59 protein-coding genes and 1 tRNA gene (1 of these 60 running past the window's edge) are annotated in these 57,671 nt (G+C 34.7%); 20 read left to right on the forward strand and 40 right to left on the reverse strand.

The window, feature by feature from the left end; genetic code table 11:
- Window positions 1–71: 71 nt before the first annotated feature.
- From flgK to fmt, 23 genes are all read right to left on the reverse strand, one after another.
- A complete protein-coding gene (gene flgK, locus C6H25_RS06880) occupies window positions 72–1,892 on the reverse strand; it encodes a flagellar hook-associated protein FlgK (protein ID WP_104748700.1) in 1,821 nt (606 codons plus the stop codon).
- A gap of 1 nt (window position 1,893) precedes the next feature.
- The gene (locus C6H25_RS06885) at window positions 1,894–2,328 is read right to left on the reverse strand and encodes a hypothetical protein (RefSeq protein ID WP_104748701.1); all 435 of its coding nucleotides are present in this window, start codon (window positions 2,326–2,328) and stop codon (window positions 1,894–1,896) included.
- Between the two features lie 157 nt (window positions 2,329–2,485).
- A complete protein-coding gene (gene dcm, locus C6H25_RS06890; RefSeq protein WP_104748702.1) occupies window positions 2,486–3,445 on the reverse strand; it encodes a DNA (cytosine-5-)-methyltransferase in 960 nt (319 codons plus the stop codon).
- 119 nt (window positions 3,446–3,564) lie between these two features.
- Window positions 3,565–3,771, reverse strand: a complete 207-nt coding sequence (locus C6H25_RS06895) for a flagellar biosynthesis anti-sigma factor FlgM (RefSeq protein WP_104748703.1) — start codon at window positions 3,769–3,771, stop codon at window positions 3,565–3,567.
- Between the two features lie 61 nt (window positions 3,772–3,832).
- A complete protein-coding gene (locus tag C6H25_RS06900; RefSeq protein ID WP_104748704.1) occupies window positions 3,833–4,039 on the reverse strand; it encodes a hypothetical protein in 207 nt (68 codons plus the stop codon).
- Between the two features lie 37 nt (window positions 4,040–4,076).
- Window positions 4,077–4,628: an FKBP-type peptidyl-prolyl cis-trans isomerase gene (locus tag C6H25_RS06905; protein WP_104748705.1), complete on the reverse strand. Its 552-nt coding sequence runs from the start codon at window positions 4,626–4,628 to the stop codon at window positions 4,077–4,079.
- Entirely contained in the window at window positions 4,615–5,784 is a 1,170-nt protein-coding gene (locus C6H25_RS06910; protein WP_104748706.1) for a tetratricopeptide repeat protein, read from the reverse strand. Before C6H25_RS06910 ends, C6H25_RS06905 begins: the two co-directional genes overlap by 14 nt.
- 7 nt (window positions 5,785–5,791) lie before the next feature.
- Window positions 5,792–6,388, reverse strand: a complete 597-nt coding sequence (locus tag C6H25_RS06915; RefSeq protein ID WP_104748707.1) for an OmpA family protein — start codon at window positions 6,386–6,388, stop codon at window positions 5,792–5,794.
- Window positions 6,389–6,452: 64 nt separating this feature from the next.
- Window positions 6,453–7,709 (reverse strand): Tol-Pal system protein TolB, encoded by a 1,257-nt coding sequence (gene tolB / locus C6H25_RS06920; RefSeq protein WP_104748708.1) that lies wholly within the window; start codon window positions 7,707–7,709, stop codon window positions 6,453–6,455.
- Window positions 7,706–8,464: an energy transducer TonB gene (locus tag C6H25_RS06925; RefSeq protein WP_104748709.1), complete on the reverse strand. Its 759-nt coding sequence runs from the start codon at window positions 8,462–8,464 to the stop codon at window positions 7,706–7,708. The genes tolB and C6H25_RS06925 overlap by 4 nt, the downstream gene beginning before the upstream one ends.
- 29 nt (window positions 8,465–8,493) lie before the next feature.
- Window positions 8,494–8,895: an ExbD/TolR family protein gene (locus tag C6H25_RS06930; protein ID WP_104748710.1), complete on the reverse strand. Its 402-nt coding sequence runs from the start codon at window positions 8,893–8,895 to the stop codon at window positions 8,494–8,496.
- 24 nt (window positions 8,896–8,919) lie between these two features.
- Entirely contained in the window at window positions 8,920–9,495 is a 576-nt protein-coding gene (locus C6H25_RS06935; protein ID WP_104748711.1) for a MotA/TolQ/ExbB proton channel family protein, read from the reverse strand.
- Window positions 9,496–9,528: 33 nt separating this feature from the next.
- A complete protein-coding gene (gene atpC, locus C6H25_RS06940; RefSeq protein ID WP_104748712.1) occupies window positions 9,529–9,900 on the reverse strand; it encodes an ATP synthase F1 subunit epsilon in 372 nt (123 codons plus the stop codon).
- Between the two features lie 11 nt (window positions 9,901–9,911).
- A complete protein-coding gene (gene atpD, locus C6H25_RS06945) occupies window positions 9,912–11,312 on the reverse strand; it encodes a F0F1 ATP synthase subunit beta (RefSeq protein WP_104748713.1) in 1,401 nt (466 codons plus the stop codon).
- Window positions 11,313–11,347: 35 nt separating this feature from the next.
- A complete protein-coding gene (gene atpG, locus C6H25_RS06950; RefSeq protein ID WP_104748714.1) occupies window positions 11,348–12,253 on the reverse strand; it encodes an ATP synthase F1 subunit gamma in 906 nt (301 codons plus the stop codon).
- Between the two features lie 15 nt (window positions 12,254–12,268).
- Window positions 12,269–13,780, reverse strand: a complete 1,512-nt coding sequence (gene atpA, locus C6H25_RS06955) for a F0F1 ATP synthase subunit alpha (RefSeq protein WP_104748715.1) — start codon at window positions 13,778–13,780, stop codon at window positions 12,269–12,271.
- A gap of 21 nt (window positions 13,781–13,801) precedes the next feature.
- Entirely contained in the window at window positions 13,802–14,356 is a 555-nt protein-coding gene (locus C6H25_RS06960) for a F0F1 ATP synthase subunit delta (RefSeq protein WP_104748716.1), read from the reverse strand.
- A 2-nt stretch (window positions 14,357–14,358) separates the two neighbouring features.
- The gene (locus C6H25_RS06965; RefSeq protein ID WP_233707355.1) at window positions 14,359–14,874 is read right to left on the reverse strand and encodes a F0F1 ATP synthase subunit B; all 516 of its coding nucleotides are present in this window, start codon (window positions 14,872–14,874) and stop codon (window positions 14,359–14,361) included.
- 13 nt (window positions 14,875–14,887) lie between these two features.
- Window positions 14,888–15,313: a FoF1 ATP synthase subunit B' gene (locus tag C6H25_RS06970; RefSeq protein WP_104748718.1), complete on the reverse strand. Its 426-nt coding sequence runs from the start codon at window positions 15,311–15,313 to the stop codon at window positions 14,888–14,890.
- 111 nt (window positions 15,314–15,424) lie between these two features.
- A complete protein-coding gene (locus C6H25_RS06975; protein ID WP_104748719.1) occupies window positions 15,425–16,303 on the reverse strand; it encodes a ParB/RepB/Spo0J family partition protein in 879 nt (292 codons plus the stop codon).
- Window positions 16,303–17,100 (reverse strand): ParA family protein, encoded by a 798-nt coding sequence (locus C6H25_RS06980; protein ID WP_199768956.1) that lies wholly within the window; start codon window positions 17,098–17,100, stop codon window positions 16,303–16,305. The genes C6H25_RS06975 and C6H25_RS06980 overlap by 1 nt, the downstream gene beginning before the upstream one ends.
- Window positions 17,101–17,105: 5 nt before the next feature.
- Window positions 17,106–17,744, reverse strand: coding sequence for a biotin--[acetyl-CoA-carboxylase] ligase (locus C6H25_RS06985; protein WP_104748720.1), 639 nt, complete (start codon window positions 17,742–17,744; stop codon window positions 17,106–17,108).
- A complete protein-coding gene (gene fmt / locus C6H25_RS06990; RefSeq protein WP_104748721.1) occupies window positions 17,741–18,652 on the reverse strand; it encodes a methionyl-tRNA formyltransferase in 912 nt (303 codons plus the stop codon). The genes C6H25_RS06985 and fmt overlap by 4 nt, the downstream gene beginning before the upstream one ends.
- Window positions 18,653–18,760: 108 nt before the next feature.
- On the opposite strand from fmt, the gene C6H25_RS06995 reads away from it, so the two are divergent.
- Window positions 18,761–19,552, forward strand: coding sequence for a glycosyltransferase family 2 protein (locus tag C6H25_RS06995; protein ID WP_104748722.1), 792 nt, complete (start codon window positions 18,761–18,763; stop codon window positions 19,550–19,552).
- 4 nt (window positions 19,553–19,556) lie between these two features.
- On the opposite strand, the gene C6H25_RS07000 is transcribed toward C6H25_RS06995, so the two are convergent.
- From C6H25_RS07000 to C6H25_RS07020, 4 genes are read right to left on the reverse strand one after another with little or no spacing between them, the layout of a single operon-like run.
- Window positions 19,557–22,517, reverse strand: coding sequence for a type I restriction endonuclease subunit R (locus tag C6H25_RS07000; protein ID WP_104748723.1), 2,961 nt, complete (start codon window positions 22,515–22,517; stop codon window positions 19,557–19,559).
- The gene (locus C6H25_RS09035) at window positions 22,510–24,387 is read right to left on the reverse strand and encodes a restriction endonuclease subunit S (protein WP_158653900.1); all 1,878 of its coding nucleotides are present in this window, start codon (window positions 24,385–24,387) and stop codon (window positions 22,510–22,512) included. The genes C6H25_RS07000 and C6H25_RS09035 overlap by 8 nt, the downstream gene beginning before the upstream one ends.
- A complete protein-coding gene (locus tag C6H25_RS08645) occupies window positions 24,384–25,061 on the reverse strand; it encodes a hypothetical protein (protein WP_158653901.1) in 678 nt (225 codons plus the stop codon). The genes C6H25_RS09035 and C6H25_RS08645 overlap by 4 nt, the downstream gene beginning before the upstream one ends.
- 2 nt (window positions 25,062–25,063) lie before the next feature.
- A complete protein-coding gene (locus tag C6H25_RS07020; RefSeq protein WP_104748725.1) occupies window positions 25,064–26,695 on the reverse strand; it encodes a type I restriction-modification system subunit M in 1,632 nt (543 codons plus the stop codon).
- A 123-nt stretch (window positions 26,696–26,818) separates the two neighbouring features.
- On the opposite strand from C6H25_RS07020, the gene C6H25_RS07025 reads away from it, so the two are divergent.
- The 9 genes from C6H25_RS07025 to C6H25_RS07065 all read left to right on the forward strand — a co-directional run bounded on the left by C6H25_RS07025 (window position 26,819) and on the right by C6H25_RS07065 (window position 36,213).
- Window positions 26,819–27,472 (forward strand): amino acid ABC transporter permease, encoded by a 654-nt coding sequence (locus tag C6H25_RS07025; protein WP_104748726.1) that lies wholly within the window; start codon window positions 26,819–26,821, stop codon window positions 27,470–27,472.
- Window position 27,473: 1 nt separating this feature from the next.
- Entirely contained in the window at window positions 27,474–28,145 is a 672-nt protein-coding gene (locus C6H25_RS07030) for an amino acid ABC transporter permease (protein ID WP_104748727.1), read from the forward strand.
- 1 nt (window position 28,146) lies between these two features.
- The gene (locus C6H25_RS07035) at window positions 28,147–28,893 is read left to right on the forward strand and encodes an amino acid ABC transporter ATP-binding protein (RefSeq protein ID WP_104748728.1); all 747 of its coding nucleotides are present in this window, start codon (window positions 28,147–28,149) and stop codon (window positions 28,891–28,893) included.
- Window positions 28,894–28,940: 47 nt separating this feature from the next.
- Window positions 28,941–29,774: a cysteine ABC transporter substrate-binding protein gene (locus C6H25_RS07040; protein WP_104748729.1), complete on the forward strand. Its 834-nt coding sequence runs from the start codon at window positions 28,941–28,943 to the stop codon at window positions 29,772–29,774.
- An 88-nt stretch (window positions 29,775–29,862) separates the two neighbouring features.
- The gene (locus C6H25_RS07045; protein WP_104748730.1) at window positions 29,863–30,438 is read left to right on the forward strand and encodes a GmrSD restriction endonuclease domain-containing protein; all 576 of its coding nucleotides are present in this window, start codon (window positions 29,863–29,865) and stop codon (window positions 30,436–30,438) included.
- Window positions 30,419–31,807, forward strand: coding sequence for a GmrSD restriction endonuclease domain-containing protein (locus tag C6H25_RS07050; protein ID WP_158653902.1), 1,389 nt, complete (start codon window positions 30,419–30,421; stop codon window positions 31,805–31,807). The genes C6H25_RS07045 and C6H25_RS07050 overlap by 20 nt, the downstream gene beginning before the upstream one ends.
- Window positions 31,797–34,064 (forward strand): DUF262 domain-containing protein, encoded by a 2,268-nt coding sequence (locus tag C6H25_RS07055; protein WP_104748732.1) that lies wholly within the window; start codon window positions 31,797–31,799, stop codon window positions 34,062–34,064. Before C6H25_RS07050 ends, C6H25_RS07055 begins: the two co-directional genes overlap by 11 nt.
- Window positions 34,065–34,191: 127 nt before the next feature.
- On the forward strand, window positions 34,192–34,959 hold the full coding sequence (locus C6H25_RS07060) for an arpA protein (protein WP_104748733.1): 768 nt from the start codon (window positions 34,192–34,194) through the stop codon (window positions 34,957–34,959).
- 102 nt (window positions 34,960–35,061) lie between these two features.
- Window positions 35,062–36,213, forward strand: coding sequence for an NAD(P)/FAD-dependent oxidoreductase (locus C6H25_RS07065; protein WP_104748734.1), 1,152 nt, complete (start codon window positions 35,062–35,064; stop codon window positions 36,211–36,213).
- Between the two features lie 220 nt (window positions 36,214–36,433).
- On the opposite strand, the gene C6H25_RS07070 is transcribed toward C6H25_RS07065, so the two are convergent.
- The 3 genes from C6H25_RS07070 to rpsT all read right to left on the reverse strand — a co-directional run bounded on the left by C6H25_RS07070 (window position 36,434) and on the right by rpsT (window position 39,757).
- Complete coding sequence (locus C6H25_RS07070; RefSeq protein ID WP_158653903.1) at window positions 36,434–37,951, reverse strand: hypothetical protein; 1,518 nt, start codon at window positions 37,949–37,951, stop codon at window positions 36,434–36,436.
- A gap of 383 nt (window positions 37,952–38,334) precedes the next feature.
- On the reverse strand, window positions 38,335–39,393 hold the full coding sequence (gene prfA, locus C6H25_RS07075; RefSeq protein WP_104748736.1) for a peptide chain release factor 1: 1,059 nt from the start codon (window positions 39,391–39,393) through the stop codon (window positions 38,335–38,337).
- A 94-nt stretch (window positions 39,394–39,487) separates the two neighbouring features.
- Window positions 39,488–39,757 carry a 30S ribosomal protein S20 gene (rpsT, locus tag C6H25_RS07080; protein WP_001273618.1) on the reverse strand — a complete coding sequence of 90 codons (270 nt, stop codon included), beginning with the start codon at window positions 39,755–39,757 and terminating at the stop codon, window positions 39,488–39,490.
- A gap of 89 nt (window positions 39,758–39,846) precedes the next feature.
- On the opposite strand from rpsT, the gene glmM reads away from it, so the two are divergent.
- The 10 genes from glmM to C6H25_RS07130 all read left to right on the forward strand — a co-directional run bounded on the left by glmM (window position 39,847) and on the right by C6H25_RS07130 (window position 48,046).
- Window positions 39,847–41,184 (forward strand): phosphoglucosamine mutase, encoded by a 1,338-nt coding sequence (glmM, locus tag C6H25_RS07085; protein WP_104748761.1) that lies wholly within the window; start codon window positions 39,847–39,849, stop codon window positions 41,182–41,184.
- Window positions 41,178–41,651, forward strand: coding sequence for a signal peptidase II (gene lspA / locus C6H25_RS07090; RefSeq protein WP_104748737.1), 474 nt, complete (start codon window positions 41,178–41,180; stop codon window positions 41,649–41,651). The genes glmM and lspA overlap by 7 nt, the downstream gene beginning before the upstream one ends.
- A 21-nt stretch (window positions 41,652–41,672) precedes the next feature.
- A tRNA-Val gene (locus C6H25_RS07095) sits at window positions 41,673–41,748 on the forward strand.
- A 334-nt stretch (window positions 41,749–42,082) separates the two neighbouring features.
- Window positions 42,083–42,799 carry an urease subunit alpha gene (gene ureA / locus C6H25_RS07100; RefSeq protein ID WP_104748738.1) on the forward strand — a complete coding sequence of 239 codons (717 nt, stop codon included), beginning with the start codon at window positions 42,083–42,085 and terminating at the stop codon, window positions 42,797–42,799.
- Between the two features lie 3 nt (window positions 42,800–42,802).
- Window positions 42,803–44,512, forward strand: coding sequence for an urease subunit beta (ureB, locus tag C6H25_RS07105; protein WP_104748739.1), 1,710 nt, complete (start codon window positions 42,803–42,805; stop codon window positions 44,510–44,512).
- 193 nt (window positions 44,513–44,705) lie between these two features.
- Window positions 44,706–45,293 carry an AmiS/UreI family transporter gene (locus C6H25_RS07110; protein WP_104748740.1) on the forward strand — a complete coding sequence of 196 codons (588 nt, stop codon included), beginning with the start codon at window positions 44,706–44,708 and terminating at the stop codon, window positions 45,291–45,293.
- A 24-nt stretch (window positions 45,294–45,317) separates the two neighbouring features.
- On the forward strand, window positions 45,318–45,833 hold the full coding sequence (gene ureE, locus C6H25_RS07115; RefSeq protein ID WP_104748741.1) for an urease accessory protein UreE: 516 nt from the start codon (window positions 45,318–45,320) through the stop codon (window positions 45,831–45,833).
- A gap of 15 nt (window positions 45,834–45,848) precedes the next feature.
- Window positions 45,849–46,634, forward strand: a complete 786-nt coding sequence (locus C6H25_RS07120; protein WP_418904555.1) for an urease accessory protein UreF — start codon at window positions 45,849–45,851, stop codon at window positions 46,632–46,634.
- A gap of 30 nt (window positions 46,635–46,664) precedes the next feature.
- The gene (gene ureG / locus C6H25_RS07125) at window positions 46,665–47,264 is read left to right on the forward strand and encodes an urease accessory protein UreG (RefSeq protein WP_104748743.1); all 600 of its coding nucleotides are present in this window, start codon (window positions 46,665–46,667) and stop codon (window positions 47,262–47,264) included.
- The gene (locus tag C6H25_RS07130; protein ID WP_104748744.1) at window positions 47,264–48,046 is read left to right on the forward strand and encodes an urease accessory protein UreD; all 783 of its coding nucleotides are present in this window, start codon (window positions 47,264–47,266) and stop codon (window positions 48,044–48,046) included. Before ureG ends, C6H25_RS07130 begins: the two co-directional genes overlap by 1 nt.
- A 49-nt stretch (window positions 48,047–48,095) precedes the next feature.
- Here the strand turns inward: C6H25_RS07130 and C6H25_RS07135 are convergent, their stop codons facing one another.
- The 10 genes from C6H25_RS07135 to C6H25_RS07175 all read right to left on the reverse strand — a co-directional run.
- On the reverse strand, window positions 48,096–50,513 hold the full coding sequence (locus C6H25_RS07135; RefSeq protein ID WP_104748745.1) for an FtsK/SpoIIIE domain-containing protein: 2,418 nt from the start codon (window positions 50,511–50,513) through the stop codon (window positions 48,096–48,098).
- The gene (locus C6H25_RS07140) at window positions 50,510–50,905 is read right to left on the reverse strand and encodes a hypothetical protein (protein ID WP_104748746.1); all 396 of its coding nucleotides are present in this window, start codon (window positions 50,903–50,905) and stop codon (window positions 50,510–50,512) included. The genes C6H25_RS07135 and C6H25_RS07140 overlap by 4 nt, the downstream gene beginning before the upstream one ends.
- Window position 50,906: 1 nt before the next feature.
- On the reverse strand, window positions 50,907–51,338 hold the full coding sequence (locus C6H25_RS07145) for an SMI1/KNR4 family protein (RefSeq protein WP_104748747.1): 432 nt from the start codon (window positions 51,336–51,338) through the stop codon (window positions 50,907–50,909).
- Entirely contained in the window at window positions 51,308–52,720 is a 1,413-nt protein-coding gene (locus tag C6H25_RS07150) for an HNH endonuclease (RefSeq protein ID WP_104748748.1), read from the reverse strand. Before C6H25_RS07150 ends, C6H25_RS07145 begins: the two co-directional genes overlap by 31 nt.
- Before the next feature lie 22 nt (window positions 52,721–52,742).
- Window positions 52,743–53,006: a hypothetical protein gene (locus tag C6H25_RS07155; RefSeq protein WP_104748749.1), complete on the reverse strand. Its 264-nt coding sequence runs from the start codon at window positions 53,004–53,006 to the stop codon at window positions 52,743–52,745.
- 125 nt (window positions 53,007–53,131) lie between these two features.
- A complete protein-coding gene (locus C6H25_RS08650; protein ID WP_158653904.1) occupies window positions 53,132–53,299 on the reverse strand; it encodes a hypothetical protein in 168 nt (55 codons plus the stop codon).
- Window positions 53,300–53,311: 12 nt separating this feature from the next.
- Window positions 53,312–55,744, reverse strand: coding sequence for a hypothetical protein (locus tag C6H25_RS07160; RefSeq protein WP_104748750.1), 2,433 nt, complete (start codon window positions 55,742–55,744; stop codon window positions 53,312–53,314).
- Between the two features lie 31 nt (window positions 55,745–55,775).
- The gene (locus tag C6H25_RS07165) at window positions 55,776–56,522 is read right to left on the reverse strand and encodes a hypothetical protein (RefSeq protein ID WP_104748751.1); all 747 of its coding nucleotides are present in this window, start codon (window positions 56,520–56,522) and stop codon (window positions 55,776–55,778) included.
- 30 nt (window positions 56,523–56,552) lie between these two features.
- Window positions 56,553–56,858, reverse strand: coding sequence for a hypothetical protein (locus C6H25_RS07170; protein WP_104748752.1), 306 nt, complete (start codon window positions 56,856–56,858; stop codon window positions 56,553–56,555).
- A 13-nt stretch (window positions 56,859–56,871) separates the two neighbouring features.
- Window positions 56,872–57,671: the 3' portion of a hypothetical protein gene (locus C6H25_RS07175; protein WP_104748753.1), read on the reverse strand. Its footprint extends 343 nt past the window's final position; the window shows 800 of its 1,143 coding nt (coding positions 344–1,143); the start codon falls outside the window, past its right edge; its stop codon occupies window positions 56,872–56,874.

Raw genomic sequence — 57,671 nt, forward strand, 5'->3', positions numbered from 1 at the left:
GGGGGGGGTAACCTTACTCATCTAGTCTTAACTCTCTTTTTAGAAATTTGAGAGATTATAGCGTAAAAAGACTACTGCTTAATCCCTAGTAGAGTGTCTATCATCTTATCAATAGCTGTAATGACTTTAGCATTAGCTGCATAGCCACTTTGAAACTTGATGAGATTGACCATTTCTTCATCTACGCTCACTTGCGAAATAGAGAGTTGCTCTTTTTTAATGGTCTCTAAAATGCTTTTTTTAGTGTCTAAAATACGCCCTGATTTTTCAGCATCCGTATTGACCTTACCGGTTAAAAACTGATAGAACTCGCTGATTTTCATCTGCTTAATATCTAGCTTATTGTCATAAAAATCCACGCTATCATATTGTAATTGTTGCATCATGTTTGCCACATCAAAATTACCATTAATGGGGGCAAGCCATGGTCTAATGGCGGTTGGCTCTTTTTTATACTGCTTGTTTAAGCTGATGTTAGAGGCATCATCGCCTTGAAAAAAGGGGTTGAGCTTTAAGGCGCCGGTGAAATTGGTGCCATTATCTTTTAAAGAAACAAACAAGCCTTGAGAGGGGTTTTTAGGCTGGATAATGAACTTTTTAGTTTCATTGTTAAAACTCGCTGTGAAATAATCATCAAAATCATTTTCAGTGTTATTATCCTTATTATCATCAGTGTTAGCGTTAATCGCTTGGATAATGTCTTTCATGGTCGTAATAGGTGTGATAGTAATGGTTTTTCTAGCGATTTCTTTGCCGTCGGTATTGTAAGCGACTAGGTCAAATGTGCCGTTTTTAATATTGTAATTCGTGTCTTTAAACGCCTCTTCATCGCTAAATTCTACCGAATCCCCCTCAATATTATGGCTTGCGCTTTGAGCGTAAATCGCATTCGTGGATTCTATCAAGCCCCTAGCAAAAGAATCTAATAAATCAATATAATTTTGCAATTTGCCTTTTATAGTGCCATTAGAGCCGTCATTATAGATACCTAGTAACGCCCCGGCTTTACCTTGATTAAGCCTGTCTGTGATATTGACGACCTTAAAATCATCGCCTTGAAAATAAACTTGATTCAAACCCCCTTTATTTTCTGATTCTTTAATCACTAGGGGGTGGAAAATCGCCCCATCAATGATGTTAAACCCATGCCCAATATTAAGCGTGTAGCTTTCATCAAAATCCGCTGAATTTTTATCTACTAAAGAGCTTGTTCTAATACTGCTTTTAAAAACATTCCCCCCCAAAAGCTCTCGCAAATGAAATTCTAGCTCATCTCTTTTATCTCTTAATTCATTCGCATGCTTTAAGCTTCTGTTATTTTCTAACTCTTTCATGCGTTTGTTGATTTCAGCGATTTGAGAACCTAAGCTATTAACCTCTTTGATAACGCTTTTTAATTCTTCGCTCGCTTTATGCTGTAAGGTGGTTAAACGCTCTCTAGTGTCTCTAATATTATGCGTTAAAGCCTCTGTTTTTTGAGCAAGGGCTTGCTTTTGCGCAGAGTCTTTGGCATTTTTAGACAATTCTTTCCATGAATTGAAATAATCTTGCAAATCGGTAAAAATGCTCGCCTCATCAATATCCGGAAAATACGCACTCGCCTCTTGTAAATGTGAAGACTGCGTGTCATAATAGATATTTTCATAATTAGCCTTAGTGTAGCGAGAAAAAACAAATTCATCATGCACTCTTTCAATCGCTTGCACATCAACGCCCATATTGACATTTTTAGTGCCATATACATAGCCATTTTGAGGCTTTGCTATCACTCTTTGACGGCTATAAAATTCATCGCTCGCATTAGAAATGTTGTTTCCGGTTACATCTACCATGCTTTGGTGGGCTTGTAAGCCGGTGTAAGAAGTGTTAAGTGAAGATAAAATCCCGCCCATTTTATGCCTGCACTCTTAAAAAATGACTTCCTACATGCCTAGCTCCTTTATAATCGCAAGTGTCATGGGGAATGATTTGCTGAATGAGTGAAGAGTAGAACTCAGAGACTGCAAACGCCATGCGCGAATAAGCCATGTTTTCATCTTTTAAAGCGAGTAATGACTCTCGCATTTGACTTAATAAATCGCTCGCTTTTTCGTCTAATAATTCGCTCATTTCTTTATTAGGGAATTGGTTTTTTAAATGCAACATTTGCGTGTCTATATTCGTTTTTTCTTGCTCAAAAGCTTGGATAGCGAGCTGTTTTTGAGCGTTTCTTTCAAAAATTTCAGCATGCTTAGCAAGCTTAATATCTTCTATATCGCTTTTGGTTAAATCCATTAAATGCTGTAATTGATTGAGTGCATTTTCTAAATGAGAATGTAAAACTTCCATAACAAATCCTTTTGTCCTCGTTTTTCAATCATAAAACAAGCAAATACTATGCCATTTTAAAACGCCACTATTTAAATAATGATTGAATTTTTCTGTGGCTTTTTTCGTTTAAAAAAACCATTTTTAGCAATGAGTGAGAAACTTGTATGACTATTCATTAGAAAACTGCCTTTAACATTTGTTGCGTAATTGCAGAAATTACATTCACGCTCATCGCATTTCCTGCTTGCGATAACAAATGGCTTTCTTTAAAATTAGGGTTATTTTTGATTTTTAAAGCTAAGTCTCTAGGAAATCCTTGCAAAAGTAGGCTTTCAGTTGCATTTAATTTTTTAATTTTACCTTTTTGAATATAAAACAAACCATGCCTTCCTGTCCTTAAAGTAGGAAAAACATTAAAATATAATCTCAAATCAGATTGTCTAGTATCTAAAACGACATTTTCTAAAACCAAAATAGTATCTAAAGAAACTCTATTATAGTTGTATTTATTATGCAAATATTTTTGAAAAGTAGCGTTATGAATATCCAAATAGCATTCATTAGTTGTGTCTAAAAAGTCTTCAAAAGAATAGTTATTTGCTAAACCTAAAGGAAAATTGAAATGATGCTTTAAATCCTTTCTAAACCCTACAATATAAATGCGTTCTCTATTTTGGGCTAATTTAAAATCAGCGCTATTCAAAATTTTATAATAAGTTGTATAGCCTACTTCTTGCAAGGCTTTTATAATGGTTTCAAAAGTTGTCTTTTTGTTATGATTGATTAAGCCTTTAACATTTTCAAGCAAAAAGCATTTAGGTTGCTTAGTTCTTAAAATATTAATAAGCCCATAGATAATTGTCCCCCTTTCATCATCAAAGCCCTTTCTTTTGCCATTGATGGAAAAGGCTTGACAAGGAAACCCGCTAATTAGCGCATCAAAATGAGGTAAATCATTAGGATTGATTTGCATTAAATCCCCAAAGTTATTCGTATCCTTAAAAAATAATTCATAAGTTCTAAGAGCCTCACGATTAATTTCTGCATGCCCTACGCATTTTAAGCCATTTAGTTCCAAGCCCAAACGACCCCCACCAATTCCAGAACAAAAATCAAAAAAAGTTAGCAACGCCATGATTTACTTCTGCTACAACGATTAAAAACTAAAATTTTGAAAAAACTAAACAAATAATGTAAGAAAGAAACTCTAAGAAAAAGACACAAAAGCTTATAAGGGCATTCCAAGCAAAAAGCTTAGAACTGCCCTAATAAATCTTGTGCCATTTTTTGAGAAGTCTTGGATAAATTAAGCTTGTATTGGTTATTCTCATAAGCTTGCTTGATTTCAGCTACCTTATTAGGTGCTGCAGCATCGCTTTCTTGAATCTTTTCACTTTTTTCCACACGCTTATAATTCCCTACAGACTGCATTGGAGTAAAAGAAGAAACTGAATTAATCATCTTAAGTCCTTGATTTTAATATTTACTCTTTAGTTCAAAATCGGCAAAAACCAAAAAAAAATTAATGGATTTTTGAAATTTGTTTTTGCAATTCTTTACCAAATTTCTTAGTTGTGGTTACTTGCTTTTTACCCGTTTCTGCTGTAGAACCAAAGGATTGAGACTGCAAATTTCTAAACATAAAAAACATGATAAAAATTAAAATATAGCAAAACAAAAAAAAGCAAATCGTAGGGAACAACCAATTTTTAAGATTTGCACTATCCATTTTGCTTTATATTCCTTATTTTGCTTTTAAGCGTGTGTTATCCATGCGAACATGAGCAACCACAGCCTCCGCCACCGCCACCATGACCGCCACCACAGCAACCTCCGCCACCATGACTACCATGATGAGCCTCTAAAATCTCTTCTTCGCTCACTTCTCTAAAACCTAAAACCTTAAAACGAAAAGCTAAAGTTTTTCCTGCTAAAGGATGGTTATAATCTACCATTACATGCGTAGGACTAAAGTCTTTAACGACTGCTTGCACCGTTTGATTGTCTTCAGTCTGTCCAAAAACGCTCATACCCCTTTCTAGCTCAATACCCTCAAACTGCTCTCTAGGAACTTCTTGCAAATAGCCACTCTCATACACCCCATAAGCCTCTTCTGGTACTACTATGACTTCTTCCCACTCGCCAATCTTAGCTTTTAGCACTGCATTTTCTAAGCCTACAATCACTTGATTAGCACCTACAATAAATTCCAAAGGCTCTTTAGTAATGTTGCTATCAAGCACTTCAGCAGAACCTTGCTCCCTTACTTCATATTCAATCAAAGCGGCTTGCTTGATATTCTCTTCATGGTTTTGCATGATTTTTCTCCTTATTTTCTAAGATTTTCTTTGCCATTCTAGCTTGTTCGCTCAAAGGATACAAGCGTTGCAAAGTATTTAAAAATTTATAATAGTTTTCATGATTATTCAAACGCCTAAAAGACCACGCCGTATGCCATAACAAAATAGGCATATAAACCGCCTTTTTATCTAAAAGTGCACTTTCTTTATAATACCCAATCGCATCGTTATACTTCTTTTCTGCGTAAGCAATTTCTCCAAGATTATAGCGCACATAAGCAAGCCTATAGCTATTAGCCTCAAGCCATAAAAAACGCTCCTTAGCCTCTCCATAAGATTTATTTTTCAAAAAGGTTAATGCCTCTTCAAAAATCTCCTTTTGCTTGGCTAAATTTTTATGGAATCTTGGTTTTGTTTCTGCGATTTGTTTGTTTTCGCTAACTTCTTTATGTGCATGTTTTTTAGGGCTTTCTTGCTTAATCTCTTGTTTGACTTCATGCTTTAATTCTTCTTTTAAAGCCTTTTGAAGTAGTTCTTTATTCTTTGCTCTTCCATCTTTGGTTTCAATTTTATCCGCATTATCTTCTAATGCTAATTGAGAATTTTGAGATATTTCATCAGTAGCAGGAGATTGATTAGAAATCTCTGTGGTCTGCACCTCTTTATTGTGATGTTCCTCTTGCTTTTCTTGATTTTCTTGCTCTTGCAAACTCTTTTGGATCAAGGCAATTTTTGACACTAAATCTTGGCTCAACTTTGTAAGCAACTCATTCATCTGCTTGGTTTGCTTATCTAGTTGCTTAATGGCTCTCTGATTAACTTGCACTTCTTTTTTAAGATTCTCTAAAATTTCAGCCTGCTGTTTAAGCATGTTCGCATGCACTTCTTGCAAAGATTTTAAAGAACGCAACGACTCCTCTTGAGAAAGAATGCTGTCATTAAGATTTTTAATCTTATTAGCTTGTCCTTCATAAATACTCTTTAATCCCTCTTGGGCTTGAGCATTGGTCTCTACTTGAGCTTGAAGTTTTGCTAAAACATTGGAAAAATTTTTGTTATTAGTCTGTAGTTGTCGGAGCTCCTTTTTGGTAGCTCCACTTTGCATATCAAATGCTGAAGGCTCCCCTACCAAAAATAGGGGAAGTGAAAAAAGTAGAAAGAGAGATTTCTTCATTCAAACTTTACTTCACTAATTTGATGTCTACCCTTCTGTTTTCTTTGTAGCATTCTTTGGTTTTTTCTTGGCACTTAGGCTTAGTTTCACCAAAACTAACGGTTTTAATCTCATCTTTATCCAAGCCTTTTACTGCCATAGCATTCTTCACGCTTAAAGCTCTCTTAACACCAAGCGCTTGATTGTATTCACTAGAACCAAATTCATCAGTGTTACCCTCTAAAAGCACTTGCATGTGATTTTCTTTAGCTTTTTGAATGCTATCATCTAAAATATTTTGCTCTGCCTCTTTTACTTCGTATTTATCAAAGTCAAAGTAGATAGAGCCAATCACAGTGCCACTCTCAATCGCTGGAGCTGGCTCTGGCTCTTGAGCTACAGGAGCTGGAGCTGGCTCTTCATGCTTTTCTTCAACAGGGGCTGGAGCTGGCTCTTCTTTAGGCATCTCTTTCTCTTGGACTGTCTCAGTAGAAACAGGAGCGTTTTGAACTGCTCTAGCACCAGCACCCACATCACCAGCTACATTCTTGTTATCAATCTTATGAGCACAACCTGCAATCAACAAAAATGCTAGTAAAGAACTAGCTACGGAAACCTTTTTCATAAAAAACCCCTTTGATATAAATTAAAAAAAAAAATCATATCTTATCATTCCTTAATTAAACCTTTTACCAATCAAATGCTTGCACTTTTAAATCTTTCAATGGGAATAAAAAGCTCTGATTGTAATCTAGTAAAATCAATCCCATAGACTCCTCTTCGGGCGTTTTCTTTAAATACATGACATTTTTTCCGTCAATAGAAAAACGAGGCATTTGATTAGAACCATTTACGGTAAGTCTGCGAATATAATTGCTACCAGAGCTAATCAAATTTAAATTAAAAACGGTTTTTCCAAATTCATTAGGATTTTCTCGGCTCACATATACGATATTACCTTTATATGCATCAATAGATTCATTGCTTTTTCCCTCATAAAGAAGTTGCTCCGCACTCGCTTTTAAGTTCAGCTTTTTGAGATAGATATTAGGATAACCTGCTCTATCTGAAACAAATACCATAGATTTTTCATTTTCAAAAAAGACTCCTAAAACATCAATGCCTCTATAGCGAGTGAGCTTAGTCTTAGTCTTTTTATGTGTGTCATAGAGATACACATCAGGTTGTCCATCAGGCGATAGAGACATAAGAACTTTAGAGCCATCAGCACTCACACTAGAAACCACTGCCATGCCTTGACTTTCAGCGATAAACTCGTTAGTCCCTTTTTGAACATTATATTTTAAAATCATAGGAGTTTTTTCGCCATATTGAGTGTAGTAAAACTCTGTTTGTTCAGCATTCGCCCATTTAGGAAAGACATTAAGGCGGTCGTTTTTAATGATTTCTTTTTGATAGCGCATGGTATAGTCGGCTAAAACAATAGTAGTAATTCCAGATTGGATATACTTAGAAAATACCACTAAACGATCCATCCATGCAATAGGGGGAGCTTTTATATAATCGTTAATAATGATTGCCATTTTATGTGAGGCAAAAGGATATAAATCTTGGTGTGTGATAGGATAATCAAAAGTCTTTTTTAAATTAGAGGCGTTTACATCATAAAGCCTTAAGCGTGCTACTTTATTACCATTATCAACCACCACGCTCAATAGTGCTACCAAGCGAATACCCTTACCCTTTAAGGTTGGGTAGTCTAAATTGCCTTTTTGTTCTCCAACATCAGAAACTTCAAAATGCTGACTAATCTTTAAATCATTTACCAACACTTCATGTAGCTGAAATACATAATTAGCATCATTGTCTTTAACATAGCGTATCTCAACTTTGGGAAGTTTTTGAATGGTTTTGACAACATCTAGCGTCTTATCTGCCGCCAAAAGCCCCATACAAAACATTAAAAAAATCCATATTTGTTTCACTGCTCTTCCTTTGTTGTAAAATTAACTTTTATAGAAATCATATGCCCTCCGGGATATGGAGGAAAATCCAACCCTTTCAAATTATCCAAAAGCGTTATAATACTATCATTATAGTCCTTAAAATTTGAATAACTTAAGATAGTATAATCAAACTTCCCATTTTTAGCAATAATAACCACCACGCTTACAGAAGCGCTTTTATAAAAAGAATTTTTCCAACCCTTATATAAAATCTTATACACCTTAGCATACCACTCTTGATACACCTTAGAATCAACCCCCTCTTGCTTAGGAATTTGCAAATCTAAAGTTTTATGATGAATGCTTTGGAGCTTTTCTGCAATTTGGCTTAAATTTTGTTGCAAGCCTTTCAATGCCTCTTGATTGTTGCGGTTCTTTCTCAAGCGTTGTTGCTTTTCTAAGCGTTTTGTCAAATCCTCTTCTTTAGATTCTTCTTTAGCGTCGCTTTTGGTCTTTTCTTGGAGATTATTGACAGAAGAAAAAATATCTTCAAGGCTTTCTTCGTGGTTTGGAGTAGCCTGAATGCCCTCATTTTCATCTTTGGTATCACTAATTTCATTATTAAAGAAATCTTGCAAATCTAAATCAATGGTTTGTTCACTCTTTTGTCCCAATTCTAAAAGGATTTTTTGTGCCTCTTGGCTATGCGTGTCTAAAAGCAATGTGTAAATCAAACTTGCATATAAAAAAAAGGCTAAAAACCCCGAAAGGATTAAAAGAGAGCCTTTATTCATTCGCTAACCTTGCACTACCATTTTAAAAGCTATGAACTCGTAATTAAAGAAACCTTCAAAAACCCTGCCTCTTTAATGGTTTTCAACAAATAGATGACTTTATCATAAGTCAAACGCTTATCAGCTCTAATATTAACTTTAGTATTCTTGTCATATTTTTTTGAAAGCAAGTTAAATGTATCGGGGAATGCCTTGTATTCATAAACTTGCTGGTCAATATAGATTTTTGCATGCTTATCCATGCGAATTTCTATAACCTTATCTTGCACCGCCCTAAAAGTTTTTGAGCCAGAGGGCAAAGCGATTTCTTCTTGATAAGTAAGGGTTGGGGTTGTAACCATAAGAATTGCTAGTAACACTAGCATGACATCTACTAAAGGCGTGATGTTTAATTCTGGCTTATCTTCGTCCCAATAATTATCATAGTTCATCAAAAACCCCTACTCTTATTTGGTTTAGTCTTTTATAATTGATGAAGTCTCTCTAGAGGATAAAATATCTGTTTGCATATGCACATAAACAGAGACATCATAAACCTTACGCTTTAAAATAAGATAGAAAGAATAAGCAGGAATAGCTGTCAAAATACCTCCAGCGGTTGCAATAAGAGCCTTAGAAATAATGGGTGCAATCACACCAAAAGAGGCTTGCCCTAAAGCTCCCAAACTATTAAACGCGCTTAAAATCTCAACCACTGTTCCAAACAAACCAATAAAAGGTGCTGTAGAAGAAATAATGCTTAATAGCACCAAGCCTGTAGTGCTTTGCTTAATGATTTGATGTTTCCAAGCTTGTAATAATTCCTTAGAAAATCCTTTAGAAACCTCAAACATAGGGTGTTCTGGCATATCTTGCTTGCCATTGAGAATTTTTGAGAGCGATTGTGCCTCACGCTCTAAATAAATTTTTAGCATAACAGACTTATAGACAAAAACCCATAAGGTTGCCACCAAGTAAAATGAAAGCCATGCCATAACAAGAAGTGTGATAAAACCACTCTCATGCACAAAATAGGCTAACGAATCAAACATATTTAACCCTTTTTAACCCTTTGTTACTTTCTCTCAAAGAGTTTCAAGTTTAGAAAGCACACTTGAAATCGCCACTCTATCAGAGCTTGCATCTTCTAAAAGCTTTTTAGCCCTAGAAATCGCATCTTCCTTACTCCCATGTTTTTCGCCAATAAAAACCGCTCCATCAGCTAAAACTTCTACGCTCTCTTGAGTGATTTCTGCATAACCCCAATCAATCGCAATGAAGTCCTTCTTTTCTTCTGTCTCAATCTCAATAATGCCGGCTTTGAGTAACGAAACCATGTTGCTATGTCCACTAAGCACTCCAAATTCCCCTACATTTCCGGGTAGCACCACGCTTTTAGCTTTCCCCAAATACACCTCTCCCTCAGGAACTACCACGCTAATATTTAATAAGGCCATGCAAAAATCCTTTAAGAGTTTTTCATGTTTTTAGCTTTTTCTAAAACCTCTTGAATACCACCTACCATATAGAACGCATTCTCAGGAATATGGTCGTATTTACCTTCTAAAATTCCCTCAAAGCCCTCTAAAGTCTCTTGTAAGGTTACATATTTTCCGGGACTTCCCGTAAAGACTTCTGCCACAAAGAATGGTTGGGATAAAAACTTCTCAATTTTTCTCGCTCTTTCAACAACCTTTTTGTCTTCTTCGCTCAATTCATCTAAGCCTAAAATCGCAATAATATCTTGTAAATCTTTATATTTTTGCAAAATTTGTTGGATGCCTGTAGCGATGTTATAATGCCTTTCACCTATCATTTGAGGGCTTAAAATCCTTGAAGTAGAATCTAAGGGGTCAACCGCTGGATAAATCCCTTTTTCAGCAATTTTTCTATTTAAAACCGTTGTAGCATCTAAATGCGCGAACACTGAGGCAGGGGCTGGGTCAGTCAAATCATCTGCTGGCACATACACCGCTTGAACTGAAGTAATAGAACCATTTTTAGTAGAGGCAATTCTTTCTTGGAGTTTACCCATTTCACCAGCTAGTGTGGGCTGATAACCTACTGCTGAAGGAATACGCCCTAATAGTGCACTCATCTCTGCACCACTTTGAGCGTATCTAAAGATGTTATCAATAAACATCAAAATATCTAAGCCCTTTTCATCTCTAAAATACTCCGCCATAGTCAAGCCGGTGAATGCAATGCGATTTCTTGCTCCCGGTGGCTCATTCATTTGTCCATAACATAGCGCAACTTTATCTAAAACGCCTCCCTCTTTCATCTCATGATAGAGGTCATTCCCCTCTCTAGTGCGCTCCCCTACTCCAGCAAACACTGAATAGCCATTATGTTTATAAGCTACATTGTGGATTAACTCCATAATAATAACGGTTTTACCCACACCAGCCCCACCAAACAAGCCTACCTTACCACCCTTAGAATAAGGCGCTAACAAGTCAATGACCTTAATGCCGGTTTCAAACATCTCTGTTTTAGTGCTTTGTTGTTCAAAAGTGGGGGCACTTCTATGGATTGGCCAAGTCGTAGCAGGTCTAAGGGGTTCTAAATTGTCAATAGTCTCTCCTACAACATTAAAAATACGCCCCAAAACCTCTTCGCCTACAGGCACTTCAATCATCTTTCCACGAGCTTTTACCACTTGGTTACGCACTAAGCCTTCTGTCATATCCATTGCAATCGCTCGCACACGATTACCCCCCAAATGTGCTGCTACTTCTAACACTAAAGATTTTTCTTCGCCATCTACGCTGAAACGCACATCTAATGCCTCAAAAATTGCCGGTAGATAGGACTCAAACTCAATATCTACAACAGGACCTAGGACTTGAATAATTTTCCCTTCCATCTCTTTTGTTGCTCCTTGAATAATTTAATTTTAATTTAGTTGAGCGCTTCCACGCCAGCATTAATCTCTACTAGCTCAGTCGTGATAGCCTCTTGTCTTGCTTTGTTATAAGAAACCGTTAGATTTTTAACTAAATCTTTAGCGTTATTAGTGGCGGTATCCATAGCCTGCATTCTAGCGCTATGCTCTGCTGCTAAGGAATCAATCAAAGCATAATACAAACTATACTCCACATATTTTTCTGCTAAAGAATCTAGTATTTTATCTTCATCATCACTAGGCTCACACACAATGGTATCTTGAGAATGGCTTTGTATATCTTGCTGATGAATGATTTCATGCCCCACCGGTAACAAAATTTTCACTTTCAATTCTTGGCTAATCATGTTTTTAAAGCCATTATAAACGAGAATGACCTTATCAGTTTCTCCGGTTAAATAATCTTCAACAACCTTTTGCATAAAATCTTTAGCCCGCTCATAATTAGGCATAGAGCTTAAATCATTCACTTTGTCTAAAACTTCCACGCCATTAAAGCTAAAATACTCATTACCCTTTTTACCAATACCACGCAAACGCACCTTAATGCCTTGCTCTTTATATTCACTAGCACAAGCTAAAACTTTTTTAATCGTGCTTGTATTAAAGCCTCCACAAAGCCCCTTATCAGCTGTGATGAAGATAATATCCACTTTTTTAATTTCAAGTCTCTCTAGCTCGCTGAAATATTTGCTTTGAATGTTTTCAAGTCCACGAGAACGCATTTTTGATAAAATATCATTAAATACCATCTCTAATTTTAACACATACACCCTAGAACGCCTTGCTACTTCTTCTGCCTTTCGCAATTTAGAAGTAGAGACAAGTTTCATAGCATGCGTAATCTTTTGCATGTTTTTAACACTGCCAATCTTTTTTCTAATGTCTCTTAAATTTGCCATGATGTTAGAAAACTCCTACTCGCTATAAGAGAGCTTAAATTCCTCTAAGACTTTCTTAAGCATGGCCTCTAAGTCTTTATCTAACGCTTTTTTAGTGCGGATTTCTTCTAAAATTTGAGGGTATTTTGCCTCTAAAAATGGGTGTAGTTGCTCTTCAAAATCTACCACTTTTTTAACACTAATATTGTCTAAAAAGCCTTTAGCTCCAGCATAAATAATCACCACTTGTTTTTCAATAGGCAAAGGCGAATAAGGGGCTTGTTTTAGCACTTCTACCATGCGTTGACCTCGCTCTAATTGTCTTTTGCTCGCCTCATCTAAATCAGAGGCAAATTGAGCAAAGGCTTGCAATTCTCTATACTGCGCTAAATCTAAGCGTAAAGTCCCAGAAACTTGCTTAGTCGCTTTAATTTGAGCCGCTCCTCCAACCCTTGAAACCGATAAGCCCACATTAATAGCAGGGCGAATCCCTGAATAGAACAAATCTGTTTCTAAGAAAATCTGTCCATCTGTAATAGAAATAATATTAGTAGGAATATAGGCTGAAACATCGCCCGCTTGCGTTTCTATAATGGGGAGTGCTGTTAAAGAACCTGCCCCTCTTTCATCAGACACTTTAGCCGCTCTTTCTAAAAGCCTTGAATGGATATAAAACACATCGCCCGGAAAAGCCTCTCTGCCCGGAGGTCTTCTTAAAATCAAAGAAATCTCTCTATAAGCTACCGCATGCTTACTCAAATCATCATAGATAATTAAAGCATGGCGGGCATGGTCTCTAAAATATTCTCCCATAGTTACGCCGGTATAAGGGGCTAAATACTGCATGGCTGCTGAATCAGAAGCTGAGGCATTGACTACGATAGTGTATTCCATAGCACCATATTCTTCTAATTTACGCACCACTTGTGCCACGGTGGATTCTTTTTGTCCAATCGCTACATAAATACAAACAACATTTTGCCCTTTTTGATTAATGATAGTATCAATAGCAACGGTGGTTTTACCGGTTTGCTTATCCCCAATAATCAACTCTCTCTGCCCTCGCCCAATAGGCACAAGCGCATCAATAGCTTTAATACCGGTTTGTAAAGGCTCATGCACAGACTTTCTATCCATAATGCCCGGAGCTTTTTGCTCTACAAAGCCAAATTCACTCGCCTCTATCTCGCCCTTAGCATCAATTGGCTCGCCCAACGCATTCACCACACGCCCAACAACCGCATCGCCTACAGGAATTTTTAATAAACTGCCTGTGCGTTTAACGCTCATTCCCTCTTTAATCGCACGGCCAAAGCCTAAAACAATTATTCCTACGCAATCTTCCTCTAAATTAGATGCCAAGCCTTTATCGCCCGTTTCAAACTCCACGACTTCATAGGACATGACATTTTTTAGACCATAGACTTTTGCCACACCATCAGCGTAGGAAACCACCTTGCCTACTTCAGCCATGTCAAAATTAAATTCAAAATTCTTAATCTTTTCTTCAATGATTGAGCTGATTTCTTCCAATTTTAATTGGGACATTAATTTTCTCCTTAGATTAACTTAAATAGATTGGATTACTTGTTTTTCTAAGCGTTCTAAAACACTTTTTTTTGAAAAACCCATTTCTACGCCTAGGCTTGGCACACTCAAACGCACCCCATTTTCATTCAAAGATTCTTGTTTGATTTGCACAGGAGATTGAAAGCGTTTTTCAAGCTTTTGTTGCATAGCTACTAACTTATCTTGTGAGAGTTCGCCCTGCACAAATAAAGTAGCCTCTAAAGTCTTAACTCGCTCTAAATAAGGCGACATTTCCTCAGCTAACACGCTCAATGCCTTAAGTCTGTTATGCTTTAGCATAAGCTCTAAGAGAGGTTTGACAATAACAAGCGCTTTTGATGCAGTTATTTTCTCTGTTATTGCCATCAAAATATCTCTTTTTACCGCTAAAGGAGTGTATGAATTTAAAAGAATTTTTGCTAACTTAGAATCTTTTAAAATTTCTTGCAATTCTTTTAAAAAAGCAAGAATTTCTCCTAGTAAGTCCAAATTATCTTTGGTGTAATTTTTTATAGCCTTAGCATAATGCCTAGATATTGTCCTTAATTCCTCCATGTTTAAAGCCTTTTTTGTAAAATATTTGCGTATTCTTCTGAGCTAAACGCTACTCTTTTGCTCTCTTTTAAGTCTTTAAACACGCTTTCAACAAGCTCTTGTTTAGCCTTTCGCACTTCTAATTCCATTAAAGCCTTAGAATTTTTAATCAAATTCTCTACATCAATTTTGGTTTGTGCTTCATATTTTTGCGTGATAGTATAAGCCTCTTTATGCGCATCTGAAACAATCATTTCAGCTTGCTCTTTAGCTTTTTCTAATTCTTTAAGAAGTCTTTTTTTGCTCTCTTTGCTCGTTTTAAGCTGGAGTTGGATTTCTTCTAAACGCTTAGAGACTTGAGAACGCCTTTCTTGAAAAAACGCTCGCATTTTATGGGCTAAGAAATACCATAAAATCCCTACAAACAACAAGAAGTTTAACGAACGCTCTAAAATATCTGTTTGTGAAATATCCAAACTAGCCCCCCATAAAGGGCTTAAAGCCAAAAAAGTGCCTATTATCATTATTTTCTTATTCATTTTTTGATACCTATTACCCTACAACCATGCGTTTATTCAGCTCAGTCTCAAAAGTGGGTAAATGCCCCTTGAGTTGCTCTTTTAAGGCTTGTTTTTCATTTTCAAGCTGATTGCTAAAAACTGCAAATTCTTGTTCTAGTTCGCTCTCTTTTTGGGCTATGACCGCATCATAAGCCTCTGTAGCTTGCTTGTTAGCTTGAGCTAGAATCGCTTTGCGTTGTTCGCTCGCATTTTTAAGCAACTCTTCAATCTGCTTTTGAATGCTCTCGCTTTGCTTGTTATCAGAGTCGACCTTAGACGAACTGCTCTTAATTTCTGCCTCTCTATTATCCATAAATGCCAATAAAGGCTTATAGACCCACGCATTCATTGCCCATAGCAACAAAATAAACGCCACAAAAACGACCACCATTAAATAGGGGTTAACCGATATATTCATTGATACTTCTTTCCTAAAGTCCTATTGGTCAAAACAGAGTTTTCTATATGACAAAGATATTCTAAATATCTTAACAAAAATTAACTTAAAAACTTAAATTTTTGTATCAATTTAAGGCATTAATTTTTCTATAAGGGCTTTTAAGTCTGTTTTTTCACAACATTGCAAGACAATTTTATCTCCTTTAAAAGAAAGCTTAAGGTGGTATTTATTCTTTAACTCTTCTTCAAGATACCTCCATTGCTCCTTATTTATGCTAGAAAAAAAGGTTTGCTCCCTATTAAAATGCTTTGGTGCGTTTGGGGGCATTTGATTATCTTTCATATTACGCACTAAATCTTCAGTTTGGCGCACATTTAATCTCTGCCCCATGATAGAATTAAGAGCTAATTCTTGCTTATTTTCATCTAGTCCCACTAAAATTTTGGCATGACCAAAAGTGATTTTTTCTTCTAAAAGCGCTGTTTGAACCTGCTTAGAAAGTGCTAACAAACGCATGGTATTAGCCACATGGGCTCGAGATTTTTTCACAATTTGAGCGAGTTCATCTTGGGTCATTTGATAGCTTTCAAGCAATTCTTTATAAGATTTAGCTAATTCTAAAGGGTTTAAATCTTCTCGCTGAATATTTTCAATCAATGCGACTTCACGCATTTTTTCTTGCTCAATATCCACGATAATCGCTCTAATGGTAGGCATTTTAGCTAATTTGCTCGCCCTTAAACGCCTCTCTCCTGCAATGAGAATGTATCGCCCATTTTCACTAATGACTAATATGGGCTGTAATAGCCCATGTTCTTTGATAGATTGCGCTAATTCTTCAAGCGCCTCTTTAGCAAAAATCTTTCTAGGCTGATAGGGGTTAGTCATAATTTCATCAATTTCAAGCTCCACTACTCTATCAGCTCTATCTTGCAAACTCCTCTCATACGCCTCTGAGACCTCTGGCATAATATCGCCTAATCCCCTAAAACTCTTGTTCTTTGCCATTATTCCCCTTGTAATATGCTCTGGGCTAGTTTTTGATAAGCGATGCTACCATTAGATTTAATATCATACAATAAGATAGGCTTTCCAAAGCTAGGCGACTCGGCTAATCGCACACTTCTTGGAATAGTAATGTATTCATGCGTATCAGAGTCTCTAAAAAGCTCTGAACCAAAATGCTGAGACAAATCCGCCAACATTTGCTTAGAGAGATTAAGCTGTGGGGCATACATAGTGGGTAAAAAGCCTTTGATTTTAAGTCTAGGATTAGTGCTTTTTTGCAACATTTTAATCGTATTAAACAACTGCACCAACCCCTCAAACGCAAAAATCTCACACTGAACCGGAATAATCACAGAATGAGCCGCTGAAAGCGAATTAATAGTGAGTGGCCCTAGAGCAGGTGGAGAATCAATAATGATATAATCATAAAGTTCTGTTATATTCTCTAAAGCTTTTTTAAGCATAAATTCTCTGCAATTATCTTTTTCATCAGTATTGTCATAAAATATCTTTTCAAACCCGGCTAAGCCTAGATTTGAGGGGATTAAGTCTAGGAAATGAATCTGTGTTTTTAAAATCACTTGAGAGACTTGTTTACGCCCAATTAACACATGATAAATATCATAATCAATCTTATTACGCCTAAAACCTAGGCTCGTTGTTGCGTTAGACTGAGGGTCAAAATCAATCAGCAAGATTTTTTTTTCAAGCACCGCTAAAGATGCTGCTAAATTGACAGCGGTTGTAGTCTTGCCTACGCCCCCTTTTTGGTTGGCTATTGCGATGATTTCACTCATAATATTCACACCCTAACATGTGCTGTTCCTTTTATAGATATGCGACCATCTTCTAATAATACCGCATCTTTTAGGCTCATCACTTCGCCCAAATCAGTATGAAAATTAAAAGAGTAGTTTTTATGAAATTCTAACGCATACTTACTTAAAACTTCCCCCCAAAGAATTTTTTCTTCTATTTTTTCTAAAAAGCTCTCCATAATCAAATCATTACTCACGCCAATATCTAAACATGCTCTAGTTTGTGAAACCCTATTTAATCCAATGCCACACACTCGCGCTTCTTTACAAATACTAACTAGCACACCCCCAATTTTTTGAGCCCCCAAATACAAGTCATTAGGCCATTTGAGCCAAACGCTAGAACCTAGCTCTTTTAGGACTTCTTTAAATAAAAAACCCACATACAAAGCACTCGCTTGTATCGGTAAATCTTTAGGTAAATCTCCCGCCCTTAAAGCCAGCGAAAAAGTCAAAGCGCTTTCTACACTCTCCCAAGCATTCCCCCTACTACCTATCCCAGCACTTTGCTTTTTGGCTAAGACTAAAATGGGTGCTTTCACTCCGCCATTTTTAAGTTTTTCCAAAAGATAAGTTTGTGTGGAAGGCAAGCTCTCAAAAACTATTTTTTTATATTTTTTCATGCCAAAATATCGCCCACTTTTAAACGCTTGCCATTCAAATAATCCTTAGCCTTTAAAGGCTTTTTACCTACAGCTTGTAATTGAGCTATGCGCACACTACCTTTTAAACAGCCTACAAGGACACCCCTTTCATCAATTTCTAAAATCTCGCCTTCTTTATAACCCTTTTCATTTTCTACTAACTCTACTTCCAAAAGCTTAAGGTTATTTTCTAAAAAGATTTCTGGCCAAGTTTTAAAAGCAAGCGATTTTAAGAATAGGCTTTTAGCGTCTTTAAAACTCACTAAGCCATCAATTTTGGTGATTTTTTTACAAAAACTAGCGAGCGAATGCTCTTGGGGCTTTGGGGTAATTGAATGGAAATTTTTGAGCGTTGAGTGGAGTAAATTTGCCCCCCTATGAGCTAACTCTAAGCTCAGAGCATCCAAAGTCAAGTAGCTTTCTCTTTGAAAAGAAACGCTTTCTAAAATATCCCCACTATCCAAATCCAAATCCATAAGCATGGTGCTTATGCCATAAATCACATCATCATTGAGTATCATTTCATGAATGGGCGAAGCCCCCCTGTATTTGGGCAATAACGATGCATGCACATTAATACAAGGAGCGATTTCTAAAATCTCTTTAGGCAAAATTTTACCATAAGCCACCACCACAATAAAATCAGGCTTTAAATCTTTTAAAATCTGTGCTTCAGGCTCTTTTAAACTTTTGGGCTGAAAAATAGGAATATCCAAACGATTCTCTGTAATGTATGTTTTAGTCTCTGGGGCTTTCAATTCTTTTTTACGGCCAAAGGGTTTATCCATTTGAGTGAATAGCCCCACCACTTCTAGTTTTTTATCTTTAATCAACGCCCTTAAAATAACTTCAGCAAAACTAGGCGTTCCCATAAATACAATACGCATGCACAAACCTTTTTGATAATTTTTAATCATTATAAAATATTTGCTCTCTAATTGGTATAAAAAATTCTATAATGCTCTTTCAATCCTTAAGCATAAAAGTGATACAACATGACCACTAGCCTTATTATTACCACTTATAACAAAGAAAATTACTTAAAGCTCGTGCTAGATTCTGCGTTGCGACTAGCTTTATTGCCTAATGAAATCATTATCGCTGATGATGGGAGCAAAGAGCCAACCAAAATTCTCATTGAAAACTATCAAAAAATCTTTAAAAAACTAGGCGTTAATCTCAAGCACGCCTACCAAGAAGATTTAGGCTTTAGAGCTGCTAAAAGCAGAAATAATGCCGTGAGTTTAAGCGTAAGCGAATACATCATTCTCACTGATACTGATATGATTTTACACCCCTATTTTATCCAAGACCATCTCAATTTCGCTCAAGAAAAAACGCTCTTGCAAGGCTCACGAGTCATTTTAACCCCCAAAGAAACTAACAATATCTTAAACGCCAATGATTATGAACTAGCCCTTAAAAAACGCTCTTTTAAAAACTTACGCCTCCCTTTACTCTCACAATTCATTCATAACACCTCACGCACCACAAAGCAAGCGTTATTAAAAACCCCCTTACTTTCTGGGATTAGGAGTGCAAACATGAGTTTTTTTAAAAAAGATTTTGACGCTATTCAAGGTTTTAATGAAAATTTTGTTGGCTGGGGGCGAGAAGATAGCGAGTTTGTAGCGCGCTTTTTATTTAACGATAATATCTTAAGGCGTTTAAAATTCAGTGCTTTAGCCTATCATCTATTCCATGAAGAAAATTCTCGTGCCCTACTTGCAAGCAACCACCAGCTTTACTTAGATGTTTTAAAAGCCAAAAACCCCCTATGGCATTAATGGCTTATTTTAAAAAATCTTTGTTATAAAAATCAAAATACGCTTGCAGAGCCTCTTTCACCGCCTTTTTAGTGCTTGCGTAATCTGCATCAAAAAAATCCGCATTAAAAATCTTGCCAAATTTAGCCCCTAAAAACGAAATAGAGCGGTTATTAAACGCCTTGTTAATAAAATCCTTTGTTTCATCGCTTTTTAAATGGTATCGCTTGATAATCTCTTCTAATTCTTTCTCTTTTTTATGCTGAATAAATTCTTCAAACGCCATAATAATATCGCTAGGCTTTTCTTTCTCAAAACGCTTGAAAAACTCTTCTAACAAGCCCTTAATTTCTCTAGCGCTAGGGGCTTTATTCACTTGCTCATTAATCTCTTGTGCTGGAACACCTTTTTGAAACAATTCTAAAATATATTTTACGCTCACTTCAATGACTTTTAATAATTCTAAAGCGTAGTCTTGCTCATCAATATCATTAGAATTGGTCGTCTCAGAGCTATTTTTGCTCGCGCTATTATCGGCATTATCCCTATTATCGCTACCATTAGCTTGACTTTTCAAATCATCTTTAAAATCTTGGTAATAGCTCCCATAATCTTGCAACGCCCTCTCATCAATAATCCTATCTTTTTCAAATTGGCTAAAATACCTTAAAGCGTTATCCAACCTCAACAATTCGTTAAAAGCTCTCATAAAAGCTTTTTTCTGCTCTATTGTTTCTAAACCTTTCAAGAAATTGAGTTCAAACTCTTTTTGAAATTTCTCAACGCAGTTTTGGTATTTTTCAAGGCCTTCATTATAATGGCTTATAACCACTTCTTTATGATTGTCTAGACTATACAGCTTTAGCGCATCATTCAAATTATTTTCTAAATTTCTAAAACTTACAATATTTCCATGCGATTTTTGAGGGTTATAAATCCTATTGGTCCTACTAAACGCTTGGATTAGCCCATGCTCTTTGAGATTTTTATCCACCCATAGCGTATTAAGACTAGGCGCATCAAAGCCGGTCAAAAACATGTTCACTACAATGAGTAAATCAATTTCTTTCTTTTTCATTCTAGAAGAAATGTCTTTATAATACCCCTCAAAATCACGATTGATACGAAAATTCGTATGAAACTTTTCATTATAGTGATTGATAGCCCTACTTAAAAATTCCTTATCATCAGGGTCTAGCCCCTTAGCATCTTCATTATTTTCTTCCTCTTCATCGCTCTTGCTTGCGCTACTATAAATCAAAGCGATTTTCAAATCATGCGAAATGCTTTGAAAACTCTCATAATATTTTCTCGCCATGCTAATACTTTCAGTCGCTAAAATAGAATTAAACTCACGCTGTTTTGTCTTAGTATTAAATTGATGGATAATTTCTTTTGCAATCGTATCAATACGCTTAGGGTTTAAACTCTCAAGCTTGTCTAATTTATCATTATCTTTATAGTAATCCACCATAAACTTTAGCACCGTTTCATTCTCAATCGCATGAACAATCGTGTATTGGTGCAAGCACTCGCCAAAGACATAATCAGTAGAAAGCTCAATGCTTTTATTTTCTTTAGCGTTTGGGTTATCTAGCAATCTATTCTTTTCCTCTTGGCTAAGAATAGGTGTGCCGGTAAAACCATACAAATGATAGTTTTTAAAATTTTCAGTAATATTTTGGTGCATAGTGCCAAACTGCGAGCGGTGGCATTCATCAAAGATAAAAACCACCTCTTTTTGGTAATAACTCTCTGTATCCTTACCTTTTTTATCCTTATCAATCATGCGGTTAAGTTTTTGAATCGTAGTGATGATAATCTTATCCTGCTCTTTAGAGCTTTTTAGCTTTTCTTTCAAATCCGCACCATTATTAGTGCTAGTAACACAACCTTTTTGAAATTTATTGTATTCTTGTATCGTTTGGTGGTCTAAATCCTTTCTATCCACTACAAACAGAATTTTTTCAATCCTTTCAAAGCTTTTTAATAATATTGCTGTTTTAAAAGAAGTGAGCGTCTTACCACTCCCTGTAGAATGCCAGATATAGCCCCTAGACTTACATTTTTCTTTACTCTCTAAATTCCTATAAATCTTTTGTAAAATCTCTTCGCACGCTTTGACTTGATAAGGACGCATAATCAGTAGTTCATCATTAGCGTTAAACACGCTATAAAAAAAGAGTATTTTTAAAAGCGTGTCTTTATTTAAAAAAGTGGGGGTAAAGTCCTCTAAATCTAGCCATGCCTTATTATCCTTATTAGCCCAATGGATTTTAAACACGCTTTCAGATTTAAACGCTTTCTTTTGATTTTTGGTTTCATTTTTTTGAAGGAGTTTTTTAAAAAACGCGCTATTAGGGTAGTAATAGCTTAGCGTGCCATTAGATGCGATAAACATTTGGATAAATTCTAATAGATTCCCCCTTAGCCCCTCTTCTTTGTATCTTTCCAACTGCTCTATCGCCTCATTAATGCTAACGCCCCTTTTTTTCAGCTCTATATGCACTAACGGCAATCCATTGACTAAAATCTGCACATCATAGCGGTTATCCTTACTTTTATATTGGTTCATCACTTGCAAATGATTCTTGCTTAAATCGCTTTTATCAAAGAGTTGGAGCGTTTTTGTCTCTTTATTATCAAACTCAAAATTAAAACACCAATCCCTTTGTGCGCGCCTTGTTCTATCTGTATAGCCCTCGCCATTAAGCTCATCATTAAGCAATCTTTTAAACTCGTTTTCACTCAAAGTGATATTATTCAATCTCTCAAATTGGTTTTTAAAATTCTGTTTTAATTCTTGCTCGTTTTTGGGCTTGATTTTTTCATAGCCTAAGCTCTCTAAATCTTTGATAAGCGTTTCTTCTAGTTCTCCCTCGCTTTGCTTATCACTCTTTCTTGCTCTAGGCTCATGTTCTACAAAAGCACTCACACAAGTTAAAGGGCTTTCTAAAATGACTTTTTGTTGGTTGGTTTTAGACATGTTCTTCCTTTTGATAAGTAGTGAAATCTAATAGGGCGTCTCTATAATAGGTGTATTGTTTTTCTCTTAGCGTTAATTCTTTTTCTATAAGAGCGATAAGACCTTTGGTGTTATCATTAAAAGCGTCTAAAATCTCTACGATTTTTTCTTGGATTTCTAGGGGCGGAATGGGGATTTTGATTAAAGAATAATTTTGTAGCCATTGTCGTTGATGGTCTTCTGTTTTGGGCTTATAAGAAATCGTTTGCATGGCATAGTAGATAAATCTAATATCAAAATTTTCTTTAGCCTTAAGTATTTTTAAAGCACTAGATTTAACTTTAAAATCAAAATCTACCCACTGAAAGCTAGTCGTAAAGTCATCAAAGATAATTACGGGGTTATTTTTGTTAGCTATATAAATTCCGCTTGTTTCATTTGTATAACCTAAAATAAAAGTTTTTCCTGCAGTTAAAACCGGTATTTTATAATCATTACCATATTCTGCCTTTTTAACTAAATATTTTGTGGGCTGTTCATAGGCTAAAACTTCCCCAAGCGGTTTAAATTCCACCCCATTAAATAGGGCGTTTAAAAGGGTATTCAAACTTATTTTATCGCTTAGGATATGCGAAATTTTTTCTAAATTTTTACGACTATAAAACGCTTTGAACTTAAGGGGGGTTTTAAATTTTTGAAGTAAAATTTCATTGCGTCCCTTTTCTGTAAGGATTAGGGACACATCTCTACAAAAAGGACTTGTCATGCAAAAACATGATTTGTCTTGGCGTTCATTATACTTTAATTTTTCCTTTTTAGGGTTTAAATTAGAGTTTAAGATTGAGCGTTGAGCTTTAGCTCCCAAATTTTTGGGGGCGTCCTTTTTGAGAGAATAAATCATCAAATCTTTTAAATGATTTTCATCAGCACTTAAAGCATGCCATGATTGTATCTTAAGGGGGGTTTTAGCGTGTTTAGATAGAATTTCACTCTGCCCCTTCTCGTTAAGATTAGGGGCAAACATTTGCCTAAAAGGACTTATAATGGAAAAACCATTTAATAAGTCTTGGCGTTCATTATACTTTAATTTTTCCTTTTTAGGGTTTAAATTAGAGTTTAAGATTGAGCGTTGAGCTTTAGCTCCCAAATTTTTGGGGGCGTCCTTTAAGGCAAGATTTTCTGAATGCTTTAAAATTTCCTCTTTTAATAACGCTTTTAAAATATAATCTTTTAAATAGTGTTTTTTAATATCACTAAAATCACACAAACTATCTCTGTAATAAGCGTATTGCTCGCCCCGCTTTTTAAGTTCTGTTTTAAGTTCTGTTTTAAGTTCTGTAAAAGCGTCTAAAATCTCTACGATTTTTTCTTGGATTTCTAGGGGCGGAATGGGGATTTTTAGGTTTTTAAAATTACTCATAAGCAAATTAGTTTGTGCGCTACCAAACGAGTGATTGCAATATTGTTTTTTTAGCCAACTAGACATCAAAAGATAGTATAAAAAATAAGGCTTAATCAAATTTGTATTTGGCTTAATAGAATAAATTGCCTCATTAATAGCATAATTTTTAGGCTCTTCATTAATGACAAAGCACTCCCCTATTGTGCCTTTTGCAGAAAATAAAATATCATTCACTTCTAAATTAGCCCGCTTATTGCAAAGTATTAGGGCTTCATCATTAATTTTATTTGTTTTATCATCTATTACAAGTTTTCCATTTTTTAATTCACGAATTGTAATAAAAAAATTCGTTGCGTCTTTTGTATTAAATTTAAAAAAATTTCTTGGATTAAGACCTGTTTTTAACGATAAAACGACTTCCCCAAGCGGTTTAAATTCCACCCCATGCGGACAACACTTTTTTAAAAGCTTTTCTAGGTAGTGTTTCATGCAAGTCCCCTATGCTTTAAAACACTCAAAATGCTTTGCTTGGGGGTTAAAATTTCTTGCTGTCTTTTAAAAGCTTTTAAGGCGTTTAAAAAAGGGGTTTCTTGGTTTTCTAAAGTTTGAAAAAATCTAATCTTAAGAGAGGTTTTAAGGTTTTTAGATAGAATGTTATCTCGCCCTAGTTTTTTGCTAGGGCGTATCCCAACTACTAAGGAATTTATCATGCACAAACATGGTAAAAAACCTTGGCGTTCATTATACTTTAAATTCTGTTTATTCGGGTTAAAAGTAGTCTTAAAAATAAAACGCTGAAAGGTTTCCCCCATTTTTTGGGGGTTCTTTAAAGTGGGGACTTTTTCAAAAAAATTAGCCGAATTTGAGTTTCGTTGGAAATCATTTTTATTACCCTTTAAAACATGCCATGATTGTATCTTAAGAGAGATTTTAAATTTTTGAAGTAAAATTTCATCTCGCCCCTTCTCGTTAAGATTAGGGGCGTATTCCCGAATAAAAGGATACCTCATGGCAAAGCCACGAAGTAAGCCTTGGCGTTCATTATACTTTAATTTTTCCTTTTTAGGGTTTAAATTAGAGTTTAAGATTGAGCGTTGAGCTTTAGCTCCCAAATCTTTGGGGGCGTCCTTTATCGTGGAATAATGCCTTAATATAAAACGCATGCTTAATGCCCCCTTTCAAGCTCACTGATGAGATTATCCAAAAACGAGCGTTTTAAATCTTGTGTTTTAACAATTTCTTCTAGCTCTAAATTTAAAGCCTTGATATTGATTACCTCTTGTTCTTCTAAGCTGCTTGGCACGCTTAGGTTATAGCCGTTTTCTTGTAATTCTTCTTTGGTTTTAATATAGCAAAAATTAGGAATGTTCTCACGCTTTAAATACGCCTCTAAAATCTGGTCTATATGCGTTTCTTTCAGTTGGTTGGTGGCATTCTCTCTTTCATAAAGCTTGGTCGCATCAATAAGTAGAATGCTATCATTATTTTTATTTTCTTTATTCGTTCGTAAGATTAAAATAGATGCAGGAATGGTAGTGCCAAAGAATAAATCTTTTGGCAGAGCTATCACGCAATCTACAAAGTTGTTGTCAACCAAGTATTCTCTGATTTTTTTCTCACTATTACTACGATATAACGCTCCATTAGCAATGACGCTCGCACATATGCCATATTGCGATAATAAATCGCACATATGCAGAATAAAGGCTAAGTCCGCATATCCTTTAGGGGCTAGTTTGCCAGCCACTCTAAAACGCTCATCTTGTTCTAAGATTTTCTCTTGGTCTTCATACCACCCATTTGGCATGTCCTTGCCATAGCTAAAGGGTGGGTTAGATACAATCACATCAAAGCCATGCTCTATATCGCCCTCTTTTTGATGCTTGGGTTCTAAGAGGGTGTTAGCGCACCGAATGTTAAAATTCTCATAATCCACTCCGTGCAAGAACATGTTCATGCGGGCTAAATCGTAGTTGAGCGGATTTTTTTCTTGCCCATAGAATTGATAGGAATAATTGTTTCTAGCGAATTGCAAAAGCAAAGAGCCAGAGCCACAGCATGGGTCATAAACGCTAATGGGATTTTTATTTTCAAAATGAGGGGTTCTATCTAAATGCGCATGCGTGATTTTATAGAGTAAGCGCGAGACGCTTTGAGGGGTGAAAAACTCACCCCCACTCTTGCCCCCCTCTTTAGCGTAATAGTTGATAAGATATTCATAAGCATCGCCTAAAATATCAATATTAAAGGAGTCAAAATCATTAAGTTCTTCAATGATTTTAATAAGGGTTTCAATGCTATGGTTTTGACTCTCTAAATTGGCTTGCTTGCTGTTAGGGTCATTAGTCTCCCCAATCTCACCTAAAGAAACTTTTCTAAATAAGCCTAAAAAATGCCTTGCTACAAAACTATCGCTCTCTAGTTCAAGCGTGTTTAAAGGGTCTTCAATCTGCTTGAAAATTTGGTCTAAATACAAGCCTAAAGACGCTTTTTTACTCTTCTTAAAAGAGTTTAAAACATTGCAAAATAATTGGCTAGGATAAATGAATAAGCCTTTTTCTTGTATGATTTCTACGATATTTTCTTTTGAAATCTTTTTAAGGATTTCTTCATCGCTAAAATCTTTGTATTTTTGGTGTGCTTTGGTGCGTGAATCTAAAAAATCGCTGAAATCTTGTGAAAGGTAGTAGTATAAAATCAGCCCTAAAACATGCTCTTTGGAATAGTCTGTAGCTCGTATAGCGCCTAGCGTTTTCCATAATTTAGCGTGTAATTTCTCTCGTTGCTCTGCTAACATTCTATAAAGTCCTAAATAAGCGCTTAAAACGCTAAGATTGTATCTAAAAACCTTTAATTTAAAGAAGTTTAAATTTTTAAGATAGAATAGCAGAATTTTTTTATCAAAGGCTTTAAAATAAGAATGACATTAGACTGGGCTTTTATGTTGCACTCTATCCCTGCGTTTCTCAAAGGTTTAGAACTCACGCTTTACATTTCTTTCTTAGGGGTTTTCTTGGCTCTTATTGTAGGGTTTTTATGCGCTATTGTTTTATATTTCAAAACACGCTTTGTATTTCCTATTGTTTATATATATGGCGAAATTGCAAGAAACACACCCCTATTAATCCAGCTTTTCTTTTTATATTATGGACTGAATGAAATCGGTTTGAGTGCTTTAGAATGTGCTATCCTAGCGTTAGGATTCTTAGGTGGGGGGTATATGAGTCAAAGTTTTTTGCTTGGGTTTAAAAGCTTAGCCCCTATCCAAAAAGAGAGTGCTTTGAGCTTAGGGCTTAGCCCTTTGAAGCTTATGTATTACATTATTTTACCCCAAAGTTTAAGCGTTTCTATGCCTTCAATTGGGGCAAATGTGATTTTTTTACTCAAAGAGACTTCTGTAGTGGGTGCGATAGCTCTCACAGACATTATGTTCGTAGCGAAAGATTTTATTGGCATTTATTATAAGACTACTGAAAGTCTTTTGATGCTTAGTTTGACTTATTTAATCGCCCTACTTCCTTTGAGTGTTTTGTTTATCGTTTTGGAGCGTTCTTTTAAAAAGAAGGTAGCTTAAAATGGAAGTGTTATTTGAGCTAGACAATCTTAAGCGTTTGCTAGAGGGGCTTAAGATAACCCTTTTCATTGCGTTAAGCTCTATTATTTTTTCGGTGTTTTTAGGGGTGCTTTTAGGAAGCTTAATGGCGTTTGGCTCTAGAGTTTTAGTTGTTGTGTGTCGTGTGTATTTGGAAAGCGTGCGTATCATTCCCCTTTTAGCATGGCTATTTATTGTGTATTTTGGATTAGCAAGCTTACTCAATGTGCATATTAGTGCTGTTTTAGCAAGCATTATCGTTTTTAGTTTATGGGGCTGTGCAGAAATGATGGATTTGACTAGGGGAGCTTTGACTTCTGTTAGCAAACACCAAGTAGAAAGTGCGTTAGCATTAGGAATGGATTCAAAAATGATTGTTTTTAGCATTATTTTCCCACAAAGCTTTTTGTCTTTATTGCCATCAGGTCTTAATTTATTCACACGCATGATTAAAACTACCGCTTTAGTCTCTCTTATTGGAGCGATTGATTTGTTAAAGGTGGGACAGCAAATCATAGAGCTTAATCTCTTACGCATGCCTAATGCAAGTTTTGTAGTCTATGGAGTGATTTTAATGCTTTATTTTAGTTTATGCTATAGTTTGAGCCTATATAGTTCCTATTTGGAAAAAAAATTTCAATACATTAGGGGATAAGATGAGCGTGATTTTAGAAACCAAAGGGCTAAAAAAAACTTATCAAAACCATTTGGTTTTAGACGGCATTAATTTCACTTTAAAAAAGGGCGAAGTAGCCGTGATTTTAGGACCTAGTGGATGCGGAAAAAGCACTTTTTTAAGGTGTCTGAATGGGCTTGAAAAAATTGATGCAGGCGAAATTATTTTTGAAAAAAACAATATCAATACCCCCACAACCAACTGGAGTGAATTACGCCAAAAAATAGGCATGGTATTTCAAAATTATGAGTTGTTTCCGCATTTAAATGTCCTAGATAATATCTTACTCGCCCCTTTAAAGGTGCAAAAACGCCAAAAAGATGAAGTTACATCTCAAGCTATAGAGCTTTTAAAGCGAGTGGGTTTAGAACACAAGCAAAAAGCTTATCCTAAAGAGTTAAGCGGTGGGCAAAAGCAACGAGTAGCCATTGTGCGTTCTTTATGCATGCAGCCAAAAATCATGCTTTTTGATGAAGTAACCGCTTCCTTAGACCCTGAAATGGTAAAAGAAGTTTTAGAAGTGATTTTAGAATTAGCTAATACAGGCATGAGCATGGTTATTGTTACGCATGAAATGAAATTTGCTCAAAGAATCGCTAAAAAAATCGTATTTTTTGATAGTGGTAAAATCGCTGAAGAAAGTAGTGCAAAAGAGTTTTTTAATAACCCTAAGTCTCAAAGAGCACAAAAATTTTTAGAAACTTTTCATTTTTTAGGGAGCTGTTAAATAAAGTTTGCTAAAAAGATTACTTTAGTTTCAAAAAAGGATTGTTTATGCTAACAAATGGACTTTTTAAAATGTGGGGGCTATTCTTAGTTTTAATCGCATTAATTTTTAGTGCATGTTCTGATAACCAAAAAGAAAAGCAAGATGCTTTAGAAATCATTCAACAAAGAGGGGTTTTAAAAGTGGGAGTTTTTAGCGATAAACCCCCTTTTGGCTTTGTAGATTCTAAGGGAAAATATCAGGGTTTTGATGTGGTTATTGCTAAACGCATGGCTCTTGATTTATTTGGCGATGAAAATAAAATAGAGTTTATTCCCGTAGAAGCGTCAGCTAGAGTGGAATTTTTAAAAGCTAATAAAGTAGATATTATTATGGCAAATTTCACACACACCAAAGAGAGAGAAGAGGTAGTGGATTTTGCTAAGCCGTATATGAAAGTCGCTTTGGGCGTTGTATCTAAAGATGGGGTGATTAAAGATGTAGAAGATTTGAAAGATAAAACGCTCATTGTAAATAAAGGCACGACAGCGGATTTCTACTTCACCAAGAATTATCCTAGTGTTAAACTTTTGAAATTTGAGCAAAACACTGAGACTTTCTTAGCTCTTTTAAAAGACAAGGCTATCGCCCTAGCCCATGATAACACCCTATTATTTGCTTGGGCAAAACAACACCCTGAATTTAAGGTAGGTATTACAAGCCTTGGCGATAATGATGTGATTGCTCCAGCGATTAAAAAAGGCAATCCTAAGCTTTTAGAATGGCTTAATAATGAAATTGATGCTCTCATTTCTAGCGATTTTTTAGAAGAGGCTTATAAAGAGACTTTAGAGCCTGTTTATGGAGATGAAATTAAGCCTGAAGAAATTATTTTTGATTAAGCTTTAATTTATTTATGCTTAGCTTTTGCTAAAAGCCTTATTTTTTAATTTGTGATAGAATTATCTCAAGTTAAATCAAGGGAACAATATGGCAAAAATTGAAATTAAAGGTATAGGCGAACTTCTAGGTAATACACAAGAAGGTAGAAAAGCCCTACATTTTATCATACCTTCTTATCAAAGAGGGTATCGCTGGGATAAGCAACAAGTAGAAGATTTATTAAATGATGTATGGGAATTTTCAAAAAAACAAAAAGAAGAGGGGGAATTTTATTGCCTACAACCCATAATTGTTAAAAAAGACGAGCAAGGGCGTTATGTCTTAATTGATGGTCAACAGCGTTTGACAACGATTTTTATTATTTTAAAATGTTTAGAAAATAGAATAAAAGAGGACTATTCTTATTTAGAAAATTTTAGCTTAGAATATCAGACAAGAAAAGATAGCAAAGACTTTTTAGATAATCTCAAGGAAGAAAACGAAGATAATGCCAACAAAAATATAGATTACCATTTTATGTTTCAAACCTATAAAAAATGCAGTGAATTTTTTAAAAAAGAGGGGATTAATAAAGGAAAATTTGTAGATACTCTTTTAGTCATAGACAAAAAAAAGCGAACCCGACAAAGATATAGCCAACAATGTGCGTATCATTTGGTATGAATTGGATAATGATGATAAAGAGCAAGAACTTTTTGTGCGTATCAACACCAATAAAATCCCCTTAACTAACGCTGAACTTATCAAGGCTTTATTCTTACATGCTAAAAATTTTGAAAAAAGTGATGCTAAAAAACGCCAAATTGAAATGGCAAAAGAATTTGATGAAATGTCCTATGCTTTAGAAGAAGAAAATTTTTATTATTTTTTAAGCTCTAATAAAAAAAGAATCACAAAAATAGAGCTTTTATTTGAAATTTTTGCCTATACGCAAGATAAACAACTAGATTTAAACGATAAATACGCCTTATATCGTTATCTAGCAGAACTCAAAGAACAAAATCCAAAAGATTTTTTAAATCTATGGAGCAATCAAGTTAATAATACACAAGAAAGCCCTAAAGAACAAAATAAAGATAAAAAAAATACAAACATTAAAAAGATTTTTTTAACGCTTAAAAGCTGGTATGAATATAAAGAGCTTTATCATTTAATAGGTTTTTTAGTGGCTATTGATAATAACCAAGATAAAGCGCTTAAAGAGCTTTATAAAAAATCACTAGGTATAACAAAAACAGAATTTAAAAAAGAGCTTTATAAAAGAATTAAAATAGAGCTAGGTTTTTTGAATGAGAAAGAGAAATTAGATATACAAGATAGCACTAGCTTAAAAAATCAATTAAACGAGCTTAGATACAATGAAAATAAATCGCAAATAGAAAAAATACTTTTATTTTTTAATATAGCAACTATTGTTAATAATCAACAAGATAATTATTATTTTGATTTTAAACGCTATAAGGCACTAGAATGGTCTATAGAACATATCTACCCACAAAAAAATGATGGCATCACACACTTAGCTTTGAAAGAATGGCTCAAAGATTTTATAGAGTATTCTGAAAAATTAAAGATTTTTGAAGAAAATGATGAAAATTTTTTAAAAGCTTTAAAGCTATTAAAAGAGCTTGAAGAAAAGGGTGTTTATAATAAAGAAAAAGCAAAAAATCTTAGTGATGATGATATAAAAGCTATTAAAGACTTGCTTGAAGACATGCGCCAAATTAAAAAATTAGCTTATGATAAAGAAGAATTTAAGGAAGATAATCTTCATACTCTAGGCAATCTAACCCTTTTAGGCAAGGGGGATAATAGCGCTTTTTCTAACTATGTATTTATGATTAAAAGAGAAATGCTAAAAGAAAAAGAAAATCATTTTATACCCCTTTGTTCTAAAAATGTTTTTATGAAACACTACAGCAAAAACCTCTCTAACTTTTGGGGCAACGATGATGTAGAGAGTTACTTTGAAGCAATCAATAAAATTATTAGCAAAGCTTTAAATCTAAAGGAAGAAGAAAATGCAAAATAATAACCCCACTAAACGCTCTAATTTTAAGGAATTAATTGAAAAATATTCTATTGAAATCCCTATTATTCAAAGAGATTATGCACAAGGAAGAGAAGATGAAGAAAGCAAAAGAATTTGTTATGAATTTTTAGAATCCTTATTAAAAAGCTTAAAAGAGTCTAAACCTTTATATTTAGATTTTATTTATGGGAGCGTGAAAGAAAATAAATTTATCCCCCTAGATGGCCAGCAAAGATTAACAACCTTATTTTTGCTTTCTTGGTATTTAGGCAAATTTTTAAAAGAAGATATTAGCTATTTAGAAAAATTTACTTACCAAACTAGAAGCAGCTCTAAAGAGTTTTGTTATAAATTAGTGCGTTGTGAAGAAACTTTTGATAGAGAAAAAAGTCTCAAAGAACAAATTAAAGATAGCACATGGTTTATGCCCTTTTATCTTAAGGACCCTACAATAAGTTCTATGCTTAATATGTTAGAAGAAATTCATAAAAAATTTAAAAATGAAGATTTAAAAGTTTGTTATGAAAATTTAAAAAATATTTCATTTGATATTTTGGAATTAGAATCTTTTAAATTAGATGAAGATTTGTATATCAAAATGAATGCAAGGGGTAAGCCTTTAAATGATTTTGAAAATTTTAAGGCGAAATTTGAAGGTTTGCTTATTGATTACAAACAATTAGATTATAAAGATAAATTTGCACAAAGTTTTGATAAAAAATGGCTAGATACTATGTGGGAATTTAAAAACGAATTTAATAAAGAGTCTGAATTTGTGGGGGATATGTTTTTAAACTACATTAATTTTATTACTAAAATGCTAGACATTAAAGATAATGAAACGCCAAGCAAGAATATACAAGATGCTATTTTTAAAAACCATCTTTATAAAAAACAAGAAAATTTAGATTTTTTATATAAAGCCTTAGAATATTGCAAAAATATTAAAAAATTAGGGTGTGAAATTTTTAGCACACACCACGCACAAGATAAGGTTAAAATTTTTAGCCGCAAAAAAGAAATGGATTTTATTAAAGGCATTTTATTAGAAGGGGAAAAAACTTTTAAAAACTTGGGCGAACAAACGCTTATCTTTATGCTTATAGTCTATATAGTAGAGCATAAAAATAATGTTGATGAGACTAATAAATCTCATTTAATAGATTTTATCCATGTAGTGCGTAATGTAGTAGAGAGTTATGATAGACATAAATACGGACAAATAGATATTGTTTTAGCCTTTAATGAAATAAATATTTCTAAGGTTTTAGAATTTTTTATACCTATAGCAAAAGAACAAAATATTTATAAGACTTTAGAGTCTAAGCAAAATAATATTAGAGGCTTAAAACATGAAATTTTAAAAGCCCAAATTCTAAAAGAACACCCTATGATTAAAGAAAGGCTTAAAGAACTAGAAGACAAGCCTTATTTTAAAGGAAAACTCCATATTATCTTACCTGATGACGCTAAAGATTTTAACAAAAATCATTTTGATGAAAGCATTGAGTTTTTATACAATTTGTTTGAAAAAGAAGACCAAAATACCATTTGCTTTTGCCTAAAAGACATGATAAAAGAAGGCAAAGGAATTGGAGGTTTTTCTAATAATTGGAAGTTCTTTTATGGCTCTTGTGGGCATTTTGGGCGCTTCTTAGTTTGGGATAGAAATATCTTAAAAAAAGAAGGATTCAACCAACTTTTAAAAGACTATATGAGCGTAAATAAAAATATAAAATCATTAGCCGCCCTTAAAAAAGAAGAGGTGATTAGTGAATACAAGAATAAAAGAAAAGAATGGCGTTATTATTTCTTTAAATACGATATTTTTAAAAAAATGTGGGATACAGATGAAAATCTAGTCATTTTCAATAAAACAAAAGATTATTTAGAAAAAGTAGAAACCAGTCGCGCAGATGTAGCCAAACGCATTAATCCTTATTTAAAAGTGATTTGCGATAAATTCAATTTAACCTATGAGCCTTACAAACAAAATGAAGCAAAACACCCTAGCATTCCTAATAAAATCAAAGCCTTTTATTTTGATGAAAGGGGTTTAGCATTAGAGCTAGAAGAAAGTTTTGAGCTAGATGTTTTCACAATGGAATATTATAAGGAGAATTACAACCTAACACCAGAAAAGTCAGAAACATCAAAAACACCGATGAAATACTATTTACCATATCCTAAAAAAGACGACCCTACAGACTTGATAGAAAAAGCCATAGAGTTACTAAAAGACATTAAAGAATCTTAGTGATATAAAATAATTAAAATCATAATATCTTATCTAAAAAGATTAAGATATTATGATGATTAAACATAAAAACTCCAAACTTTGATACCATAACCCAAACACAAAGATTATAAATAAGGAGTTGAACATGCAAATTGTAAACGCACAATATACTCTTGATAATATGGCTTTTAGAGAAAATTGTAAGAGTGTTTTGCAAAAAGATGGCATTATGGTTTTGCCTCATTTCATAGAACCCCATGTTTTAGCACAAATCAAACAAGAAGCACTCTCTAAAGAACATCTCGCCTATTATACACAAAACACACATAATATTTATTTACAAAAAAAGGATAATAATTTTTCAGATTCACACATTCGTAACTTAGATTTGATGAGCGAAAAAGGTTGCATTACAGACAATTATATCAGTCATAACTCGCCTTTAAGAGAGCTTTATAACAGCTCTGATTTTAAAGATTTTTTAGCCTTTGTTTTAGAAGAAGAAAAACTCTATCCTTATGCGGATAAATTTTCTAGCATCAATATCCATTATGCCCATGACAATCAAGGGCTTAATTGGCATTTTGACAATTCATCATTCGCCATTACTTTACTCATTCAAAAACCTCTAGGTGGAGGGGAATTTTGCTTTGTTAAAGATGTGCGCAATTCTAAGCATAATGATATGGGCTATGATTTAGCCCATAAAATTGTTGCTGGTGTTTGCCCTTATCAAAGCCTCAGCCAAGATGAAGGCGCGTTAGTGCTTTTTAGGGGGCGTGATAGTCTGCATAAGGTCAATAAAACAAAGGGCGAGGTATGCCGTATTTTATGTGTGCTTGCATATAACAATGAACCTAATGTCTCATTGAGCCAAGAGGCTATGCAAACTTTTTATGGTAAAGTGGGCTAAACTATTACTTACTAAAGAAAATGAGTGAGATTAGGCTAATTTCTATCATTAAGCTCTAGCTTTTGGTTAGGGCTAATGTAGCATTGAAAATAAAGGGGTTTTATGGCAAATATTTTAGTTCTAGGGGCTGGATATGCAAGCCTAAGTTTTATTAAAAATGTGCCTCAAACGCTTTTTGACCAACACCATTTTACCCTTATTTCCAATACCAACAAGCATTGTGCTAATATCTTGTTACACGAAATTGCAAGCGGTATTAAAACAGATTATTTATTTGACCTAAACGATATTTTGCCTAAAAAGGTTTGTTTCATACAAGATGAAATTATAGAAATCAAACAAGATAGCGTCATAGGCAATACAGCTCAATACGCTTATGATTTTTTGATTGTAGGGCTTGGCTTTATGAGCGATGATTTTAATATTAAAGGCGTTAGCCAGCATACCTATGCCATCAGCCATTCTCAAAACGCTCTTTATTTACACGTACAACTTATCCAAGCCCTAAAAACGCATGACTTAAAAAATCCTTTTAATCTTGTTGTGTGTGGGGGCGGTTTTAGTGGCATAGAAATTTTAGGAGCTTTAAAAGATAATTTACCTATGCTTTTAAAACAACTCCATTTACCCTCTTTATACATACAGCTAAGTTGCATAGAGGCTATGCCTAGTATTTTGCCCATGTTTAGTCCTAAATTAGTTAAAAAAGCTCTGAATTACTTGCATAAACAAGGCATTATGGTATATACCAACCATAAGATTTTAGAATGCCAAGAAAAGCAAATCCACACCGAAAAAGACCATCAAAAAAGCGTGATTCCAACTGATTTTACCATTTGGACATGCGGGGTTAAGGGCAATATAGTGATAGGAAGTTCTAGTCTTTTTAAAAGTGATCATAACAGAGTGGAAGTCAATGAATTTTTAAACCCTAAATGTTTAAACGCACCCAATATTTTTATCTTAGGCGATTGCGCTGCTTTAAGGGATAGAGAAAATCAAGCTAGATTTTATCCCCCAAGCGCTCAGCTTGCCTCTCAAATGGGGTATTATGTAGCCTTAAATTTTGAAAACATCTTAAATCATAACGCCATTCCCCCCTTTATATTCAAACCAAAAGGCACAATTTGCTCTCTTAGCTCGCGCTATACTATAGGCTATGTAGGACAATTAAATCTTTCAGGGTTAATCGCCTCTTTATTCAAACGCTACACAGAAAACAAATGGAAAAAGTTTTTATTGTATAAAAATTAAGTGGGGTAGAAAACTTGCTTATTTAATCCACTCATCTTAAAGATATTGTTTTACAATATAAATTAATAGAAGTTAAACTCAAATTAGATAGCACTAAGACTAGGGGGTAGTGAAAATAGCTACAAACCTTACGCTAAGATTTGAAAATAATACAAGAAAAAGATTTCTAAGCATTAAAGACTACCTCTCTTAAGTATGTCTAGTCAAAAACTTTTTTTGTTTAAAAATCATGCTCTATTTTTTCTAATCGTCCCTTGTATTCAACCCATAAAGCAATGTTATGAATATCTGTATTCTTACATGAAGTGTAGATTGACATCGTCTCGTGCTTGGACTTTAAAGTTTGAATGGGTTTGTTTTTGATTTCTGATAAAAATTTTATAGACTCGCTTAGGGGCTGATTGTTTATTATGTTCGTCCACCCATTAGCATAATCAATAATAAATTGCTGGTATTGTAGGTATCTATCGTATAAATCTTGCTTTTTTAAATACTTTTTATTCCTACAAGCATTCTCTTTTTGTTCCATATATACCACGCAACTCCCTTGATTGAGTTGCAGACGATAAATTTTAGCGCTTCCAGTATATAACTTAATGTCTATTTTGGTAGATTGCTTATCATTTGCAAGTTTTTTATTAAAGCCAAATGCTAAGCGAGCCTTACAAGCATGCATATCTTTCTTGCCACAAATATCGTTGTATGAAAAAGATATGAATATAGGCGAGCTGATAAATAACAAAAATGGAATAACCAACCCTAGCAAAAATTTACCACTAAAAAATATTTTAATATGGTCTGTTAGATTTAAGAATTGTAATTTCCATAAGTATTTATTATGTCGTTCAAGTTTTTTAATTTGAAACCTATAAATTTTTAACAACCATTTAATTTTAGAGTTTTCATATTCTTCTAAGTTTCTTATATTTACAACCTTATCCTTTGGCTGTTTATCAACAACTATTCTTCTTATTACATGTAAAGCATTATTTTTCTTAATAGAACAATAAATATCACAAGAAAGTAGGAATGAGAAAACCAAAGAGAGAAAGAACATAAACACTACAAGAATAACCAGATAGAAAAAAGTTTGAGAGATAAGAATATGATAAATAACATTATCATACAGCCAAGCAAGCCATACAAATATAGGCCAACATAAGAATATTATAAAAGACAAAATAAGGGTAGACCAAGTCTGAAACTTCTTTTTTAAAAAAAAGCTAATCATAAAAACAACGAGCAAACTCAACGAAAATGTCATCGTAGTTTTAAGAAAACCACTTGTATCCCAAAATGCATCTAAAGTTATTAATGACTTCAAAGTCGGCAAAAATGAGTTGCATCCTAATATTACCGAACCAAGAATAAAAAACATTGATGCAACAAGTCGATTACCCTTATCTTTGTTAGCCATTAACCAAGAGTAAAGAAAACATAGCCATGACCAAACTAACCCAAACTGAAACGAACCATATATTCGATAAGTATATTCACCATTCAAAATATCAGGATTTGAAAAATAATACATCGCTATACCAAGAATATCCCATATTTGCTTGCCTGTCATGTAATTCACTACATAACAAGCTTGATAAATCACGATTATAAAAGTAGTCAATAAAGAAACCAAAAACACCGAAAGCTCTTTAATGTTTTTTAAAGGCTCATTCGCACGCTCTTGTAAAATTTTATAAACTTCTATTTCTTGCAATTTTTTAACACAACAGCCCATCAAACAACTCCTTATAGACAGATATTCAAATACAAATTCTTTTTAATTCCATAACACCATTTTAAAATAAATAAGGTTCTATTTAATAAAATATTGATTAATAGAATTTATAACTAAAATATTTGATTAGAAAATCACTTAAACAAATATTTTTAGATTTTTTTATAAAACTTTTCTTTTTTTAACCCTTTAAAATTTAAAGTTTATCTATATTTGTTTTAATCAACACTCTTACAAATAGAACTATAAATCATTACAAGACTTAAAACAACTTACTTTTAATCACACACAAACACGCCATTTAAACCACATGATAAGTGGTAATCAAGAGAGAATATTTTAAAAAGCCCTAAGTAGTGAGATTACTACTAAGCAAAAACCAAAGTTTATTCAAACTGGCTTTGAGCGTGAGCGATTAAGGGGTTAATCACTTCATCTAAATTCCCTGAAAGCATGATTTCTTCTAGGCTATACAAGGTCAAGTTGATTCTGTGTTCGCTCAAGCGATTTTGTGGGTAATTATAGGTGCGGATTCTTTCACTTCTATCCCCACTACCGACTTGCTCTTTTCTGTCTTTAGCATTAGCGAGCTGTTGCTCTTCAATTTGCTTTTCATAAAGGCGTGCTTTTAAGATTTTTAGGGCTTTGTCCTTATTTTTATGCTGGGATTTTTCATCTTGCATGCTCACGCTGATATTCGTAGGAATATGCGTGATACGAACAGCAGAGTCTGTGGTGTTTACGCATTGTCCCCCATGCCCTCCGGCACGAAAAACTTCAATTCTCAAATCGCTAGGATTGATAGAGACTTCCACATCATCTACTTCAGGCATAATCGCCACCGTGATAGCGGAAGTGTGGATTCGCCCTTGAGATTCTGTCTCTGGAACTCTTTGGACTCTGTGTGTGCCTGCTTCAAATTTGAGCCTTGAATACACGCCCTTACCCTTAATAAGAGCGATGATTTCTTTATAGCCCCCTACGCTGTTTTCACTAGAGCTTACAATTTCTACTTTCCACTTTTTCAAATCCGCATAACGGCAATACGCCTTAAACAAATCCCCTACAAAAATGCCCGCTTCATCACCCCCTGTTCCAGCCCTTAGTTCCAAATAGATGTTTTTATCATCGTTAGGGTCTTTAGGAATGAGAAGTTGCTTGATAGTGCTTTCTAACTCGCTTTTTTTAACTTCTAAGACTTTTAATTCTTCTTTGGCTAGTTCGCTTAATTCTTTGTCTTCTAAAAGCTCTTTATTTTCCTTGATACTCTCTAAAACGCTCAAATACTCCTTGCTCGCCATTGAAAGTTCTTCAATAGAGCTTTGCTCTTTGCTTAATTCAGTAAGTTTTTTGACATCACTAACGATCTCGCTATCACTTAATAACGCCGTGATTTCATCGTATCGTTTAAGAATAGAAGAAAACTTTTCTACTAAAATGGACATAGAAACTACCTAAAAAGAAAATTTAGCTATAAAAACGCTCAATAACAACTAAAAAAATCGTTATTGAACTAGAAAGAAGTCAAAAAAACAGCCCTTAAGCAAGAGCGATTTTTTTCACTGAAGCATTAAGCCTTGAGACTTTTCTAGAAGCGGTATTTTTCTTTAAAATGCCTTTGCTGACAAATTTATGCAACTCTTTATTAGCGATTTTTAAACGCTCCTGAGCTTTTTCTACATCATTAACTGCAACCGCTTCACGCACTGCTTTAATAATATTTTTAATCTTAGTCTTATAAAACCTATTGCGTTCGGTTCTCTTAATGGTCTGTCTGATTCTCTTTTCTGCGGACTTATGATTTGCCATAGCCTTATTTTAATCCCTTTGTAATTTAAATTTTGGCATAATCGTATCTAAAAATTGATTAAAAGTAGTTTAAAAGGCACTATTAAATGATGAAAATTTTTGGAACTGATGGCGTAAGGGGTAAAGCAGGGACTAAGCTTACTCCTATGTTTATCATGCGTTTAGGAATTGCTGCGGGGTTATATTTTAGGAAAACTTCACGCACCAATAAAATCCTTATTGGCAAAGACACAAGAAAAAGCGGTTATATGATAGAAAACGCTTTAGTAAGCGCTCTTACTTCTATTGGTTATAATGTGATTCAAATAGGGCCTATGCCTACCCCTGCAATTGCCTTTTTGACTGAAAATATGCGTTGTGATGCAGGTATTATGATAAGCGCTAGTCATAACCCTTTTGAAGATAATGGCATTAAATTTTTCAATTCTTTTGGTTATAAGCTCACTCAGCAAGATGAAAAAGCGATTGAAGAAATTTTTGAAAACGAGGAATTGTTGCATTCTAGCTATAAAGTGGGCGAAAATATTGGTAATGCTAAAAGGATAGATGATGTAGTGGGACGCTACATCGTGCATTTAAAACATTCTTTTCCCAAGCATTTAGACCTACAAGGCATGCGCGTGGTGCTAGATACTGCTAATGGAGCAGCTTATAAGGTAGCACCGGTTGTTTTTAGTGAGCTTGGAGCTGATGTGGTGGTGATTAATGATAAACCTAGTGGGTGCAATATCAATGAACAATGCGGTGCTTTATACCCCAATCAATTAAGCCAAGAAGTGAAAAAATATCGTGCGGACTTAGGCTTTGCACTAGATGGCGATGCAGATAGGCTAGTGGTGGTGGATAATCTAGGGAATATCGTGCATGGAGATAAACTTATAGGTGTGTTAGGAGCGTATCAAAAATCTAAAAACGCCCTTTCTTCTAAAGTAGTTGTGGCAACCAATATGAGTAATTTAGCCCTTAAAGAATATCTCAATACTAAAGATTTAGAATTAAAGCATTGTGCCATTGGCGATAAGTTTGTAAGCGAATGCATGCACCAAAATAAAGCTAATTTTGGAGGCGAACAAAGCGGACATATTATCTTTAGCGATTACGCTAAAACCGGTGATGGCTTGGTATGTGCCTTACAAGTGAGCGCATTAGTCTTAGAGAGTAAAAAGCCAAGCTCAATCGCTTTAAACCCTTTTGAACTATACCCCCAAAGCCTTGTGAATTTAAGCATTCAAAAAAAGCCCCCTTTAGAGAGCTTGAAAGGTTATAGCACTCTTATAAAAGAATTAGACAAGTTGCAAATGCGCCATTTAATTCGCTATAGCGGCACAGAAAATAAGTTACGAATCCTTTTAGAAGGTAAAGATGAAAAATTGCTAGAGTCAAAAATGCAAGAATTAAAAGAATTTTTTGAAGGGCATTTGTGTTAAAAGCCACTCAAAAAAGTCTGCTAGTTTTTATAGGGGTTTTTCTTCTTGTCTTAGGTTTAGACCAAGCCATTAAATTCGCTATTTTAGAAGGGTTTCGCTATGAAAGTTTTATCATAGATATTGTTTTAGTATTTAATAAGGGTGTAGCGTTTTCAATGCTTAGCTTTTTAGATGAAAGTTTAAAATACCTGCAAATCCTTTTAATCATAGGGCTTTTTATTTTTTTAACACGCCAAATGGATTTTTTTAAAACCCATGCTATAGAGTTTGGCATAGTGTTTGGAGCTGGGGTCTCTAATATCTTAGATAGATTTGTGCATGGGGGCGTTGTGGATTATGTGTATTATCATTATGGATTTGATTTTGCCATTTTTAATTTTGCTGATGTGATGATAGATGTGGGTGTGGGTATTTTATTATTAAGACAATTCTTTTTTAAGCAAAAACAAAACAAAATTAAGGCATAATTAAACCCTTTTTAAGATAAGGGTCGCGTAGCTCAGTTGGTAGAGCACTACCTTGACATGGTAGTGGTCGCTGGTTCAAGTCCAGTCGTGGCCACCATTATTTTCATTCATATATTTATTCGGTTCAAATTGACTTAAATAATATTCATGCTGTTCTAATTCTTTCAAATCATGAAACAATTTTAAAAAATTATTTAAAGAATTAAAGAATAAATTTTTGTCTATCAAACTTGTTTTAATCAATGACAAACCCCTATTTTCCTTGCTTTAAAACTTATTAAAAAGCGATAATACTAATTAGCAATATATAATATTTAGTTAATAAAACAACTCTGTTAATCTTGGTTAATCAAAACATTGCTAAAATTCTCTCAACCTTGATTGCATTACAAAGACTTCAAGGCAAAAATACCAAAAAGAAGGAGAATGAGATGAAACTCACCCCAAAAGAGTTAGATAAGTTAATGCTCCATTACGCTGGAGAATTAGCTAGAAAGCGTAAAGAAAAAGGCATTAAGCTTAATTATGTAGAGGCTGTAGCTCTCATTAGTGCTCATGTTATGGAAGAGGCAAGAGCTGGTCAAAAAAGCGTGGCTGATTTGATGCAAGAAGGCCGCACTCTTTTGAAAGCTGATGATGTCATGGATGGCGTAGCGAGCATGATTCATGAAGTAGGTATTGAAGCAATGTTTCCTGATGGAACCAAACTTGTAACAATCCATACTCCAATTGAATGCAACGGCAAACTCATTCCTGGTGAAGTGTTCTTAAAAGATGAAGACATCACTATCAATGAAGGCAAACATGCTATTAGCTTGAAAGTAAAAAATAAAGGTGATAGACCTGTTCAAGTAGGTTCACACTTCCACTTCTTTGAAGTTAATAAGCGCTTAGACTTTGATAGAGAGCAAGCATTTGGCAAGCGCTTAGACATTGCCTCTGGAACTGCTGTAAGATTTGAGCCCGGTGAAGAAAAAACCGTTGAATTGATTGATATTGGCGGTGGCAGAAGAGTCTTTGGAATGAACGCTTTAGTTGATAGACAATTAGATGAATACAGCAAGAGTATCGCACTTAAGAGAGCTTCAGATCGTGGTTTCCAAGGTGCTAAGAGCGACGAACATTACCACAAAACAATTAAGGAGTAAGACATGAAAAAGATTAGCAGAAAAGAATATGCATCAATGTATGGCCCTACTACAGGCGATAAAGTAAGATTGGGTGATACAGAACTTATTGCTGAAGTTGAGCATGACTATACTATTTATGGTGAAGAGCTTAAATTTGGTGGCGGTAAAACTTTAAGAGAAGGTATGGCTCAGTCTAACAATCCTAGCAAGGAAGAATTAGATTTAATCATCACTAACGCTTTAATCGTTGACTACACAGGTATTTATAAAGCTGATATTGGTATCAAAGATGGCAAAATTGCTGGTATTGGTAAAGGCGGAAACAAAGATATGCAAGATGGCGTAGAAAACAATCTTTGCGTAGGTCCTGCTACTGAAGCTTTAGCTGCTGAAGGTTTAATTGTTACAGCTGGTGGAATTGATACACATATCCACTTCATTTCTCCTCAACAAATCCCTACAGCTTTTGCAAGCGGTGTAACTACTATGATTGGTGGTGGAACAGGTCCTGCTGATGGAACAAACGCTACTACAATTACTCCGGGTAGAAGAAACTTAAAAGAAATGCTCCGTGCTTCTGAAGAGTATTGCATGAATTTAGGTTTCTTAGGTAAGGGTAACTCTTCTAATGACGCTACTTTAATTGACCAATTAGAAGCTGGTGCATGCGGATTTAAGATTCACGAAGACTGGGGCACAACTCCATCTGCAATCAATCACGCATTAGACATCGCTGATGAGTACGATGTTCAAGTAGCAATCCACACAGATACTTTAAATGAGGCAGGTTGTGTAGAAGATACTATGGAAGCGATTGCTGGACGCACAATGCACACATTCCATACTGAAGGTGCAGGCGGTGGACACGCTCCTGATATTATTAGAGTAGCTGGTGAGCATAACATTTTACCTGCATCTACTAACCCCACTATTCCTTTCACTAAGAATACTGAAGCAGAGCATATGGATATGTTAATGGTTTGCCACCACTTGGATAAAAACATTAAAGAAGATGTTCAGTTTGCTGATTCAAGAATCCGCCCTCAAACTATTGCCGCAGAAGATGTATTGCATGATATGGGAATTTTCTCAATTACAAGTTCTGACTCTCAAGCTATGGGGCGTGTAGGTGAAGTTATTACTAGAACTTGGCAAACTGCTGATAAAAACAAAAAAGAGTTTGGTCGCTTAAAAGAAGAGCATGGCGATAATGACAACTTTAGAATCAAGCGCTACTTGTCTAAATACACTATTAACCCAGCTATCACTCATGGCATTAGTGAGTATGTAGGTTCTGTAGAAGTAGGCAAATTCGCTGACTTAGTTCTTTGGAGTCCAGCTTTCTTTGGTGTTAAGCCAAACATGATTATTAAAGGTGGTTTCATTGCATTAAGTCAAATGGGTGATGCTAATGCGTCTATTCCTACTCCTCAACCTGTATATTACAGAGAGATGTTTGGTCATCATGGTAAAGCTAAATTTGATGGTAACATCACTTTTGTTTCTCAAGTAGCTCATGATTTGGGGATCAAAGAAGAGTTAGGTCTTGAAAGACATGTATTACCTGTAAAAAATTGCAGAAATATCACTAAAAAAGACCTTAAGTTCAACGATGTAACCGCTCATATTGAAGTTAACTCTGAAACTTACAAAGTTAAAGTTGATGGCAAAGAAGTTACTTCTCATGCAGCTGATGAAGTGAGCTTAGCACAACTCTATAGCATTTTCTAGGATTTTTTTGGAGGGGGGTATTCTTTTTCTCCCTCTACAAATCCAGTAATCTAAATTCTCTAATTTTTAGCTTTAAAAAGTTTAGAGAATTTATTTTTATTTTTTTTAGATTTACTATTTTTTTTTATCATTAACTTAGCAACAAAAGTTTTGCACATTTGTTGTGAAATTTCATATTTTGGAAGGAAAGGCAATGCTAGGACTTGTATTGTTATATGTTGCGATTGTTTTAATCAGCAACGGGATTTGTGGATTAACTAAGGTTGACCCTAAGAGCACAGCTATCATGAACTTTTTTGTAGGTGGCTTATCTATTGTGTGTAACACTATTGCGATTGCGTATTTTACGCTCCATCCATCTACTCCTGTAGAAGGTGCAGAAGATGTTGCACAAGTAGCTCACCATCTCACTAATTTCTATGGGCCTGCTACAGGGTTATTGTTTGGTTTTACTTACCTTTATGCGGCAATTAACCACACTTTCAACCTAGATTGGAGACCATTCTCTTGGTATAGTCTCTTTGTAGCTATCAACACTATTCCTGCAGCAATTTTGTCTCACTATAGCGATGCGTTAGATGACCACAGAGTGTTAGGCATCACTGAGGGTGATTGGTGGGCAATCATTTGGTTAGCTTGGGGTGTTCTATGGCTTACAGCTTTCATTGAGAATATTTTGAAGATTCCTTTAGGGAAATTTACCCCATGGCTTGCTATCATTGAGGGTATTTTAACCGCTTGGATTCCTGCTTGGTTGCTCTTTATCCAACACTGGGCGTAAGTTATGATTAACTGGGCGTAAGTTATGATTATAGAGCGTTTAGAAGGCAATCTTAGGGATTTAAATCCCTTGGATTTCTGCATTGATTATGTGGATTTAGAGTGGTTTGACACGAGAAAAAAAATCGCTAGGTTCAAAACCCAACAAGGAAAAGAAATCGCTATGCGCCTTAAAGACGCTCCTAAATTAGGACTATCCCATGGAGATATTTTGTTAAAAGAGGGAAAAGAAATTGTTGCAATCAATATCTTACCCTCTGAAGTCATTCACATTGAGGCTAAAAGCATTGCTGAAGTCGCAAAAATATGTTATGAAATAGGAAACCGCCATGCAGCTTTATACTATGGCGATAACCAATTTGAATTTAAAACACCATTTGAAAAGCCTATGTTAGCTCTACTAGAAAAGCTAGGGGTAACAAATAGCGTTTTAAGTTCAAGATTAGATTCATGCCAACGCCTAACCGTTAGCATGCCTCATAGCGAACCTAACTTCAAGGTTTCTCTAGCGAGCGATTTTAAAGTCGTTATGAAAAAGTGAAGTGAATTTAAAAAGATAGTGAAGGAAGAAGAAGTGAAACCATCTAGTCATGCCAAAAAACATGCTAACCATGCTAATAAAGATACTAAGGAAATATCTAGCGATAGGCTCTCTCATAAAATAGATAAGGAATTTCTAATCTTACAAGTTAATGATGCGGTATTTCCTATTGGCTCTTATACCCATTCTTTTGGATTAGAAACTTATATCCAACAACGCCTTGTAAAAGATAGTGCGAGCGCTTTAGAATATTTAAAGGCAAACCTTTCTAGTCAGTTTCTCTATACTGAAATGCTTGGATTAAAACTAGCTTATGAAAGCGCTTTAAAAAATGATTTGAAAAAAATCTTAGAAATTGAAGAAATCATCTTGCTCTCTACAAGTCCTATGGAATTACGCTTAGCTAATCAAAAGCTAGGCAATCGTTTCATTAAAACTTTGCAAGCTATGAGCGAATTAGATATGGGCGAATTTTTTAGAGCCTATTCTCAAAAGACTGCTAGCCCTACTCATGCCACTAGCTATGGGGTCTTTTGTGCGAGTTTAGGCATAGAGCTTAGGGCTGGTTTGAGACATTATCTTTACGCTCAAACCTCTAACATGGTGATTAACTGCGTTAAAACCGTCCCCTTACCCCAAAATGATGGACAAAAAATCTTATTAGCCTTGCAAGAGCATTTCAACTATCTTTTAGATGAAGTTTTAGAGCTTGATGAAGACTATTTATGCGTTGCAAGCATTCAAAATGATATTAAAGCCATGCAACATGAGAGTCTATACTCTCGGCTTTATATGTCTTAATTTAATTTTAGTAAAGAAAGGAAAATTTTAATGGTAAAAATTGGAGTTTGTGGCCCTGTAGGGAGCGGAAAAACGGCGTTGATTGAGGCATTGACCCGCCATATGTCAAAAGATTATGATATGGCAGTTATTACCAATGATATTTACACTAAAGAAGATGCGGAATTTATGTGTAAAAATTCTGTCATGCCACGAGAGAGAATTATTGGCGTAGAAACCGGTGGTTGTCCGCATACGGCGATTAGAGAAGATGCGTCTATGAATTTAGAGGCGGTTGAAGAAATGCACAAGCGTTTCCCTAATTTAGAGTTGCTTTTAATTGAAAGTGGGGGCGATAATCTTTCTACGACTTTTAATCCAGAGTTAGCGGATTTTACGATTTTTGTTATTGATGTGGCAGAAGGGGATAAAATCCCACGAAAAGGCGGACCGGGAATCACTCGCTCAGATTTATTAGTCATCAATAAAATTGACTTAGCACCGTATGTAGGAGCGGATTTAGGCGTAATGGAAAGAGATTCTAAAAAAATGCGTGGGGATAAGCCTTTTATATTCACTAATATCCGCTCTAAAGAAGGTTTAGATGATGTAGTAAATTGGATTAAGCACCACGCTTTATTGGAAGATTAATGAATACTTACGCTCAAGAATCAAAGCTCCATTTAAAAACTAAAATTGGAGCTAATGGCAAGTGCATTACCGAGAATAACTTTTTCACACCTCCCTTTAAGCTTATGGCACCTTTCTACCCCAAAAACGATTTGGCAGAAATCATGCTATTAGCTGTAAGTCCCGGCATGCTCAAAGGTGATGCACAAGAGGTAAGGCTACATATTGGCGAGAATTGCAAGCTTAAAATCACTTCGCAATCTTTTGAAAAAATCCATGACACCGAAGAGGGTTATGCGAGCCGAGATACAGAAATCATTGTAGAAGAAAATGCGCTTTTGGACTTCGCGCCTTTTCCACTTATTCCTTTTAAGAATGCGCATTTTAAGGGTAAAACAGCCATTCATTTGCACCCTACTAGCCAGCTACTCTATAGTGAAATCCTTGTAGCAGGGCGAGTGGCTATGGAAGAATTGTTTGAGTTTAACCGCTTGCACACAAATATTTCTGTATTCCAAGACAATAAGCCCATTTATTATGACAACACGCTTTTAGACCCCTCTAAAACCAAGATGTCCAATCTGTGCATGTTTGATACCTACACACATTATTTAAACCTCATTCTCATTAACTGCCCCCTAGAATTATCTAGCGTGCGAGAGTTGATTGAATCAAGCGAAGTAGATGGAGCGGTGAGTGAAATCGCAAGCTCTAATCTATGTATAAAAGCTTTAGCCAATGGCTCAGAAGTTTTGCTGAATCTAAGAGAAAAAATCGCTCGTTTGGTTACAGAGCAAATATAACACACTAAAAAGGGTTAATAAAACCCTTTTTATCCCCCTTTTTTTTAATTTATAAGCTAAACGGTCTAAAATCTGTTATGCTGTCTTTAGACACATCTATTAAACGCGCATCAAGCTTATTTAATGGAACTTGTATGTCGCTTGTGATAGCGTTTAAATTTTCTGCATTACATTTATAGGCTAAGTTTTGCTTAAATCTCTCTTTTAATAAGTCCTTTAAACTTGCATTGTAATTACTAGGAATTTGCTTTAAGTTATTCACAAAAATAATGCAATAGCATTCATTATCTATAGCTGTTTCTAAGAAAATTTTGAGTTTTTCCAAGCCCTCTTTAGTGTGCAATTCTTTGGCCTCATTCAAATTATCTATCATTAAAACGCTATTAGGGTTGCTCGCTCTATCTAAAGCATGTTCTGTAGGAACAACGCCATATTCTTTTAGTCTATCAAGATACCCCATACGGCGTTTTTCTGCATGATAAAAAAGCAACTCTTTGTCTGCACTCTTAATATTTTGAGCTAAAAGTTTCATTAAGTCTATGCGAGCGTTTAAATCATTGCTTACCACTAATAAATGTGATTCATTATTGTCAAACTCAATAAGAAAATCATCTTGCTCATAATCCACTTTTTTACCTAAGTGCAAGCACATTCCACTAGCTCCAAGCGTGTTAGGTAATTTCAAAGGCTCTTCGCCATTATAAATTTTATGCTCTATGGGAGGAAGATTTTTTTGGTTTGCCATATCTTTGATTTTTAAAATAAAATCTTTAAAATCATCAGGGGCTTTAGGAATAGTCATTTTAGTGTGGTAATTTCTATGCCCTCCATTATTATTGAAAATCCCCCAAGGTCTCACAAGCTCACAAGCCTTTTCATCAGTTAATATGTTCATGCTATCCTCTGCATCCATAGATAAAGCAATGCGATTAGCGATTTGAGCTTTTAAACTAGTATGAATATCAGTGCCACGCATGGTTTGAGTAGAAAGGACTAAATGGATTCCATAGCTACGCCCTTTTTTAAGTAAAGTGTTTAAACATTGCTCCAATTTATTTTTTTGTTTGTTAGAGCTATCACTAAAAAGCACTTGAAATTCATCAATCACCACAATGAAACGAGGCATTTCTCCATGCTCTCTATAGTCTTTTAAATCCTTGACCTTAAATTGCTTGAATTGATTAGCCCTATTTTGAATCTCTTTACAAAGCCATTCTAAAAAAGTGATGCCATAAGAGACAGAACTTTCTACGCTCACTAATCTTGCATGCTCTAAAGTCGGCTCTACATACGCATTAAATTCTACACCTTCTTTATAGTCTAACAAAAAGAGTTGCACTTCACTAGGCGCATAATAAAAGGCTAAATTTTGAACCAACACATGCAAAAAATTGGATTTCCCACTCCCGCTACGCCCACAAATAAGCGTGTGGTTTTGCTCATCGCCGATTTCAAAACGCACTTCTTTATGGTTGATGTCCCAACCTATTGGCACAGACACTTTATATTGAGAGTTTTTAGTTAAAAATTCTTCATCTCTTTGCAAGTCTTTAAGCTCTCGTTTAACTTCTCTTTTTATCTCATAATATTTTTTTATCTTATCAGCAAAAGCTTGCAAATTCTCATTATCAGCAGAAGCACCATTTATCACTTCCACACTTAAGTGGTTAAATTCGCAAACCTTTTTAAAAGGTTGTGCGTATTTTTTCAAATTATTAATAGCCTCTGTGGGGTTATCTTTTTCACTCTTTAAGTTGATAAAGCTTAAAACCCCATTACTAGAACCAAAACGCACGATTTTTTCCAAGTAATAATGCGCATTGCTATTCAAAGCATCCACCCCACTTAAAAAAAGAGCTTTTAAGGGTAAGGGGTCTTTAGCGTTTTTATTATATTCGGCAAAGTCTTTAAAGCCGGCTAATTTTTCTTGTAAATTAACCTTTAGATACTCGTATAGATGTTTTAATGCCTCTTCTATTTCATTGCTTTCAGTTAAAATCCTTTGCTGATAAATGAAATCATTTTCTTTAGATAAAAGTCTTCTTGCTAACTTGAAGATATTCCCTAAACTCAACGCATCAACTAAGACCACCTCTAATTGAATCAATGGCATGCTAGAAAGCAATCTCATTAGCATTTCTCTTAAAAACTGCCCATCGCTTTCATTTTCTATATACAAGCTTGGAGTGGGAAAGGAGTATGTCATAGGCCAATGAGCTGGATAAACAATAGGATTAGCACTATTTTTATCCTTCCATTTCAATACCCCACATCTTAAAAATTCAGGGTAAAGATTCCCCTCATTAAGACCTAGATTTTTATCATCTAATGGAGCTTGCTCTTCATTGATTTGGTCTTTACGCTCCTTAGCTTTATCCATAACAAGTTCAATAATCTCTTTTGGCTCATTGTGATACACCTTTTTTATAGCATTATCTAATTCTTTTAACAAGCCTTCCATAATCATTTACCCTTTAATTCTTCTTCTCTTTTGGCCTTTTCATATTCTCTTTGTGCCTCTTGTGCAAAGGTGTCCATCTCTTTTATCTTGGATTTTATGAGACTCTTTGAGTTTAAATCTAAATTCACTTGTTTAATCAGCTTTTGTGCCTCTTCAAGCTGTTTATTGATTTGCCTTTGAGTATCTTGTGCATCTTGTTCTAAATTCTCTAATTGATACACATTCTTAAGCATTTCCTCTAAAACCTCATCATTAATCTTTTTACCTAAATCATCTTTCATCGCCTCTTGTAAAAAAGATTCTTGTATCCCTTTTAATTCATTCAAACTGCCTTCATAAAAGCTTTTCTTAGAATGATTAGGAAAAAATTCTTCAATTACTTTGCTGACAAACTTCATCTTATCCCCTTAATTCTATTTTTTTTAAAAACATCTCAAAGTTCAGCAACACATGCTTTTTAAAAGTATCTGTATCTAAAAATAAAACCAAATTAGTCTCTGTATTCAAAAGATAATACCCTCCATAACCATCATTAGCAAAGACAATTTCACTAGGCTCTAGCCATTCTTTTAAATAGTGCATAAACACTAAAAAAGAATCGTTATTAGTCCTATTGACATTAAAATCTAAAACATGCTTTAGCGTGTAATTTTTATTAGCAACCATAAAATTACGAGTCCTGTTAAAGCCGTAATTTGCCCGCTCAATAAAATCCTTAAATTCATCGCTAAAATCTATTTCCAACTGCGCCTCTAAGAGATTGAAAACACCCTCTTTTAAAGGCTCTACAAATTCCCAATTCATTTCTGTAGTTGTAGAAATTGTATCCATTGTGGGTATCCTTTCGTATGCTTAACACCAAGTAATAACTCTTCTCTAACTAACGCTAAATTCCCCAAAACATTCGCATCAAAATGCCATAAATAGCCTTTAGGAATCAGTCCAAGCTGTGTGATTTGATCTAATTCATTTTCTTTAAAATCCAAAGACCTCTCTTTAAGAGTTTCTTGTAAGGCCATTAGGGCATAATGACAACACATTGTTTTACTCAAATTTTCTAAAGGCACTACCACGCTAAATGCACTAGGAAATTCTGCCAAACGCATTTCATTAAACACTACAGAATGCTTGTTTTGAAAATCTGTAATAAAACTTTCTTTATTCTTTTGTAAAAATTCTTTATAGCTTAAGGCTTGTTTTTTATACTTTTCATCTAGGCTTAAAAGAGAGCCTAATTTTTTATCCATTTTTTCTCTAGTTTTATTAAGCTCTTCTTCTAAAGTTTCTAACGCATTATCTAGTGTTTCAGTATCATTAGGATTTTCTTGGATATTTTCCTTGAAATTCTCTAAAGCTTGTTTAAAGCTTTTTGTATAACTCTCTTTAGCTAATTCCAAACTCTTATGGTAAGAAAACACGCTCAAATCTTTAGGCAACACTTCAGTTAACTGCCCTATAAATTCTTGCTCCTTAGTTTGCAAGATAGTTTCTAAGTCATTAGAGTTAAGCTGATTATTTGTAGCTCCTATCTTATCATTTAAATCAGCTTGCAAACGAGTGATAAAATCTTGCTCTAAAGAGCTTAGTTTTAAAGAGTGTTCTGACTCTGTATGAATAAAAGGCTTATTATTTTCATTAAGGCGTTGTATATCTATAGGAATAGTAACATGAGGTGGTGGGATATTATAATCGTTTTCTATAATCTCACTAGCCTTATTTAAACGCCTTAAAAAATCATGGTGCTTATTGACAAAACCCTTAAAGACCCCCATAGATTCTTGGTATTTAGATTTTAATAGCTCACCGCTTTTTTTCACTTGATTATGATAAATTTCATGCGCTTTTTTAAGGAGTTCTACATTTTTTTTGCATTTTTCCATGTTTTCTTTCATCAGCGATTTTGCAAGAAGTTTTGCCGCCTCAACGCCCCCCATAGCCACTAACTTCCAAGGGCCGGGTGCTAATATAAAAGCTCCTTGCAAGGCACTAAGGGCTGTATTCACAAGGCTTTCTAACCCTTGTGCGTCTTTTAATTCTTCTTGGGCTTTTTCTAATTCTTTTTGAATCTCTTTATATTCTCTCTCAATCACTTGATGGTATTGCTCCAATACGCTAATAAAAGACTTGGTCTTATCAAATAAAGAGCTTTCAAAAGATTGACTCTTTTTGACAACCTGCCTAACTTCTTTGGTATCTACATCTATAATTCCCATAATAAAATCCTTGTTATAAAGACTAGCTATTCAAATATTTAATTAGGGCATCAATAATTCTATCAAGTGTCTGAATCTGTTCTTCTGTCCTTTTATCACATTCTTTAAATATTTTTGTAAGTTCTGCTGAACATTCTCTAAACTCTTGTGCTTTAGAGTCATTCCATGAATCCATATCGTTAAGCTGTTTGCCTACGCTTTTTACCTCATTGTCTAAAGTCTCTCTAAATCCTATTAAACGATTCTTAAACTTCTCAAGTTCTTCTACAGCTAATCTTGCTTCCATTTTTATAATTCCCTTTCTTTAATCATTAAATTTTCTTATTCTCATTGCCCCATATCCTATTTGTGCTTAAATGCATGCTTTTTATGACTTCATGTATTCTCCTTATTACTGGTATCCCTTAAAAACTACTGATTAACTTCATTGTTATTAGGTTTAGGGTCAGTTGGAGATTCTATAGGCTCTACTATGGGTCTTTTAGGTTGGTCATCAGATGTAGGATGCACATCTACTCTCTTATGCTTGGATTTGCAATAATCTATAAAATTATCAATAACTTTCTTTTCTGCATTCATTGTTTTGTCCTTTTATTTAGTGTCTAAAATTTCTACTTCGCTAGACAATAATTCGTTATCTCTAAACACGCCCACTTCTATGCTTTTAGAATCTATGCAACGCACCTTAATATCCACCCCCTCATACGCCTCAGCTAGGGGGATATTACACAAGCTTGTCTCTTCAATAGGCAAGTTGCTAGAGCCTGATTTATCGCTATAGCGAAGTTCCAAGCTATCTTGCTCAATCCATTCCTCTTTGCTAAAGAGTAGCACCCATTCGCCTACTCTTAAGCTTTCTCGCGCCACCTTGATTTCAAAATGACCTTCCCCATTATCTAAGCCCAAGTCGTATTTGAATTTTGGCTCTTTATTCCCTACAGACTCAATATCAATTCCATTAGGCTTGCTCCTACTTTCTAAAAGCCCAAAAGCCACGCCGGTTTTGCAAGTCGCCTTTTTATAAGCTGGTTCATTAGAGACATCATTACCTGTAATCTCTAGGATTTGCTCATCAGATTCTTTGGTGCCTAAAGGCTCAAAAAGATAAAATTCCAAATCATCTTTAGAACTCTCTTTTTGATAGTCTTCTTTAAGTTCTCTTATCTGTTTCTCAAACGCTTGTTTCACAAGGATAGACTTGCTCGCATTCCCCCCTAAGAAAATATGAAATTTTTGCAATTCTTTAATCCCATGCTCATCAGCATGCGATATTACCTTAATCAGCTCTGCAAAAAAGTCTTTAACGCCCTTTTCAATTTTATCTCTTAAGATTTTTAACAGCTCTTGGCAATCAATGCTAAGATTGCATTCTTTAGATTCGCCATCTTTATTAAAAAGCTGGATTTTAGGCTCTGTATCAAAACCCTCTATTTCTACTTCTTCATCATCTTCTATCGCACCCAAACTTTTTGAGTCTAGTTTTTCTAAAAAGGGGCGTAAATGATAAGCTATTTTTAATAAATTGCGTTTAGCCTCTCTAGAATTTTTAGTCAAAGAATCGTAGCGTTGGGTATCAACATTTTCATAATTCGGCTTAGCTATCACAATGCTTTCTGCTTTTAAAAATTCAAAATTTTGCCCATAAACTTCCCAAGCCAACAATTCTAAGAGATTTTCCCCACCCAAATATTTATCTCCCTCATTGCTGAAATGCACCAAACGATAAGAATATTTTTTATCCTCGCTTTTTTCCCATTTGCCAAAGTCAAAATCCGTTGTCCCACCGCCAAAATCAAACACGCCATAATAAATAGGTTTATCTAATTTCTCTTTATTGAAAAAACCATAGCTTTTTAAAGCGCTAATGGCATACGCACTAGGTTCGCTCGCTCTCAATTCCACTTTAAAGTTTTTAGCCATTTTTTCATCTTCAAAAATATGGCTTGGAAGAGATTTTTTCAAGCCTTTTTCAAAGCTCTCTCTAATCTTTTGTGCGTATTGTTTTTCATACTTAATAGGATAAGATAAGTAATATCGTAAAAACACGCCGTTATTCATGTTATTGATATAGCGCCCAATGTAATAGGCATAGATTTCTATGGGGTTAAATTTATCGCATTCTAAAAAACTCTCTAAAGTAAAATCATCTTCAAAATCTTTAAAATTTTGCCGTTCATCTGTGCCAGCCCATTGCTTGAGCTTAGAAAAAAAGCGATAAAATTCATTGCCACTCGCGCTTTCAAAGTCTTTTTGCGCCTCATAGGCGATTTCTATGTCATCTTTTTCTGTAAAAGGTCGGTGTTCTAAAGCCTTATACCTCTTTTTAAACCTGTCTTTATGTCTAAACTCTACAACCGTTGGGTTTTCATATTTTTTAGAACTTTCATTACCATTATCGCCAATAGAAATCAAGCGATAAACCCCTTGCTTATCCATATATCCTGCCACCGTGCTTTTAGTCCCAAAATCAATGGCTACAATACTAGATTTATTCACATCAAGTAGGCTTGAGCGGGCATAAATTTTTTTATCATCTAGCCCATCAAATCTAAAGGTTACGCAATCTTTATCTTCGCAAGACACGCTCAAATCCCAATGACCAGCGTCCAAATCCTCCAATCGTGTTTGCTCGTATTTATCAATGCCAATAGCTATATAGTCTACTTCTAGCATATACTCCTTAAATTCTTTAAAATCCATATACACAGATTGCTCGCTTATAATCTGCAAGGTTTCTTCTATAAATTCCTTAGAGATAAGATGATGATTTTCACACCTTTCTACAACGCCCTTTATTTCCTCACTAACATTATTTGAATGCAAGCTTGAATAAATCGCTCCAACCACTTTTAAGGCTCGCTTAAATTTTTCTCTTTCCAAAGTTTGCACGCTATTTTTAAATTGGAAGTCAAAATTAAAAAGTTCTATTAGTTCACTCTTATTTTTTAACGCTTTATCACAAAGAATCTCTACTAGAGGATGTTCTATAGGCAACCTTAATGCTTGCAACGGCTTTATTGACATGTTTTTCCTTTTTTATTGGTTTTTAATAGGCTTATCTTTTAAGCTCATCAATTTGTTCTTCCAAGAGCTTTATTTTTTTTCTAAACTCCTTGTTTTCATTTAAAAAGCGTTTGTTATCTCTATCAAGCTCATCTAGTTCATTCACTCTCTTTTGCATGCTTTCATTATCCTTTTTGATGGTTTCATTTTCCTTTTTAATGACTTCTAATTGATCTAACTCTGTTTTTAGAGCTTGGTTTTCATGGATTAAATCCATATTTTGAATTTCTAAATCTCTTGCCTTATCTCTAAAACTCTCTAATCCCTCGTTTGTTGCAAGCTTATCTTTTAAGACTTGATTTTCATTTTCTAAACGGCTCAATTCATTTTTAAGATGGGTGTTTTTATCAACAAGCATAGCTATTTCTACATCTTTATTTTCTATAACTTTATCTTTAGCTTTATTTTCTTTTGGGTCTATGCTTAATAGCTTTTTACTTTGATTAGTTCCTTCCCCTACTCCTGACGCATGCAATTTGAAAAGTTCATCATCAAGCTTTTTATTTTTTTCATCTAATTCCTTAATCCTATATATCAGCTGAACATACTTTGATCTTAAGACATCTTTTTTGGTCTCACTAATGCCTTGTAAGCCACCAATAAGATATTGGATTTCTCCATCTAATCTTTTAACATCTTCGCTAAGTTTTTTAAAAAATTCAATCTGATCTGCAGTCCATTTACCACTATTTATCATAATGTTTAAAACGCCACCACCAATATCTGTTACAATACCCATATCATTCTCCTTTTTAAAATTAAAATTCTGCTAGGATAATTTTCTTAGCAGTTCAATGTTTTCTTCTTCTAAGCGTCTGATTTCAGCTTTTAATTCCTTGATTTCATTCAAAAAACGCTTATTATCCCTATCAATCCCATCTAAATCAGCTAATTTTTGCTTGAAATTAGCGTTCTCATTTTCTAGCTTTTCTAGCGTTAACTTTAAGTCGTAATGACTAGAAGTTACATTATCTATCGTATCGCACAATTCATTCATAACACCTATTGCTTGACCATAAGTAACGCAACCCTTTCTAACACTCGCATACGCAGTGCTATTGGTTTTTTCTGCCATACTCTAACCCCTTTTAATCCCTTGTTTCTACAACGCTATAACAAATTTCATTTTTGTATTTATAGCCTTGCAAGACAACTCTTTCTATTACCCCACTTCTTTTTTGCTCGCTACGCAATGTAGTGCAGTCATTGTTATAATTACTGCCAACAGCCACTTCTAAACGAGTGAAATCCTTATGCTTAACGCATGAAAAAAGAGCGTTAAAAAACTCTGCTAATTCCTCCCCTTTCTGTCGGTTTTCTTTGAGCTGTTGTTGAGTGGTTTCATAGATTGTCTTAAGATAGTATTGAGTGTCCGCTAAGATATACCCAATTAAATCTAGTGTGTTATAAGTTTCTTTGATGAATCCAAAATTAAAGCAGTTTTTAACTTTTAAAAACAAGTCATATAGCTGTGATAAATCCTTAACTGGAGCGTAGCTTTTTTCTAGTGCCTCTTTTTCAAGTCGCAATGCACCCTTTTCTTTTTCTAAATTCTCTATTTTTTGATTTAAATGAGATTTTTCATTCCCTAAGCTCTTGAGATTGTATTCTAAAGAACGCTCATTTTGCTCTAGCTTGATTAATTCAGCTCGCTTGTTTTCAAGCTCTTGATTGAGCTGTGATTTTTCTTGTTTTAGCGTCTCTACTTGCCTAATGGAAGAAGTTAGCTCTTTTTCTTTTTCGTCTATATTAGTTTTTAAGCTCTCTATTTGTTGCTCTAAATCATCATTCTTAGATTTTAAGCGATCGTTTTCATTTTTTAGCTCATCAAGGTTTTTTTGGAAATTTTTATTTTCCTCTTTAAGCTTTTTGCATTCCTTGCACTCAG

This window comes from Helicobacter cetorum (genome assembly GCF_900198405.1).
Lineage (GTDB): Bacteria > Campylobacterota > Campylobacteria > Campylobacterales > Helicobacteraceae > Helicobacter > Helicobacter cetorum_C.

Coding starts and splice junctions, on each gene's coding strand:
- flgK (WP_104748700.1), bottom strand. CDS start 1,892: ATGGGCGGGATTTTATCTTCACTTAACACTTCTTACACCGGCTTACAA.
- C6H25_RS06885 (WP_104748701.1), bottom strand. CDS start 2,328: ATGGAAGTTTTACATTCTCATTTAGAAAATGCACTCAATCAATTACAG.
- dcm (WP_104748702.1), bottom strand. CDS start 3,445: ATGGCGTTGCTAACTTTTTTTGATTTTTGTTCTGGAATTGGTGGGGGT.
- C6H25_RS06895 (WP_104748703.1), bottom strand. CDS start 3,771: ATGATTAATTCAGTTTCTTCTTTTACTCCAATGCAGTCTGTAGGGAAT.
- C6H25_RS06900 (WP_104748704.1), bottom strand. CDS start 4,039: ATGGATAGTGCAAATCTTAAAAATTGGTTGTTCCCTACGATTTGCTTT.
- C6H25_RS06905 (WP_104748705.1), bottom strand. CDS start 4,628: ATGCAAAACCATGAAGAGAATATCAAGCAAGCCGCTTTGATTGAATAT.
- C6H25_RS06910 (WP_104748706.1), bottom strand. CDS start 5,784: ATGAAGAAATCTCTCTTTCTACTTTTTTCACTTCCCCTATTTTTGGTA.
- C6H25_RS06915 (WP_104748707.1), bottom strand. CDS start 6,388: ATGAAAAAGGTTTCCGTAGCTAGTTCTTTACTAGCATTTTTGTTGATT.
- C6H25_RS06925 (WP_104748709.1), bottom strand. CDS start 8,464: ATGAATAAAGGCTCTCTTTTAATCCTTTCGGGGTTTTTAGCCTTTTTT.
- C6H25_RS06930 (WP_104748710.1), bottom strand. CDS start 8,895: ATGAACTATGATAATTATTGGGACGAAGATAAGCCAGAATTAAACATC.
- C6H25_RS06935 (WP_104748711.1), bottom strand. CDS start 9,495: ATGTTTGATTCGTTAGCCTATTTTGTGCATGAGAGTGGTTTTATCACA.
- atpC (WP_104748712.1), bottom strand. CDS start 9,900: ATGGCCTTATTAAATATTAGCGTGGTAGTTCCTGAGGGAGAGGTGTAT.
- atpD (WP_104748713.1), bottom strand. CDS start 11,312: ATGGAAGGGAAAATTATTCAAGTCCTAGGTCCTGTTGTAGATATTGAG.
- atpG (WP_104748714.1), bottom strand. CDS start 12,253: ATGGCAAATTTAAGAGACATTAGAAAAAAGATTGGCAGTGTTAAAAAC.
- atpA (WP_104748715.1), bottom strand. CDS start 13,780: ATGTCCCAATTAAAATTGGAAGAAATCAGCTCAATCATTGAAGAAAAG.
- C6H25_RS06960 (WP_104748716.1), bottom strand. CDS start 14,356: ATGGAGGAATTAAGGACAATATCTAGGCATTATGCTAAGGCTATAAAA.
- C6H25_RS06965 (WP_233707355.1), bottom strand. CDS start 14,874: ATGAATAAGAAAATAATGATAATAGGCACTTTTTTGGCTTTAAGCCCT.
- C6H25_RS06970 (WP_104748718.1), bottom strand. CDS start 15,313: ATGAATATATCGGTTAACCCCTATTTAATGGTGGTCGTTTTTGTGGCG.
- C6H25_RS06975 (WP_104748719.1), bottom strand. CDS start 16,303: ATGGCAAAGAACAAGAGTTTTAGGGGATTAGGCGATATTATGCCAGAG.
- C6H25_RS06980 (WP_199768956.1), bottom strand. CDS start 17,100: ATGAGTGAAATCATCGCAATAGCCAACCAAAAAGGGGGCGTAGGCAAG.
- C6H25_RS06985 (WP_104748720.1), bottom strand. CDS start 17,744: ATGAAAAAATATAAAAAAATAGTTTTTGAGAGCTTGCCTTCCACACAA.
- fmt (WP_104748721.1), bottom strand. CDS start 18,652: ATGCGTATTGTATTTATGGGAACGCCTAGTTTTGCTGAAGTTATTTTA.
- C6H25_RS06995 (WP_104748722.1), top strand. CDS start 18,761: ATGACCACTAGCCTTATTATTACCACTTATAACAAAGAAAATTACTTA.
- C6H25_RS07000 (WP_104748723.1), bottom strand. CDS start 22,517: ATGTCTAAAACCAACCAACAAAAAGTCATTTTAGAAAGCCCTTTAACT.
- C6H25_RS09035 (WP_158653900.1), bottom strand. CDS start 24,387: ATGAAACACTACCTAGAAAAGCTTTTAAAAAAGTGTTGTCCGCATGGG.
- C6H25_RS08645 (WP_158653901.1), bottom strand. CDS start 25,061: ATGCGTTTTATATTAAGGCATTATTCCACGATAAAGGACGCCCCCAAA.
- C6H25_RS07020 (WP_104748725.1), bottom strand. CDS start 26,695: ATGTTAGCAGAGCAACGAGAGAAATTACACGCTAAATTATGGAAAACG.
- C6H25_RS07025 (WP_104748726.1), top strand. CDS start 26,819: ATGACATTAGACTGGGCTTTTATGTTGCACTCTATCCCTGCGTTTCTC.
- C6H25_RS07030 (WP_104748727.1), top strand. CDS start 27,474: ATGGAAGTGTTATTTGAGCTAGACAATCTTAAGCGTTTGCTAGAGGGG.
- C6H25_RS07035 (WP_104748728.1), top strand. CDS start 28,147: ATGAGCGTGATTTTAGAAACCAAAGGGCTAAAAAAAACTTATCAAAAC.
- C6H25_RS07040 (WP_104748729.1), top strand. CDS start 28,941: ATGCTAACAAATGGACTTTTTAAAATGTGGGGGCTATTCTTAGTTTTA.
- C6H25_RS07045 (WP_104748730.1), top strand. CDS start 29,863: ATGGCAAAAATTGAAATTAAAGGTATAGGCGAACTTCTAGGTAATACA.
- C6H25_RS07055 (WP_104748732.1), top strand. CDS start 31,797: ATGCAAAATAATAACCCCACTAAACGCTCTAATTTTAAGGAATTAATT.
- C6H25_RS07060 (WP_104748733.1), top strand. CDS start 34,192: ATGCAAATTGTAAACGCACAATATACTCTTGATAATATGGCTTTTAGA.
- C6H25_RS07065 (WP_104748734.1), top strand. CDS start 35,062: ATGGCAAATATTTTAGTTCTAGGGGCTGGATATGCAAGCCTAAGTTTT.
- prfA (WP_104748736.1), bottom strand. CDS start 39,393: ATGTCCATTTTAGTAGAAAAGTTTTCTTCTATTCTTAAACGATACGAT.
- rpsT (WP_001273618.1), bottom strand. CDS start 39,757: ATGGCAAATCATAAGTCCGCAGAAAAGAGAATCAGACAGACCATTAAG.
- glmM (WP_104748761.1), top strand. CDS start 39,847: ATGAAAATTTTTGGAACTGATGGCGTAAGGGGTAAAGCAGGGACTAAG.
- ureA (WP_104748738.1), top strand. CDS start 42,083: ATGAAACTCACCCCAAAAGAGTTAGATAAGTTAATGCTCCATTACGCT.
- ureB (WP_104748739.1), top strand. CDS start 42,803: ATGAAAAAGATTAGCAGAAAAGAATATGCATCAATGTATGGCCCTACT.
- C6H25_RS07110 (WP_104748740.1), top strand. CDS start 44,706: ATGCTAGGACTTGTATTGTTATATGTTGCGATTGTTTTAATCAGCAAC.
- ureE (WP_104748741.1), top strand. CDS start 45,318: ATGATTATAGAGCGTTTAGAAGGCAATCTTAGGGATTTAAATCCCTTG.
- ureG (WP_104748743.1), top strand. CDS start 46,665: ATGGTAAAAATTGGAGTTTGTGGCCCTGTAGGGAGCGGAAAAACGGCG.
- C6H25_RS07130 (WP_104748744.1), top strand. CDS start 47,264: ATGAATACTTACGCTCAAGAATCAAAGCTCCATTTAAAAACTAAAATT.
- C6H25_RS07135 (WP_104748745.1), bottom strand. CDS start 50,513: ATGATTATGGAAGGCTTGTTAAAAGAATTAGATAATGCTATAAAAAAG.
- C6H25_RS07140 (WP_104748746.1), bottom strand. CDS start 50,905: ATGAAGTTTGTCAGCAAAGTAATTGAAGAATTTTTTCCTAATCATTCT.
- C6H25_RS07145 (WP_104748747.1), bottom strand. CDS start 51,338: ATGGATACAATTTCTACAACTACAGAAATGAATTGGGAATTTGTAGAG.
- C6H25_RS07150 (WP_104748748.1), bottom strand. CDS start 52,720: ATGGGAATTATAGATGTAGATACCAAAGAAGTTAGGCAGGTTGTCAAA.
- C6H25_RS07155 (WP_104748749.1), bottom strand. CDS start 53,006: ATGGAAGCAAGATTAGCTGTAGAAGAACTTGAGAAGTTTAAGAATCGT.
- C6H25_RS08650 (WP_158653904.1), bottom strand. CDS start 53,299: ATGAATGCAGAAAAGAAAGTTATTGATAATTTTATAGATTATTGCAAA.
- C6H25_RS07160 (WP_104748750.1), bottom strand. CDS start 55,744: ATGTCAATAAAGCCGTTGCAAGCATTAAGGTTGCCTATAGAACATCCT.
- C6H25_RS07165 (WP_104748751.1), bottom strand. CDS start 56,522: ATGGGTATTGTAACAGATATTGGTGGTGGCGTTTTAAACATTATGATA.
- C6H25_RS07170 (WP_104748752.1), bottom strand. CDS start 56,858: ATGGCAGAAAAAACCAATAGCACTGCGTATGCGAGTGTTAGAAAGGGT.